The 43469-nt window shown below is 53.7% G+C and carries 49 protein-coding genes and 3 pseudogenes (1 of these 52 cut by a window edge); 22 read left to right on the top strand and 30 right to left on the bottom strand.

Annotation, left to right across the window (positions count from 1 at the left end; translation table 11 throughout):
• Nucleotides 1-899: the 5' portion of an IS256 family transposase gene (locus VXJ35_RS23585; protein ID WP_064023669.1), read on the bottom strand. Its footprint begins 349 nt before the window's first position; only the first 899 of its 1248 coding nucleotides appear in the window; the start codon lies at nucleotides 897-899; its stop codon lies beyond the left edge, outside the window.
• 120 nt (nucleotides 900-1019) lie between these two features.
• Between VXJ35_RS23585 and VXJ35_RS23590 the strand changes: the two genes are divergently transcribed.
• Nucleotides 1020-1334, top strand: coding sequence for a DUF6527 family protein (locus VXJ35_RS23590; protein WP_231914938.1), 315 nt, complete (start codon nucleotides 1020-1022; stop codon nucleotides 1332-1334).
• On the opposite strand, the pseudogene VXJ35_RS23595 reads toward VXJ35_RS23590, so the two are convergent.
• The 4 genes and pseudogenes from VXJ35_RS23595 to VXJ35_RS23610 all read right to left on the bottom strand — a co-directional run.
• Nucleotides 1275-1703, bottom strand: a pseudogene (locus VXJ35_RS23595) (SOS response-associated peptidase); the annotation flags it as partial. The gene VXJ35_RS23590 and the pseudogene VXJ35_RS23595 overlap by 60 nt on opposite strands.
• Before the next feature lie 196 nt (nucleotides 1704-1899).
• A complete protein-coding gene (locus tag VXJ35_RS23600; RefSeq protein WP_064023795.1) occupies nucleotides 1900-2868 on the bottom strand; it encodes a tyrosine-type recombinase/integrase in 969 nt (322 codons plus the stop codon).
• Nucleotides 2868-3125 (bottom strand): type II toxin-antitoxin system RelE/ParE family toxin, encoded by a 258-nt coding sequence (locus VXJ35_RS23605; protein ID WP_222101883.1) that lies wholly within the window; start codon nucleotides 3123-3125, stop codon nucleotides 2868-2870. Before VXJ35_RS23605 ends, VXJ35_RS23600 begins: the two co-directional genes overlap by 1 nt.
• Nucleotides 3126-3145: 20 nt before the next feature.
• Nucleotides 3146-3439, bottom strand: a complete 294-nt coding sequence (locus tag VXJ35_RS23610; protein ID WP_064023797.1) for a CopG family ribbon-helix-helix protein — start codon at nucleotides 3437-3439, stop codon at nucleotides 3146-3148.
• A 221-nt stretch (nucleotides 3440-3660) separates the two neighbouring features.
• On the opposite strand from VXJ35_RS23610, the pseudogene VXJ35_RS23615 reads away from it, so the two are divergent.
• The 8 genes and pseudogenes from VXJ35_RS23615 to VXJ35_RS23650 all read left to right on the top strand — a co-directional run.
• Nucleotides 3661-3834: pseudogene (locus tag VXJ35_RS23615) on the top strand (AAA family ATPase); the annotation flags it as partial.
• 262 nt (nucleotides 3835-4096) lie between these two features.
• A complete protein-coding gene (locus VXJ35_RS23620; RefSeq protein ID WP_064023799.1) occupies nucleotides 4097-4333 on the top strand; it encodes a ribbon-helix-helix protein, CopG family in 237 nt (78 codons plus the stop codon).
• A complete protein-coding gene (locus VXJ35_RS23625) occupies nucleotides 4320-4673 on the top strand; it encodes a type II toxin-antitoxin system VapC family toxin (protein ID WP_064023800.1) in 354 nt (117 codons plus the stop codon). Before VXJ35_RS23620 ends, VXJ35_RS23625 begins: the two co-directional genes overlap by 14 nt.
• A 10-nt stretch (nucleotides 4674-4683) precedes the next feature.
• Nucleotides 4684-6158 (top strand): annotated as a pseudogene (locus VXJ35_RS23630) (N-6 DNA methylase).
• A 243-nt stretch (nucleotides 6159-6401) separates the two neighbouring features.
• Nucleotides 6402-6746 (top strand): DUF6794 domain-containing protein, encoded by a 345-nt coding sequence (locus VXJ35_RS23635; RefSeq protein WP_231879510.1) that lies wholly within the window; start codon nucleotides 6402-6404, stop codon nucleotides 6744-6746.
• 9 nt (nucleotides 6747-6755) lie between these two features.
• Nucleotides 6756-7556: a TIGR02281 family clan AA aspartic protease gene (locus VXJ35_RS23640; RefSeq protein ID WP_064023801.1), complete on the top strand. Its 801-nt coding sequence runs from the start codon at nucleotides 6756-6758 to the stop codon at nucleotides 7554-7556.
• 245 nt (nucleotides 7557-7801) lie between these two features.
• The gene (locus VXJ35_RS23645; protein ID WP_064023802.1) at nucleotides 7802-8053 is read left to right on the top strand and encodes a type II toxin-antitoxin system ParD family antitoxin; all 252 of its coding nucleotides are present in this window, start codon (nucleotides 7802-7804) and stop codon (nucleotides 8051-8053) included.
• Nucleotides 8050-8370 carry a type II toxin-antitoxin system RelE/ParE family toxin gene (locus VXJ35_RS23650; RefSeq protein ID WP_064023803.1) on the top strand — a complete coding sequence of 107 codons (321 nt, stop codon included), beginning with the start codon at nucleotides 8050-8052 and terminating at the stop codon, nucleotides 8368-8370. The genes VXJ35_RS23645 and VXJ35_RS23650 overlap by 4 nt, the downstream gene beginning before the upstream one ends.
• Before the next feature lie 337 nt (nucleotides 8371-8707).
• Here the strand turns inward: VXJ35_RS23650 and VXJ35_RS23655 are convergent, their stop codons facing one another.
• Nucleotides 8708-9034 carry a hypothetical protein gene (locus VXJ35_RS23655; protein WP_157198354.1) on the bottom strand — a complete coding sequence of 109 codons (327 nt, stop codon included), beginning with the start codon at nucleotides 9032-9034 and terminating at the stop codon, nucleotides 8708-8710.
• Nucleotides 9035-9223: 189 nt separating this feature from the next.
• On the opposite strand from VXJ35_RS23655, the gene VXJ35_RS23660 reads away from it, so the two are divergent.
• Complete coding sequence (locus VXJ35_RS23660) at nucleotides 9224-9472, top strand: hypothetical protein (RefSeq protein WP_140911878.1); 249 nt, start codon at nucleotides 9224-9226, stop codon at nucleotides 9470-9472.
• 165 nt (nucleotides 9473-9637) lie between these two features.
• On the opposite strand, the gene VXJ35_RS23665 is transcribed toward VXJ35_RS23660, so the two are convergent.
• The 9 genes from VXJ35_RS23665 to VXJ35_RS23705 all read right to left on the bottom strand — a co-directional run bounded on the left by VXJ35_RS23665 (nucleotide 9638) and on the right by VXJ35_RS23705 (nucleotide 17476).
• A complete protein-coding gene (locus VXJ35_RS23665; RefSeq protein WP_231879509.1) occupies nucleotides 9638-10270 on the bottom strand; it encodes a Uma2 family endonuclease in 633 nt (210 codons plus the stop codon).
• A 142-nt stretch (nucleotides 10271-10412) separates the two neighbouring features.
• A complete protein-coding gene (locus VXJ35_RS23670; protein WP_064023806.1) occupies nucleotides 10413-10703 on the bottom strand; it encodes a hypothetical protein in 291 nt (96 codons plus the stop codon).
• Nucleotides 10700-12352 carry a hypothetical protein gene (locus VXJ35_RS23675; RefSeq protein WP_197485088.1) on the bottom strand — a complete coding sequence of 551 codons (1653 nt, stop codon included), beginning with the start codon at nucleotides 12350-12352 and terminating at the stop codon, nucleotides 10700-10702. Before VXJ35_RS23675 ends, VXJ35_RS23670 begins: the two co-directional genes overlap by 4 nt.
• A 133-nt stretch (nucleotides 12353-12485) precedes the next feature.
• On the bottom strand, nucleotides 12486-12821 hold the full coding sequence (locus VXJ35_RS23680; protein WP_157198355.1) for a hypothetical protein: 336 nt from the start codon (nucleotides 12819-12821) through the stop codon (nucleotides 12486-12488).
• Nucleotides 12822-12908: 87 nt separating this feature from the next.
• Nucleotides 12909-13532: a hypothetical protein gene (locus VXJ35_RS23685; RefSeq protein WP_331711097.1), complete on the bottom strand. Its 624-nt coding sequence runs from the start codon at nucleotides 13530-13532 to the stop codon at nucleotides 12909-12911.
• An 88-nt stretch (nucleotides 13533-13620) separates the two neighbouring features.
• Nucleotides 13621-14244 carry a hypothetical protein gene (locus VXJ35_RS23690; protein ID WP_197496108.1) on the bottom strand — a complete coding sequence of 208 codons (624 nt, stop codon included), beginning with the start codon at nucleotides 14242-14244 and terminating at the stop codon, nucleotides 13621-13623.
• Between the two features lie 146 nt (nucleotides 14245-14390).
• Nucleotides 14391-14864 carry a RadC family protein gene (radC, locus tag VXJ35_RS23695; RefSeq protein WP_064023810.1) on the bottom strand — a complete coding sequence of 158 codons (474 nt, stop codon included), beginning with the start codon at nucleotides 14862-14864 and terminating at the stop codon, nucleotides 14391-14393.
• A 153-nt stretch (nucleotides 14865-15017) separates the two neighbouring features.
• Complete coding sequence (locus VXJ35_RS23700) at nucleotides 15018-16787, bottom strand: DUF4942 domain-containing protein (protein WP_064023811.1); 1770 nt, start codon at nucleotides 16785-16787, stop codon at nucleotides 15018-15020.
• 107 nt (nucleotides 16788-16894) lie between these two features.
• The gene (locus VXJ35_RS23705; RefSeq protein ID WP_157198356.1) at nucleotides 16895-17476 is read right to left on the bottom strand and encodes a hypothetical protein; all 582 of its coding nucleotides are present in this window, start codon (nucleotides 17474-17476) and stop codon (nucleotides 16895-16897) included.
• A gap of 153 nt (nucleotides 17477-17629) precedes the next feature.
• Here VXJ35_RS23705 and VXJ35_RS23710 point away from each other — a divergent pair, with 153 nt between their 5' ends.
• The gene (locus VXJ35_RS23710) at nucleotides 17630-17986 is read left to right on the top strand and encodes a hypothetical protein (protein ID WP_157198357.1); all 357 of its coding nucleotides are present in this window, start codon (nucleotides 17630-17632) and stop codon (nucleotides 17984-17986) included.
• A gap of 7 nt (nucleotides 17987-17993) precedes the next feature.
• On the opposite strand, the gene VXJ35_RS23715 is transcribed toward VXJ35_RS23710, so the two are convergent.
• The 5 genes from VXJ35_RS23715 to VXJ35_RS23735 form a co-directional block, all read right to left on the bottom strand.
• Complete coding sequence (locus VXJ35_RS23715; protein ID WP_064023814.1) at nucleotides 17994-18500, bottom strand: hypothetical protein; 507 nt, start codon at nucleotides 18498-18500, stop codon at nucleotides 17994-17996.
• 388 nt (nucleotides 18501-18888) lie between these two features.
• Nucleotides 18889-20673, bottom strand: a complete 1785-nt coding sequence (locus tag VXJ35_RS23720; RefSeq protein WP_064023849.1) for a nitric oxide reductase activation protein — start codon at nucleotides 20671-20673, stop codon at nucleotides 18889-18891.
• 82 nt (nucleotides 20674-20755) lie between these two features.
• Nucleotides 20756-21955, bottom strand: coding sequence for a DUF3150 domain-containing protein (locus VXJ35_RS23725; RefSeq protein ID WP_064023815.1), 1200 nt, complete (start codon nucleotides 21953-21955; stop codon nucleotides 20756-20758).
• 110 nt (nucleotides 21956-22065) lie between these two features.
• Nucleotides 22066-22521, bottom strand: a complete 456-nt coding sequence (locus VXJ35_RS23730; protein WP_054758406.1) for a hypothetical protein — start codon at nucleotides 22519-22521, stop codon at nucleotides 22066-22068.
• 1 nt (nucleotide 22522) lies between these two features.
• A complete protein-coding gene (locus VXJ35_RS23735; protein WP_064023816.1) occupies nucleotides 22523-23464 on the bottom strand; it encodes an AAA family ATPase in 942 nt (313 codons plus the stop codon).
• A gap of 131 nt (nucleotides 23465-23595) precedes the next feature.
• Here VXJ35_RS23735 and VXJ35_RS23740 point away from each other — a divergent pair, with 131 nt between their 5' ends.
• Nucleotides 23596-23805 carry a hypothetical protein gene (locus VXJ35_RS23740; protein ID WP_157198358.1) on the top strand — a complete coding sequence of 70 codons (210 nt, stop codon included), beginning with the start codon at nucleotides 23596-23598 and terminating at the stop codon, nucleotides 23803-23805.
• Here the strand turns inward: VXJ35_RS23740 and VXJ35_RS23745 are convergent.
• Entirely contained in the window at nucleotides 23776-24066 is a 291-nt protein-coding gene (locus tag VXJ35_RS23745) for a hypothetical protein (RefSeq protein ID WP_157198359.1), read from the bottom strand. The genes VXJ35_RS23740 and VXJ35_RS23745 overlap by 30 nt on opposite strands.
• 110 nt (nucleotides 24067-24176) lie before the next feature.
• On the opposite strand from VXJ35_RS23745, the gene VXJ35_RS23750 reads away from it, so the two are divergent.
• Nucleotides 24177-24413 carry a hypothetical protein gene (locus VXJ35_RS23750; RefSeq protein WP_054758403.1) on the top strand — a complete coding sequence of 79 codons (237 nt, stop codon included), beginning with the start codon at nucleotides 24177-24179 and terminating at the stop codon, nucleotides 24411-24413.
• Nucleotides 24414-24427: 14 nt separating this feature from the next.
• Here VXJ35_RS23750 and VXJ35_RS23755 read toward each other — a convergent pair whose 3' ends face one another.
• From VXJ35_RS23755 to VXJ35_RS23785, 7 genes are all read right to left on the bottom strand, one after another.
• The gene (locus tag VXJ35_RS23755; RefSeq protein ID WP_054758400.1) at nucleotides 24428-24658 is read right to left on the bottom strand and encodes a hypothetical protein; all 231 of its coding nucleotides are present in this window, start codon (nucleotides 24656-24658) and stop codon (nucleotides 24428-24430) included.
• A 309-nt stretch (nucleotides 24659-24967) separates the two neighbouring features.
• On the bottom strand, nucleotides 24968-25966 hold the full coding sequence (locus VXJ35_RS23760; protein WP_064023818.1) for a YqaJ viral recombinase family protein: 999 nt from the start codon (nucleotides 25964-25966) through the stop codon (nucleotides 24968-24970).
• Complete coding sequence (locus VXJ35_RS23765) at nucleotides 25963-26310, bottom strand: hypothetical protein (protein WP_082881142.1); 348 nt, start codon at nucleotides 26308-26310, stop codon at nucleotides 25963-25965. Before VXJ35_RS23765 ends, VXJ35_RS23760 begins: the two co-directional genes overlap by 4 nt.
• 90 nt (nucleotides 26311-26400) lie before the next feature.
• The gene (gene bet / locus VXJ35_RS23770; protein ID WP_064023819.1) at nucleotides 26401-27420 is read right to left on the bottom strand and encodes a phage recombination protein Bet; all 1020 of its coding nucleotides are present in this window, start codon (nucleotides 27418-27420) and stop codon (nucleotides 26401-26403) included.
• A 393-nt stretch (nucleotides 27421-27813) separates the two neighbouring features.
• Entirely contained in the window at nucleotides 27814-28152 is a 339-nt protein-coding gene (gene mazF / locus VXJ35_RS23775) for an endoribonuclease MazF (RefSeq protein WP_064023820.1), read from the bottom strand.
• Complete coding sequence (locus VXJ35_RS23780) at nucleotides 28152-28400, bottom strand: AbrB/MazE/SpoVT family DNA-binding domain-containing protein (protein WP_064023821.1); 249 nt, start codon at nucleotides 28398-28400, stop codon at nucleotides 28152-28154. Before VXJ35_RS23780 ends, mazF begins: the two co-directional genes overlap by 1 nt.
• A 319-nt stretch (nucleotides 28401-28719) precedes the next feature.
• On the bottom strand, nucleotides 28720-28947 hold the full coding sequence (locus VXJ35_RS23785) for a hypothetical protein (protein ID WP_064023823.1): 228 nt from the start codon (nucleotides 28945-28947) through the stop codon (nucleotides 28720-28722).
• A 332-nt stretch (nucleotides 28948-29279) separates the two neighbouring features.
• Between VXJ35_RS23785 and VXJ35_RS23790 the strand changes: the two genes are divergently transcribed.
• From VXJ35_RS23790 to VXJ35_RS23825, 8 genes are all read left to right on the top strand, one after another.
• Entirely contained in the window at nucleotides 29280-30185 is a 906-nt protein-coding gene (locus VXJ35_RS23790; RefSeq protein WP_064023824.1) for a DNA-binding protein, read from the top strand.
• A gap of 826 nt (nucleotides 30186-31011) precedes the next feature.
• The gene (locus VXJ35_RS23795) at nucleotides 31012-31467 is read left to right on the top strand and encodes an RHS repeat protein (RefSeq protein WP_064023825.1); all 456 of its coding nucleotides are present in this window, start codon (nucleotides 31012-31014) and stop codon (nucleotides 31465-31467) included.
• Nucleotides 31468-31470: 3 nt separating this feature from the next.
• On the top strand, nucleotides 31471-37164 hold the full coding sequence (locus VXJ35_RS23800) for an RHS repeat-associated core domain-containing protein (RefSeq protein WP_082881143.1): 5694 nt from the start codon (nucleotides 31471-31473) through the stop codon (nucleotides 37162-37164).
• Nucleotides 37164-37517, top strand: a complete 354-nt coding sequence (locus VXJ35_RS23805; RefSeq protein ID WP_064023827.1) for a hypothetical protein — start codon at nucleotides 37164-37166, stop codon at nucleotides 37515-37517. The genes VXJ35_RS23800 and VXJ35_RS23805 overlap by 1 nt, the downstream gene beginning before the upstream one ends.
• Before the next feature lie 22 nt (nucleotides 37518-37539).
• The gene (locus VXJ35_RS23810) at nucleotides 37540-37752 is read left to right on the top strand and encodes a hypothetical protein (protein WP_157198361.1); all 213 of its coding nucleotides are present in this window, start codon (nucleotides 37540-37542) and stop codon (nucleotides 37750-37752) included.
• On the top strand, nucleotides 37749-38306 hold the full coding sequence (locus VXJ35_RS23815; protein ID WP_157198362.1) for a hypothetical protein: 558 nt from the start codon (nucleotides 37749-37751) through the stop codon (nucleotides 38304-38306). The genes VXJ35_RS23810 and VXJ35_RS23815 overlap by 4 nt, the downstream gene beginning before the upstream one ends.
• 124 nt (nucleotides 38307-38430) lie before the next feature.
• Nucleotides 38431-38997, top strand: a complete 567-nt coding sequence (xrtM, locus tag VXJ35_RS23820; protein ID WP_231914931.1) for an exosortase family protein XrtM — start codon at nucleotides 38431-38433, stop codon at nucleotides 38995-38997.
• The gene (locus VXJ35_RS23825; RefSeq protein WP_064023830.1) at nucleotides 38984-39595 is read left to right on the top strand and encodes a hypothetical protein; all 612 of its coding nucleotides are present in this window, start codon (nucleotides 38984-38986) and stop codon (nucleotides 39593-39595) included. Before xrtM ends, VXJ35_RS23825 begins: the two co-directional genes overlap by 14 nt.
• Before the next feature lie 156 nt (nucleotides 39596-39751).
• Here VXJ35_RS23825 and VXJ35_RS23830 read toward each other — a convergent pair whose 3' ends face one another.
• Complete coding sequence (locus VXJ35_RS23830; RefSeq protein WP_197496109.1) at nucleotides 39752-41383, bottom strand: phage integrase family protein; 1632 nt, start codon at nucleotides 41381-41383, stop codon at nucleotides 39752-39754.
• Nucleotides 41384-41454: 71 nt separating this feature from the next.
• A complete protein-coding gene (locus tag VXJ35_RS23835) occupies nucleotides 41455-42372 on the bottom strand; it encodes a DNA-binding protein (protein WP_064023832.1) in 918 nt (305 codons plus the stop codon).
• A 230-nt stretch (nucleotides 42373-42602) separates the two neighbouring features.
• On the opposite strand from VXJ35_RS23835, the gene VXJ35_RS23840 reads away from it, so the two are divergent.
• Nucleotides 42603-43292 carry a hypothetical protein gene (locus VXJ35_RS23840; protein WP_064023833.1) on the top strand — a complete coding sequence of 230 codons (690 nt, stop codon included), beginning with the start codon at nucleotides 42603-42605 and terminating at the stop codon, nucleotides 43290-43292.
• Nucleotides 43293-43469 lie beyond the last annotated feature (177 nt).

Below are 43469 nucleotides of genomic sequence, written 5' to 3' on the forward strand. Positions count from 1 at the left end.
AATGCCCGCTCAGCATGCTGTTGGGTGTCAGCCTGCCAGATGTCGTAGAGCGATTGCTTCATCTTCGGCTGTACCGATTGCGGCACACGGTTCAGCACATTGTTCATCTTGTGTACCCAGCAGCGTTGCTGCCGGGTGTCGCTGTAGACTTCGTCCAGCGCCGACCAGAAGCCCATCGCGCCGTCACCTATGGCCAGCTTAGGGGCATTCATGCCGCGCGCCTTCAGACCCTGCAGCACTTCCCGCCAACTCTGCGTCGATTCGCGCACGCCGTCTTCAATCGCCAGAAAGCGCTTCTCGCCGCGCTCATTGACGCCGATGATGACTAAGGCACACAGTTTGGCGTCTTCCGCTCGTAAACCGCTATAGATGCCGTCGGCCCACACATAAACCCATTGGTCACGATCCAGGCGAGTCGCTCGCCAATCGGTATATTCGGCTGCCCAATCGCGTTTTAAACGCGCCACGGTACTGGCCGATAGCCCCTTGGCTTCCGACCCCACCAACACTTCCAGCGCCGCTTCCATTTCACCCGTGGAAATGCCTTTCAGGTATAGCCAGGGCAACGCGGCAGACAGAGAACGTGTCTTACGGACATACGGCGGTACCAGAGCCGAACGAAAGGTAGCGCTTTGGCCGTCTTTCGCCCGAACCTTCGGCACTTTAACGGATACGGGGCCGATGCCGGTCTGAATCTCACGTTCCGGCTGATAACCGTTGCGGACCACCGCTGCCCGGCCATTGTTCAGCTTCCGCTCGCTGAAGGCTTCCAGATAGATCGCCAATTCGGCTTCGATCGCTTGCTCAATCAGCTTGCGCGCCCCTTGCCGAATCAGGTCGGTCAAAGGATCGGCGTTCTCTTCTCGACTCGACAGGTCGATTACATTACTCTTCTTCATCGTGGCGTATTCCTCGGTTGATCGTTTTGTTTGGTCACAAATAATCAACCAGATACGCCGCTTCTCTTCAACTCCAAACACCAGATTTAGTTATAGCTCGGCCACGAAGTAGTAACGCCCTTGTCTCCAGCGGATTGGCAGTTAAAGAAAGAAGGCAAGTTAATAACCCTCAGACCGTCCATAGGCAACTGGAATTATCCTTGCCAATCGCATTATCTGATTACTAGGAATAAGGTCGAATGGGCGGGAAGAATGACAAAGCTGCAAATCCAACGGGTTCAGGAGCGCGACCGGAAAGATAAAGAACGTTATATCGCTCATACGCTCATGAATCGGCTGCATCAGTTGGGTAGCTGCGGTCGTGATGATGGTACAGGAATAGAGCGTTTTTGCTTCGTGCTCCCAATGTTCCCAAAGCCCAGCAAAGGCAAATAACTGATTGTCTTGGCGGTGAATATGAAAGGCTTGTTTGTGCTATTCCAATTTCTGCCACTCATAAAATCCGTTTGCGACAATTAAGCAACGGCGTTTATGGAAGGCTGCGCGAAAACTGGGTTTTTCTCTGATGGCTTCCGCACGGGCGTTGATCAGGTGATGGCTGTTTTTATCATCCTTAGACCATGACGGCACTAAGCCCCAAAACAGGTTTACCGATTTCAACGATTGGTCGTCTAGCTCAACGATGCACAGGATCTTTTGCGCAGGTGTAATGTTGTAGCTGGGTTGAAAGCGCGGCAAACGTGGCAACTGAAAATGTTCAGCTATGCTTTCCGGCGTTGCCGTGAGGTTGTAGCGACCGCACATATTGACAACCCTCAATATGTAGCCTAAAAATCTATTTCTCGTTACGTCGACATTTTTGCGCGTGAAGGTTCTAAGTTTCGTAAGCGTCTGGCGATGATCGGGTCATATCAGATTTTTAGAATGACAATAGCAAGGCCTGGTGTTTCAAGCGATGGTCAAGGGTTGGCTTTGCGTATCCAATAAATTTGTCTGCCAATCAATAACTCACCTTAAACGTCGGACTATCCTCGGGCCGAGTTTTCCGGTGATCGTAAATGCGCGTTGTTGAGATATTGGCGTGGCCCAGCCATTCCTGAACCTTAGCTATGTCGGCCTGGTGATCAAGGGCATTCGTGGCCGCCGTCGCCCGCAGCGAATGCGCTCCGATTTCAAAGCCAAGCTGTGCTGAATAGGTCCGCACGATCTTATAGACGCCATCGGCGGTGATCGACTTGCCGCCATTGTCTTTAGTGTTGTGACTGACTGGTCGAAACAGGGCGCCGTTTTCATCTCCTGCATGTCCGGCTAGTTCAAGATAGTCATGCACCAGGGCGCTTGCCGCAGGGTGCAGCGGCACATAGCGGGTTTTGCCGCCTTTGCCGGAGACTTTTAAATGCGGCACGCCGCGTCGCTCATGTTTGAAGTCTTTAACCTTGAGCTTGCACAGCTCGTCACGGCGCAGGGCGTGATAGAGCAGTGTCGCCAGGATAGCCCGGTCTCGCTTGTTTTTTAGCGTATCGCCTTCTGGAGCATCCAACAGTTCGCGGGCTTGGTGGTCGCCAAGTGCCGGTGTCCGGCCTTCGCCGCTATCGACTTTGGGTCGTTTGACACCTTTAACCGGGTTATGAATCACGGCGTTTTTGTCGCACAGATAATCAAACAGCGAGGACAAGGCCGATAACCGGTGCCGAATGGTGGTACCGTTCAAAACCCGGTTACCCAAATCATCCCGCCAGGCGATGACATGCGCTCGGGCCACGTCGCGGAATTCTTCCGGTCGTTGGATGCCAGTGAAACGCATGAAGTCTTCAACGGCATTTTGGTACGCGCGGCGGGTTTGCGGATTGGTCAGGTTGGCGAACCACTCGACCTCGGGCGGTACGTCGGACAGCCGGCGGAAGTCTTCGGCGGTCAGGAGCCGGTTGCTGGTGGAGGAAAGCGTGATCGCTTTATCGGGCCGGTCCATCAAGCCTCCCGCTTTTCCTTGCTATGCCAAACCCGAATAATGACGACAGTATCGCCATTAATCCGGTAACGCAGAACATAGGCGCCGGCGCCGAACGGCAAAAAGAGTTCTCGACGCTCCGATCCATCATTCATGGGGCGTCCAATCTGGGGGAAGCCAGCAAGAGCGCTGGCCCCATCGCGTAACGTTTGCCCGGCGCGCGCGGCAGCCTTTGGATTCTTTTCTTGAAGGAATGCCCGCAAGCGCTCGACATCCATCAAGGCGTCGGGAAGCCAGACTATTTGGGACACGATAGCTCACTTTCGCTTCCCCAGGATGAGAGCCAGGCATCGACGGCTTCATTTGGTATGGCATGGCCGGTTTGTTGGTATTTCTGCCAACGCTCCATGTCTTCGCGCTTTTCACGCTCATACGCTTCTTCGCGTTCGACATATTCCTCGATGGCGGCCTTCATCAGCCAGTGAGGCGTTCGGTCTTTGGCCTGGCTCAGTAGCTTCAGTCGAGCATGAAGAGTCTCGTCCAGCTTGATGCCGGTGCTGATGGTCTTTGATAGTGTGTCAGTTTGTTTCATGGTGGCACCTCATGCCACTTATTTACACTGAGTAACAACAAGTGTCAATGTTGCTCAGCTCACGGGATTTTTGTCGGTATATTACTATTGATAAAATACGTTATCAATAGTAAATGGGTTCGAATTTGGTCGAGATAAGAGGCCGGATTTTACTGGACGGCTTTGGCAAAATTTGCCATGATCGAACGCAGAGTCCATTAATGAGGTCGACCCATGGCGAGCATTTGGACGATATGGAGGCCACTATCACCCGGCAAGGCTATGGTCTACGGGAATTGGTGCAGAACTTCGACGCCAAACCTGCTGAAATCAAAGCGCTGTTCGCTAACCAACTTGATCCGGTTCGTGCCAGCGAGTTACTGGATCGCATGCGCTTGGCTGGATTACCGATCTGAATTCGCTAGGGTTTCAGTTGCAAATAATCCTGGTTTACGGCGGATGATTGCAGGTTTGCGACAACGATTGCAGGTTCAGTTGCAAATAATCTCGGTTTGAGCGCCCGTCAGTTGCAGTTAATTCCGGTCGAAAATTGCGCTGATTGCTGGTTTGTGGGTTTTCGATTGCAAGCCGCTACAATTAGACGTCGGTGAAGGCCTGTCATTGCGCGAAGCGATACAATCCGTCAGTAACAAAATAATTTTAGCCGAGGTTTAAAGCATGAAAACCATAGAATTAGACGACGAAACGGCGGCGGTTTTAAATGAACTGGCGGGTAATGAACACCTTAGCGTGGGTCAATTGCTGAAAAGGCTGGCGCAAAGCTATCAACAGCAGCAAGACGTAAAGGCGAGTCCCCGCCTACTAACCGATTTTGCCGGTGTTTTGGCGGATTCGCCCTCATTCAAAGGCGACCCGCTCGCTATTCAACAGGCGATGCGCGATGAATGGTCTTAGCTATTTGCTGGATACCAATATCATCATAGGTTTGCTTATAGGCAACCCAGACGCAATTGCCAGATTGGCGGGTATCGATTCACCAAGCTGCGCTTACAGTGCGATTACACGCATGGAGTTGCTGAGCTTTCCTGATTTGACGGATGTAGAAGCGGCGTTTATCAGGCAATTATTGGAACCGATGACCTATCTCGCCGTTAGTCGGGCTATTGAGGATAGCACCATTGAGTTCCGGCAGTTTCATCGCGTCAAATTGCCTGACGCCATTATCGCCGCAACCGCGCAAACACACGGCCTCCAGTTGTTGACACTGGACAAAAAACTAGCCGCCAGACTGTAAAGTCACTTTTATGAACGCCGAATCCATTGTTTCCAAAGTCTGGAGTTTTTGTACCACCCTGCGCGACGACGGCGTGGGGTATGGCGATTATCTGGAACAGCTGACCTATCTGATCTTTTGAAAATGGCTGACGAATACAGCCGGCCACCGCATAACCGCAATGTCGGCATTCCCGCCGAATACAACTGGCAAAGCCTGAAAGCCAAAAAGGGCGCGGCGCTGGAAGGCCATTATGTGGTGCTGCTGCGCGAGCTGGGTAATCAGCCGGGTATGTTGGGGCAAATCTTCACCAAGGCGCAAAACAAGATTCAGGATCCGGCCAAGTTGTCGCGTTTGATCGATATGGTCAACGATACCGATTGGGTGGTGATGGGTGCGGATACCAAAGGCACCATCTACGAGGGTTTGCTGGAAAAGAATGCCGAAGATACCAAATCCGGCGCCGGCCAATACTTTGCGCCACGGGCTTTGATCAAGGCGATGGTGGAATGTGTGCGGCCCGAGCCGGGTAAGTCGATTGCCGACCCGGCCTGCGGCACCGGTGGTTTCTTTTTGGCGGCCTATGACTTTTTAAAAGCCAACTACCCGCTGGATAAAAAGAAGTTGGCATTCTTAAAACACGAAACCTTTTACGGTAACGAAATCGTCGCCAACACCCGCCGCATGTGCTTGATGAATATGTTTTTGCATAACATCGGCGAGATCGACGGCAATAGCGCCATTTCATCCAACGATGCCTTGGTGGCGCCACCGGCAGAAGCCGTCGATTACGTGCTGGCTAATCCGCCGTTTGGTAAGAAAAGCAGCATGACTTTTACCAACGAGGAAGGCGAGCAGGAAAAGGACGATCTGACTTATAACCGCCAGGATTTTTGGGCAACCACATCCAACAAGCAGCTTAATTTTGTGCAGCACATTCGCAGCCTGCTGAAAATCAGTGGCCGCGCGGCGGTGGTGGTGCCGGATAACGTGTTGTTCGAAGGCGGCGCCGGCGAGTTGGTGCGCAAAAAGCTGATGCAGAATACCGATCTACACACCATTTTGCGGCTGCCGACCGGCATTTTCTACGCCAACGGCGTCAAGGCGAACGTGCTTTTCTTCGATAACCGCGAGGCCAGCCCCAACCCATGGACCAAGGAAATCTGGTACTACGATTACCGCACCAATATTCATCACACCCTGAAAAAGAAGCCGCTGCGGTTTGAGGATTTGCAGGATTTTATCGCCTGCTACAACCCGGCCAACCGCCACCAGCGCAGCGAAACCTGGCACGAACAAAATAACCCCGAAGGCCGCTGGCGCAAGTTCAGCTATGAGCAAGTTCTGGCGCGGGATAAGACCAGTCTGGACATTTTCTGGCTCAAGGATAAATCGCTGGCCGACCTGGATAATCTGCCGGAACCGGACGACATCGCCGCCGAGATTATCGACAATGTGGAGGCTGGGTTGGCTTGTTTTCGGGAGATTGCCGGGGTGTTGGGTTAATGGTTACCTGACGTCGTGGATAAAAATGCCAGCCATTTCTCAGCTAATGATTTACCCGGCTTGGCATAATCAAAGCTGCAAATGCTGCCTGTATTGCCAAGTCGGGTACCTTCTTTCGCTTTGGCTGCCTCTTTGGTGATTATGCAGTAGTACCTGAAAGGTGGGCATTTTTAATGATGTCGCTTGGCAAGTACCGTGGTCATTCCTCAGATTGTGACTTGCATCGTAGCAACCGAGAGGAATTTGCGGCAACATGCATCTAAAAAATTTAACTTGCCACTACTGCTGGGATCGTTCCAATTGGTTATCACTTGGTCAGCGTTCAAAGTTAAACTGGACAGCCAGCCCACTACACTTTCCGATGCGATTGAGAGATTGCTATTGATTTTGCGTGCGGAAGATAAACGAACTATCGCGGCAATGACCGAGGAGGATTTGTGCGACCTCCATTTTAGTCTTGGTCTACTGATCCGGAATGCTTGGTTGCATCAGGCGGACAGTGATTTGCTCGCTGCGTGCGGGACTCATTCTTCAGATGAAGCTTCTTGTCGGGTTATCGGCACATTATGGCGGGCGTTACAACCTTAAGGACGTAATATGGGTATACAAGATCGAGACTATTACTGGGAAAGACATCAGGCGGCATCAAAAGCAAACGTTTCTGACTTCGACAATTTGCGCCGACACCGTCCACCACCGACCAACCGGTCTTCTGGGAACTTAAAATACCTCTTAACGCCGGCCATGATACTTTTCAGCCTCTGGTTGGGCACCGATAAGCTTCTAAGGCTGCGAGCCGCACACCATCCAGTATCGCCGACTATTTCAATTCCGACGGGGAACACTCCGGTTGCTATGCCTATTTCTGGGGGGCTTGAAATAGCGGCCGATCGACAAGGACATTTCCGGGGAACCGTGTTGATCAATAATGTGCCGATGCCTTTTTTGATCGATACCGGCGCGACCATGACCTCCATTCCAGCGCGCTTTGCCGATGCCGCTGATCTACCGGTCGGCAGGCCCATTAATAGCAATACCGCGGGTGGACAGGTGATTGATCGGCTGACCCAAATCAATAGCCTGAAAATTGGCAATGCGGAAATCAGAAATCTCGATGCGACGATCAACCAGCATCTGGATGAAGTCTTAGTTGGCATGAACACCTTGAAATATTTCACCATTACCCAAAGCCATAACAGGATGACGCTGGTGGCCAATGGTTCTTCACCGGAACAAATAGTCAGGGCGCCTGTTATGTCCCCGGTCCCAATTCGACCGGCCACACTGGCCGTCGAGCAACCGATTGCAACACCTGAAATTAAGCGAGTGACCAAGGTGAAAAAGACGGTAAATTGCAACGCGCAACAAGTTTGCACGACGACGTATAGCGACCACTAAATGTAACGGCTCGCAATGAAAAATGATCGAACTCAAATATATCGCCGATTTCGGCTCAAATTAAATGCAAATTAGCTTGGATTTATTCGCTCAGGCCATCAATCCATTTCTGTGGGTCCACTTTAACTGCAAATTAAATCAGGCGGAGAGCCAGCCAGTCGACTGGCTGGGTGACAGACTTTTGCTGGACTCATTTGGCAAAGTTTGCCATGATCGGCAACAGAATCCATTACTAAGGTCGAACAATGGCCACGATGAATATTTCCCTCCCCGAACCCCTGAAGGAATTTGTTGATGAACAGGTGCAAGAACACGGTTATAGCACCTCCAGCGAGTATGTCCGCACCTTGATTCGTAAGGATCAGGTTCAACAGGCTGAGCTACGGATTGTCGCGCTCATGGCGGAAGGCTTGGAATCCGGCCCCGCCGTTGCCGTTGATGATGCCTATTGGAAGGCTAAACGCGAGGCTCTCCAGCAGAAGCATCCGGGGCAATGACAAAACCCGTTCGTGTCCGCCCGTTGGCCGACACAGAAATCGACGCTTTGGCGGATTATATCGCCCGCGACAACCCCCACGCGGCGCTGCGCTTTCTGGAGGCCACACAGCAAACTTTTGATCGCATTCGCGAACAACCTGGGATTGGTTCGCGGCGGTATGCCCACCTACCCATGCTGAGCGGTTTACGTTTTTGGCCAGTTGAAGGGTTTGAAAAACACTTGGTATTTTATCTCGAACGGGAAAACCATATTGACGTCCTGCGAGTTTTACACAGTGCTAGGAATGTGCCTATGATACTTCTCAACGAGGAGTGATAGTTCGGTGGATTGTCGTCAGAGCTATGCTCAAAATCTGTAGCAACAGGATTCGGAAAAAAAGCCGAAAGCCGAAAGCCGACAAAAAATTTTTCTGGCCTTTAGGCGCTGGCCAGCGTTGGAAGAATTGATCCTAAATTCGGTTCTTTCATTTCCAGGCAAAGAGCAATGGCGACGTAGAAGGGTAGTGCGAGACAAGATTGATGCGTTGTTTGAGGAAACGATAAGGAGCGCCGAGGGATACTATAACTATCGATTTTCTACTCGAAAATGCAACCATCTTCATCGTATTCAAGCCGGCGAATCTCCGTTTTCTGAATATTAATCGTCCGGCGATTTAGTCACCATTGGCAATACCTAAATCCCAAAGCACATTGCATTTGCGACAGTATGCGCTCCAACTGTCTGGAACTTCTTTTCTTGAATTTTTTGTTATCGTCTTTCCAAGACAACTTGGACATGTAACATGGTATAGCTTGTAAAAAATCATGGCGAAAACCAGGCAACCATATCCAAGAATGAAAATTACGATATACCCAATAAGATGGTTATTTTTCATTAAAAAGTCTTCAGCCAGATAGACACCTGCCTGACTGCCAATCAGTAGCAATCCAAGACAAAAAAAGGTTTTTTTGGGGATGGTAAACGTTTCATGTTTTTTCACGTGCATATGAGCGCCTTGTATTCCGCCTAGCCCCGAAGCGAATCAACCGGCGTGGTAGCGACGGTCGTTGTTGAGTATTGTTATGTGGCTATGACCACTATTTTGGTTCTGTGTTGCATTTTTTTGTTTTTAGTATGCACTGTTATCCAAGGCTTTGGAGTGTCCCGGCCGACTTATAGGAGAGCAGAGTTGATTCCGACAGAACGATTCCTTGATGCCATTTTTAACGAATATAACGATGCAGCAATCGAGAAAAAACATTTTCAATACAAAACAGTCGAGCCTATCAAGGCCATTTTTCTTACCGAGTTCATTATGTTGGCAGAAATGCCGGACGGGTACCCTCACTGCATTGCCATATACATGCCTCACACCGACAATTTTATTGTAATAACTGCAGTAGCCTTGCCGAATAACTGGAATTTGTTGAGCGGTTAGTAACTAATGCAGGCGGCGTTCAATTTCTCTAACAATGGCAGCTTTAGTTCGTTGTGGACTATATACAGCACAGATTTAAAGTATTGGTCATTTGCATAGCCCAACAAACAAAACCCTTCGAATTGAAAAAAAAGCCCCTTATTCAGGGGCTAAAATCGAAGGCGACTATTGATGATCGGTATCAAACTTCGCCTGTTCAAATTGTATTAGATCGTCATTGTCCACGCGCTCGTAAATCGCTTCCACGGACAAGGTCAGTTGAATCGAATCGAACGTGACGTGATCCCCCAGATAATAATACTCCGAACGCCAGTCGCGTTTCCGGCGCATCACGATGATCGAGACGATATCCTGTTCGATCAGCACATATTCCTCAAGTGCTGGAATATTGATGTAGTAAAGCAACTTTTTAGTGGTATCGATTTTACGAGTCGAATTCGATAGCACTTCGACAATCAGCAGGGGCGACGTTAGAAAATCCTCATCGCCTGCCGCATTCGTACAATCCACTACGACATCCGGATAAAAGTAGTTCTGACCGGCTTTCACCTTGGTATCGGCCATGAACGCCTCGCAAGGCCGGCCTTTTAAATGACTGCGAAACTCGCCAAGCACGTTGGCTGAAATCCGCGAATGGTTGTGATTCGCGCCGGCCATGGCCAGAACCCGGCCATCGAGATATTCGTGTTTAGTTTCGGACACGCGCTCGCTCGCGAGGTATTGCGCCTCGGTCATGAAAGACTCGCTGGATTGTAACGTCATCGCTGGTTCCGTAGAGTGTGGAGAGTGTGTGTTCATGCTGGTTTCCTCGAATTGTTATGAAAAACCGTCGGGAAAACAAGCCCCCAGACCGGGAAGCTGTTTCCCGTCCGGGCGGATTGCGATTGAATCGCGTTAAGCGTTAAAACATCCCCCTAACGCGATCGTCAGGGGGATGGGGTTAATCGCCGACAGACTGCTCGGCGTGTATTTTCCTCAGAATGCTATCGAGGACAGTCGGCAATAGCGCGCCGAACCGGCCTCGAAAGTCTAAAGGCTGTTGTTTTGCGTAACGTCTGGCCGCCAAACCTAACCGTTGTCTAACCCAAGGACTGGCCTTGAATTGGCTTCTCAGCCAGGTCAAATAGGCGTCGTCGTCGCCCGTCCAATCCGCCGGCGGCGAAAAGGGCGACTCGGGATGGTCAGGCTCCGTATCCAGCGTTTGCGCGTCGAAGACGAATTTCGAGGTCATGACGGCCGTTCGAGGTCGGTTAAAGCGGGTTCCGCTATCGAAACGGCTGCCAGCTGTCCATCAGGGGCAATCTCCACCACGAATCGGTTGCCGTGCAACACTTTGCATCCGGTAAGATCCGGCATCAGCCGTTTCAACGCGTCGGCCGGATCATCGGCCGTATTCGCCACGATGAAATGGCTGAATTGCTCGACGTCCTGATCGTGACAGGAACCTTGATAGTCATCGTCGTTCTCGCAGAAACGCGACACCTGTTCCAGCACGTCACCCCACTTTTCCTGGCAGGGAATCAGGACGATATCGTCTTGCTCGTTGCCGGTATAAGCACCGTGTGCGTCGATATCAACACTATCGGCGCCGATCCGAATCCGGTAAGCCCGGCAAAACACCGCGGTCACCCAAACCCAGATGCCTTGAAATTGCGCGCGATGTGACTCCTCAAGGATCTCACTCCGCACTTCTTCTTGGCTCAAGTGCCGCAGGTAGGGCTGTACCCAATGCCCGGCGTCGAATCGGTTATCGATAAGCACCCAGCCCTTTTTCCAAGCCAGCAGGTATCGCAAGGCCCCATCGGACTGGAGATCGTCGTCAATCGTCACCAATTGCACTTGTCCGCTTTTGACGGCGGACTGGGTAATTGGTTGGTCAACCATTTCCAGAAAGTCGCCAAACAGGTCGGTATCGCAGACCGGCGGCCGTTGGATGCGGGAGACTAGCGCTTTGGGCAGTTGGTCGACATCGTTGAGTAAGTGTATCAAGCCGCACTCGCGTAGCACCGGGTAGTAGGTCAGGAAATCGTCCGCGCTCAAGGCCGTTTTCAGTGTCATGAGCTGGCTTTCGACCGCCGCGGCGATCGCCTCATGGATCAGCTTAATCACATCGGCTTCATCCACCAATTTGTCGCGATCCGGTAAGCGGGCCATGAATTGAGCGCTATCCAGATGCACGATATTGCCAAGGTGGCTGGTGTCTCCGATACGGTAATAGTGGCCTCGATATACCGGTAGGCCTTGCAAATACACCAAGCAATCCCGGTAATACCGATACGAATCGATCAGGTTGATCAAGCGAATTTCGCCGACCGGCGATGCCACAAACTCCGCCGCCCCGATAGAATCGATGGCGTTGGGTCGCGGTAGCGAGACTCCGTTAAAATGCACCGGAATTGGAAAACCGGCCGCTAATTCCTCCAGGGTATTTTTGAGTTTACCTGGGTCGATATCGACCAGCCGGATTTCGGTCAGACCGTTCCAATCGGTCACCGGCGAAACCTCCACCGGTTGAAACCCCAGGATATGATCGGTATCGACCGAAAAACACCCGCCTTTACTGGATAACCCCAGGTGCCGGCAGGCGAAGATCGCGGATAGAAAACCGACGCCAAAGGCGTGTTCCTTCGCAATCAGTTCCATGTCCCAGCTGGACTCGGCGACGGTGAGCAGGGTTTCGAGCGAATCGATTCCGCAGCCGTCGTCCGTCACGGTCAAGGTGTTGGTATCGGCGCAGTAGTCGAACGCGACATAGCTGGCGCCGGCCCGGCGGGCATTCTGCATCAGTTCACCCAAATACGTCGTCCGATTGGTAAAACTCCACTTCAGACTGTGGACTAAATTTTCAGGGTTTACTTTCAGTTGTAGGGGTGCGTTCATGGTGTTTTTCCTCAATTAAATTGGAACGTCGAGGAAATCGAGACGCACCCCTGGCGGGGAATGTCCGTTTCCCCGAGTCATTGGGTTTTAACGCGCGTCACCGGGTTATCCCATGTGATGCGCGCGGGTGGTGTTAAGCTGCCAGAGCCTCACCGCCAAACGAATGGCTGGCGTTTCCAGCAAGCCTGTACGGTTCGGTCGCAAGACTAATCCGCGTCGTTTTTCGGAGCGTATCCGTCACAATTCGAATACTGTCCAGGCCGGACAGCTTGAATTGCGAAACGATCGGTCCGCCGCAGACGAGGGATAGGCCGTTTTCCTGTTCTTCGTCCAGATTGATATCGCCCCAATCGCCGTTGGCATGTCGGTCCAACAACGCTGTCATTTCGACACCGCAGGCGGTTAACAACGCCAGTGCGGCGATAGAGGTTTGTATCCTTCCGTTTGAGAGTGATACGAGTGCAGTCATGGTTCCTTCTCCAAAAATGACGGGGAACACAGGCTCCCGTACGGGAAAGACGGTGCTCCCCGCAAGGGTGGTTTCAAAAAGGCTCGGTTAATATTCGTCCGGCAACAATATGGTTGTCGCCGAATGATCGGCTTCGGTAATGACCCAGACGGTGTCCTGTCCGGAAATTTGGTAAACCGACATCAACCGTCCGCCTTCTGCCAATGCGGCTTCGTTTAATGCACGATCCTCGTCGCATAGATCACCCCAATCGCCGCAGGCGTGGCGTGAGAGCAAGTGGCCTGGATCGAGCAGCGTCTTTTGCAGCAGGGCTACCGCACCGGGCGTTGCCACGGTGATACCGAGCGGGAAGGGCCGCTTTTGCGGTTGGTTCCGGATCAGACGGACGGCGTAGCTTTCAGCTACCCTTGCGTCGATTTCCTCCGAAAACCTGACCGTCCAATGCCGAATATCTTCAACATCGGCCGTGTCAGGCACAGTCACGCGGAGGGGCTCCAGGATGTTACGACCTTGACTTTCATAGTCGGCCGTCAATACCCATTCGCATCCCCAAAGGGTTAAATAGACATAAGCTTTCTTCGGTCCGACCGCGGTGGCGTAGCACTTGGTGGCAATGGCCACACTGTCAAGTGCGATCCAGTCGCGGTTTGTCAACGATTGCTGTACGGTGCGTTTAATGGCATCGCCAGGGATTTGTCGGTGGTCTGTCATGGTTTTCTCCTCAGAAAATGTCCCGACAAGCCGCACCCAAACGGGTAGGGTACCCGTCGGGGTTAAATACAATGTCAATCGCGCCCGGTTACTGCAGTGCGTGCCAATACCGCGTCGCTTCAGCTTCAGACAAAAAAGCGGCCTGCTGCCGGTCGTTCACCCAAACTTGCCAGGGTAAATCGTCGTTTTCGCACTCGATTAGCCCGTGCTTGTCGACGGGCAAGGCAAAGCGTTGGCCTTGAATGAAGGCAGCAAACGGATTTGCCCGCCGTTTGTTTGCAAAGCCGGCATGGACTTGGCCGTCGATCGTGACCGACCACGGATAATCGACGTGGACCCCTTTTTGGATGGCAACGTCGCCGACCCGAAAGGTCGGGTGCTGGTAAAGGGTCTGTAGTGGACTGTCGATCCGCACGATACAGTGGTCCAAAATAGCCGGACCGCCGATTTCACCCGATTCGATCAGCAACGGCACCTTGATGTCGCCGCAGGATCGACCGATTCGGCCGATGACATCGTTCTCGTCGAACCAGGACTGTCCCATTACCGGGTCGCCATAGTACAAACGGATTTTCCGTTGCGTACCCTGTACTTCCTCAAGCAGAGCAATGACTTCTTGCGGTGTGTCCTCGTGATAACAGGTGCCGGACGGCAGACGCTGATAGCGAACTGTATTTCCGTGACTGGTCTGTTCAATAATGGGGTTTTGCATGATGTTCTCCAGTTGAAGCGGGAACACCACGCCCCAGTCGGGAACAGGTATTCCCGCAGGGTAAGGCACTGGTGAGACCAGTAGTTAACTTAAGATAGGGTCGGTCTTTGGCTTAATCGAGGAGTAAGCTTGACGCCAATACCTTTTCACAACAAGCCATGCTCAGCGAATGAATGCACGGTTTCGCCGACGATGAAGTGATCAAGTACACGAACGTCAATCAAGGCCAAGGCTTCTTGAAGTTTTGCTGTAATCGCGCGATCGGCCCGACTAGGTTCGCTAATCCCCGACGGGTGGTTATGCGCCATAATCAGAGCTGCCGCATTATGGCGCAGCGCAGCTTTGACCACTTCGCGCGGATACACGGTAGCGCCGTCAATCGTCCCCCGGAACAATTCATCGCAAGCGATAACGCGATGTTGATTGTCCAAGAACAGACACAGAAATACTTCGTGCTCGTATGGCGCCAACTTCAATTTGATACAGTCCTTCGCATGGTCCGGACTGTTCAAGGCTTCACCTCGACTGAACGTGCGGTTGTAGATCTTAATGGCCTCTGATATGACATCCTGTTCATCAGCCATACGATAACTATTATTGGTTTCTTGAATGAATAACATGGGCTTTCTCCGGTAATCTTAAAATGTGGAGAAAGCCGCCCCTCTTCCGGGGTAGACTTTCTCCGGAAGGGTTGTCAAAAATATTCAAAGCCTCGTCAGCGATGTCTACCGACGTTGACCGTCGGCAGAACATATTTTGCTAAAGAGGCTCAATTACGACGCCAAAGGCAGATCTTGATTGGACTCCAAGGCATCAATCCATTCCAGCAAATTGCGGTTGACGGGTTCATTCGCCAACATCGCATCCGGATCGATCCCTCGGCTGGCCAGTACCGCGCTCATTGCCTGGGCTAAAAGGGCGTTGCCTTTTTCCCGTTCCGACTCGCCGCCGTGCTTGATGGCCCAAAAGGGATCGAAGCGTAAGTGTCTGGTGCCGCTTGGACACTGTTTATTTACCTCGGCATGAAATGCCCGATCGAGCGATTCAGCCTGTTCGAACTGCTGCCAGAAACCTGGACCGGCTTGAGTATCCACCGGCGGTAACCAGCGTCGCCGACAGCCAACCCAACGGTTCATGCGGTCGATCAAGGTCTTGCTTTTCGGAAAAAAGTGGATGGTCCCGGCGCCCGGATAGTAACGAACGTCAAAGTAACTACTGCTTATCCGTTCACCGTCCTTAAGCGCACTGAAATGCTGCCTAAACACCGATACCAAACTTACTTCCGCTTCGGTCTTGCCCTCGAGCAAGGCAAAGACCTTGTCGAAATCGGCTAGAAGTTGCTCCGAATTCCAGTCAAGACCTGTGTGGTAGGACTCGACTTTATGCCCTGGCAGTACGAAGCGTGTGGTCTTGATCCGCATCCCCAGCGTGCGGTGTTTATCATTGGATTTCCACCCCATGTAATACACTGCATTGTCGCTGTGGTAGCGCGTGATCAGATCGAACACATCGCAGACCATGCTGAGTTGAATTTCACCTTGCTGATCGATGATGCCTTGCAGAAAACCGTAAATATTCGCCACGGTAAATTCCAAAGACTTGATCGATTCGAAATCCGACTCCAACCGCTTTTGCGCCGCCGATGACAATCGTGACTTGACCTGAGTCGAACGCAGAATGCTACTCCACGCGCGATTTTTCAGGTCCTGATAACGTTCGTACAGCGTCTGCTTCACCGCATCCAATGACGAATCGTCTACAGTGTGCACACCGCCACCACTCAGCTCACCCAGGGTTTTACCTAGCATGGCTCGATAGCGGCTGGCACGGGCTTCACTGAATACAGCCTGCCGTGTCGCTTCGAAGGCGGCATCGAACATCAATACCGCGTTATCGATAAAAGCAGTCGGTAAGGCTAACTCCTGGGGCACATGAAATGCGCTGGCCAAGTCGTCCGCTTCACGACGATCCTGACGCAAATTGTCCAAAATATTGCCGAGGATCTCCTGTTCGAAGGTTGAGGTTTTTTTCAACCAGATCAGCGCAATTTCGACGTTGGTTTTGCGTTCGGCATCCTCGCCGGCGAACATGTCAGATAAGAACTCCACCTCGCCATGCTGTTCGATCAAACGCACTAACAGCTGGCGTTCTTTCGAAAATGGATTCCGTACGGTTTCGGCATTGAGGATGGCGACGATTTCAGCGTCGAACAAGATGTCCCAGGCCTTCAGCACGTGCTGAGCGCCCTGTGCAAAAGGCGGATTCATAATGCAGTGCGAGTAACTGCTGCCGTTTTGAAACTGCAGGAAATCCAACCCGACCACCGTGTAGCCTTGCGCACGTAACACCGCATGCTTACGCATATCGATTTCGACGCAATCAATCGGTACCCGCTGGTACTGTTTGAATGGCTTGGCTTTGAGCAAATGCCCTTCGCCGGCCGATGAATCCAGGACCCGCACAAACCGGGTGTTCTTGAACTTTGCCCAAGCCTTGATACTCAGCGCTTCCGTCGAGGCATAGTATTGAAAGGGATCTCTCATGACATTCTCCAAAAAAAGGGGAATGCCACGCCCCGGTAGGGAACAGACATTCCCGCAGGGATTGATAATGAGGCTCGCCGCGGATATCGCGAAAAGCCGAAGGATGATTAAGCGTCTGGGTCTGAATCAGACAATCCCAGTGCTTGTTTAGCTAACGTTAACAATTGGTCCAAATCGTCCCAATCGATACTGCCGCCGGCGTCTTTACCGCGCTGGTAGGCGTCGATCAGACCGCGGCACACTGCCATCGCGGTGCGTTCTTGACGTAGCTTCACCACCGAGGCATCGGCCTTGGGCCAGACGTCGACCGCTTCGACCTGCCAACGCAGGGTTTTGCCGTCGACTTCCTCGAAGTCGTCGAACAACAGCGGCATTTCCGGGGTGTCGTCCCAGATGGTACCGTCGTCGAAGGCGGCTTCGGCAGCCGCTTGCGCGCCGTCTGCCGACTCTGCGACGATGCCGACTACCACCCGGTGCTTGTAATCGAGGGTGTACGTCACGGCGTAGGCCGGTGATGGGTTCTCCTCGGTCAGCACATCGCTGTGGTAGGGTGAGATTTCGGCATTGCACGATGGGCAACGGTCGTTGCAGGCGCAATTCCATTCGTCGTCCCATTCGATCTGGCAATAGGGACAACGGTATTGGTTCAGATACAGAATCTCCGAAACCGGAGCTGGTAAGAATGACATGGCAATACCCTCCGTGATCGGCGGGAACCGCCACCCTGCAGGATGGAGTCCCGCCAGGGTGAATAAAAAACCGCCGGCCGCGCGGGCAAACGGTTGCACTTTAAATAAGTCGTTGTAAGGTCTGCGTACGCTTCCTTTTTTTAAGGTACGACGATGAACCCGATAGTGACCCGATTAGTGAACTGGGTGAAGTGGCTGGATCGAATCATCGATCCACCACCTAAACCCCGGCCACAACCCGAACCAAAACCGATGGCGATTCTGGTAGGGCCCGGCAAACGCCACTTCGATTTGTATCGAAAAATCCTGGCGGATTTGAACGATGCCGAAGTCGGCGTGTTAACCAAACTGCGCGATCCCCAGGTTGCAGGACCGCTGTTAGCCCGCATCCGCGCGCTCCGGCAGGAGACGATCGTTGAGATTGCGCCTCAGCTCGGGCTCGATGTCGAGCGGGAACTGAAGAGCAACAACGTGTTTCACCTGCCTTCGGATAGGACCAGGCTGCACTGACCGCCGATTAATGCACGGCCGAACGCGAGCCCTCTTTGCCGCTGCCAAGCGCTTTGCGCAATTCAGAGGCTGGATTCGGCCTTTTGGCCGGTCCTTCCACCTGCGTTTTGCGGCGCTTTTTTGCAGGCTGCGCGAGCAGTTCCTGTGCTTGGGCCAAACTGAGTTGCAATTTGGCTATTTCAATGTCCGCAAGCATAATCGCTTGGGTTTTCTGTTTAACCTGCAGCTCGATATCGAGTGTTTCGAGCCGGTAGGTCGGACGGTTGTTGCGTTCCAAAATACCCTGCCTTACGGTTTGGGATAAGGTTTCCCAATCCGTTGCCGGCAGGCTGTTTTGTACGGTAAAGCGGGGTGGTAGTAGGGCCGGCATTACCGAAGCTTGGCGCAAGCGTGCTGTTTGCCATAACGCCCAGTGCTGACTAAACCAGAGCCGGGCGGACTTGAGAGTATGCCAGATCACCCGGATGGCCAGGATGAATAGGGCAAGAATGATGGTGCCTAAAATGAAGTGCATTGAAACCTCCTTCCGCAATGGAAGAACATGCTTCAAACGCACGACCCGGTTCGGGCGATGGCGCCCGAAGCGGGATGGATAAAGGCTTGTAACAAGCCCGATTAAGGATCGGCATTAACGCAACCGATACAAGCAAAATGGATTTTGCTCGCCGCCTGAAGACGGAACGCCGGCAGAAGCCGGAATCAGCATTCTCGAAAGAACGCATGAAGTCGATTTTTTCATGTCCCGTCGCGGACGACGCATGAAAAAACCGGCTGATATCGCACGCCGCCACTGTAGCCCGATCCGGCCGGGCGTGCAATAGGGAAGGGTGTCGATACGGGCAGGACTTCATCTAGGATGAAGTTCTGGCCACGCATCGACACGATTCAAGTCACCTAAGCGCTCACGCCGCCAATAGCATGGCTTTGGACAGTGCGAACAGCTGAGGCCTCAATTCAGCCAGGTCATGAATGGTGAGGGCGACCGGAAACAAATGGCCAACCTCCACCCCCAAGCCGATGCCGAGGGTTTCGATGCCGCTGTCACGGCAACGCTTTAAGATCGACAGCGTACCCGGTAAATCGTTGGGTACGCCGTCGGTCACCGTTAACAGCAGTTTGCGCGGTTCGCGGCATTGCAGCAATTGCGCCGCGGCAAACCAAACGGCTTGCGTCATCGGCGTGGTATAGGCCGAAAAGACCGAAAAACGTCCCAAATTGTCGCGGACTTTTTCGCCGTGCCGTAACACCTGGTGCACCGATTCATCGTTGGCGCCGGGAAAGGCGGTGATTGCCGGATTGACCCCTTGAATGCTCTCCAATGCTAGGGCCAAGGCCATCGACGCTTCCAGGGCCAGAGTGAGCAAACTCACCTCTTCGCCATGAATGACAAGGGTTTCGCCCATGCTTTCGGATTTGTCCAACAAGATATGCACCGCACAATTGGGCGCAACTCGTTGCCCGGATCGGCAAAACACCCGCGTATCGCCCAACGCGAGTTTGGTTAAGCGGCGAGGATTGATACGCCGGCCGTTTCGCGCGGCTTGCGGCCGATTTTGCCGGTGGGCTTGCACCGCGCTTTGCAACGCGACCCGCAGGGCTTTGCTGTTCTGCTCCACCCGGTTTGCTAAGGCTTGGCCGACTAGCCGACTACCTTTCGGAAACAGACCGACCGGTAGCGTACATTTTTCGGCCGAATCCGGCGTCAAACCCAATTGCGATTTCGCCGTCTCGAACCAATCCTGTTCCAGGTCTTGCTCGGACGTGGTGCGCAGCTGGTCCATTAAAGACGGCGTAGCGCTATCGTCCTGTTGGGCTGGCTGATCCGTTTCGGACGAAGCGTTATCCGCACCCGCCGAATCGTTTCCAGGTTCGTCGTCCTGATCGGACGGGGCCGGGTCTCCGGGATCGGTCAGGTTTCCGACGCCGTCTGCGTCTGAACCGGACGATGACGAATCCTCGCGCTCGGTGTCCGTGTCGGATGAATCGTTATCATCTTCGAGGGTGGCGTTGTCGCCATCCTCCGAATCGGAGTCCGAATCACCGCTAGCCGACGTGTTCGTCGGTTCGGTACATTCCTCTTCGAGCATCGCCAAAATCCGATCGGTCAGATCCAGACAGTCGCGTTCACAGGTTAAACCCTCCGGTACTTCCGACAATAAGCCTTCCAAGCGAATCAAAGCGCCGCGTGGAAAACATGCGCGCAAGGCCTCTCGGGTGGCGTCGACTAAGGGTTCGAGTACCGTTTGACCTAACACCTTGGCCCGAAGCCGTTTCAGAATGTAGCCGAACAGGACATTGCCGGGATGATCGGATGCGGCCTGGGCCGTTAAGCGACCTTCGGTCAACATCTGTTCCACCATCTTTGCCAGGGTCAAGCGGGTGCCCGGATAGACCTTGGCCAGTTCATGCTCAATGCGCACGTCTTCGATCGCGCCGCAGATACGCCGGCGCAGGACCGAGTCACCAAAATCGAGCTGAAAGTCCGAATACCGAATATGCGCCGCTTCATGGGCCAGATAACCCCATGCGTAGTTCTGGTACTGCGGATCGGACCCGTTGTAGCCCGGTAGTTGTATCGATTGGCCGTCGGTGTAGGCGTCAGTACCGCCGACCGCGACCGAAATGCCAAAGCGGTTGCCGATCGCGGCCGCCACAATGGGAAACGCGCGTTCTAAAGTTTGATGCATGGCTTGCTCCTTAAAAAACAAGGGGCAAGCCACAGCCCCGAGGGCGTGTCGCATTGCCCCGATAGGGTGATTAAAAAAACGCTTAGAACCAGAATTCGGTCACCGCTTCCGCCGGTAGTTCGGATTCGTCGGTGCCGTGGGTTTCGGGTTTGTTGTCGTTGTCGGATCCGTACGCTTGCGCAGCCAACGCGGGCGGTGCAACGGGTAGAACCGGCCGCGAAGCGATGTCGGCAAAGGATTGAGCTTCGCCTTCATCGTCATCGTCGGTAAACAGATCGTCTAACAAGCCGGCAAACAGATCGTCCGGGTCCACCGTGGGCGGCTCTTTCGGTTCGAGCAGGCTGGTTTGCACCGGGGCGATCACGGCTGCCGATATCGGCGATGCCGGATGCCCTGACGACAACACGTCATCCGCGTCTTCGTCGTTCGTTACCTTGGACGGGTTCGACGACAAGCCTTCACCGTGACGGCGAAGCTTGTCGGGATCGGCCAATAGCATGGTCATTGCCATGATCTCCTGCAGCAAGGCCCCCTCGATCGCGCCGCGATTGGGGATCTCTTGCAGTACGCCATCGATCCAGGTGACGATCGGTGCCACGCGATAATCCAAAAAGCTCAAGCCATCCAGTTTGTCGCGAATCCGCTTAATCGGCCGCAACGCATTCCGGGTGACCTGATCTTTTCCGATCAAGGATTGTTCCAGCAATAACTCGGCGTCGTTGGCCACTTCGTGAAACAACTGGCCGCCGATCGAATCGATTTGCTGTTCCAGCCGTGCCACATCTTTGGGGCTGGATGCTTCCGGTTGTCGGATGGCGACCACCATGAAGTCGAAACCCAACTTCGTGGCCACGTACGCCATAGGGTCGATCGCCTTTTCGATAATGCCGGCAAAGCTCGGATGCTTTTTGATCCAATCGCGCACGGCGTCGTCGTAGCCGGCCAGGAACTTCGCTTTATTAACCGCGAATTCCTGAGCGACTTTTTCCAGCTCGCTCACGATGGCGTCCGTGTGTTCGACCGGCACCACAAAACCGCCCATGAAGCGGGTGCCGACCCGTAAACAGTGGCGTTCGGCCGCTTTTTTCAAGCGATTGAAGTCCGCCAACTGGTCGGGATCGAGCAAACGTTTCGAGCCTAAGCTGGCCAAGTCCTCGGGCGGTAATTCACTGCCGTCGGCCAGTACCAGATCTTCTTTGCGCAATTTTTTCCGCGCGCCGTAGATGTTGGCTTGGATTTTGACCAAGACCACACGGTCCAATATTTGATTACACTTCGTCATAGTGCCTCCTTAAAAGAGGCCTACGACTGCCCCGGAGGGCAGTGTAAGCCCCTTCCGGGTTGATAAAGCCTGTTGAAAGGCGGGTTCAAAAAAGTAAAAACCGTGACCGGTTAAAACCAGTCACTGTCCATTTCGCCTAAAGCGGCAACCAGATCCAAGGACGGCAACAGCAAGCCCAGTGCTTCAGCCACAGGCCGGATCTGCACTAGGTTGGTACCGAATAGCTGTAACACCTCGGATTCCTGGTGTAAGTTGGTCGAGGTTTCGCGAGACGCATCGGTGACAATGCCCACGTCGATGCCGACGAAGCCGGCTTTTTTCAACGCCGTTAGCCATAACCAGGGGGCAATGCCGTGTTCCGGGTGTATTTGGCCGCTGGTGTCAAAGCCGCGGCCGATTTCACTTAAACGCAGCAGCGAGTCCCAATCCGGCCAACCCACATAACTCAAACCAAGGTCTTGCTGCCAGCGGTCGATACAAGATCGCCACTGATGTAAGGCGTGGTTTACGGCAAAGACGACCGGTTGCGGTGCGCGGCATTCGACTTGCCAATACAGCACCGACATGTCACACCTGCCAATCGCTGCCGAACACGTCTTGCGCCAACCGATGGATGGCCTCGCGTTCGGCCGCATCCCCCCGCAGAACCAGCGCCCGATCCAAGGCATAGGCCAGGGCGTTCGGGGAACCTTTGTAGTTGGCACTGAGCTGGGCCCAACGCAACAAGCTGCGGGTCGACATGGTGATCGAGAGCAGACCAGACGAATCGGTGCCGCCAATAAAGACCTTGCGGATCTCGTTGGCCAGCTGAATCATGCGTTCCCGAATGCTCAGCGGCATGGTCGGGACCGTGCGTTCCAGCATACTCATTTCGTCGTCCGGTTCCGGATAGCCCACTTCCATCAAACGAAAGCGGTCCATAAAGGCCACGCTTTGACGCATCACCCCTTGATACAAGCCCGACTGGTCGCCGGCGCCGGCACTGTTGCCGGTTGCAACCAGACGGAACTTCGGGTGAGGCATGACGACTTCGTCGGTGGCCGCAATCATCAGCGGTTTGCCTTCGACGATATCGTTCAAACCCAGCAATTCGGCCGGGTCGGTCGCATCGATTTCGTTGAGCAAGAGCACGTGGCCGTGGCGCACGGCGCTGGTCAACGGGCCGTCGGTCCATTTCATCGTGCCGTTGCCGGTTAAGACGAATTGGCCCAACAAATCGTTGAACTCAAGCCGGCCATGACCAGCAACGGCATGCACACCCCAGTGTAAGCGCGCGGCTGCTTGCTCAACCAACGAGGTTTTACCGGAGCCCGTGGGACCGGTGATATACAGTCCATCGCCATTCGGATTCCGAAAGAACGCCAGGACGTCGCGCAATGGCTCGCGCCGAAACACATACGGTTTTTGGACCGGCACGAATGGATTATTTGCCGGGACAAAGCCTTCGACGGTCATCGAGGCCGGTGCGGATACGCCGAAGGTATCGGCGACGGAATACTGTTGGTACATACTGCCTCCTGATTTAAGTGTGACTCCCGAAATAGAAGGCGTGCGCCCCCGGTAGGGAAGCGAACCTCCCTTGCGGGGTTGATTAATGAGTCATAGCGGTTACGATGGTCTAAACCATTGAGGGCTCCGATATGATTCGACTAGGGGATAAACTACGTTTAAGCGACCGGGAACAGCACGCCTTTCGGGTGATGACCAATCGCGCCGCGCCGCCGAAGACGGTGTCGGAGTACAATGCGGCCTTGCAAGTCGCGGCCGATGCCGTGCGGGATAAGGACACGAGTGCCGAATCCCGCTTGCTGCAAGCCGTGTTACTCGGCGAATGCCTCCAACAGGAGTAATTCGGCCAGAAGGTGGGCTTTAGCTTCGCCGATCGCCTTGCTCGCCAGCAATTGGCGTAAGGTGTCGGCTTGGCCGCGGTCGACGAGCGATAGCACCAAGGTGGTGGCAATTGACTCGTTGAGATCCCGGAAGATATCGGGATGATTCAATAAGGCGCCTGCGACCGTGGCCGGTTTTAACGCGGCCAGTTCGAGGATCTTATCCGCCGTGGACATGGAGGGTTCGCGGCGTGGCAATTTCGAAACAGAATTGAGGTTCATGGTCGTATCTCCTATAAAAAAGGGAGACACGCCCCCATCGGGAGAGGTCTCCCTGGGTGGGGTGGGTAATCATCAAACGATATCAAACATCAACACCGATCGAGGTTTGCATGATCAAGCATGCGGGTAAAGTCCGATTGACCCGAGCGGAATTTCGCCGCTTACAACGCAACAACGCCAGGCGCGGTTACGCGGTCAATACGATTAAAACGACAGCGGAGTACGATGTCGCCTTGGTTCAGGCGTGCTCCCCGGTGTTCCTGGCCGATTTACTGCAGGCGTTGGAAACGGGTAGCAGTCCTTTAATGCGTGGCGAGGTCACTTTCGATCAGTTGACCGACAGTTAACCTACGGTTGACATTCAACCGACAGACACTGCACGTTCGGCGATCGCGGTCAGCGCAACTGCGTGCAGCTGCTTGAGCAAGTCGACTTCGGGATCGTCACGGTGTTGCCAATTGTCCGGCAACGACGCGATATACGTCGTGACCAGGGTGGGCTCGGTTTTAGCCATCTCGAACAGGCGACGGGTAGTATCCCGGCGGTGCTTAAGATCGGTTAAAAACAGCCAAACAGCTTCTGATTTTGTCATAGTGCACCTCCAACAATCAGGGGGGGCACCGATGGCCCGATAGGGCGTGATGCCCCATTCGGGTTATTAAATAGGCCGTTGATAGCAACGGCCGGACGAAGCCGGGTTTGACGCACCCGGTACCACCAAGGATATGCCTTGATCGCCGCCTGAAGACGGAACGCCTGCTCTGCAGGATTTTCAGCGTATCGATGACGATAGCGCTAGAAAAGTCGGTTGAGGGCTTGGCTTACACCTTAAAACAAGCCCTGAATCGACTTAAAGAAACGAACACTACCGAGGTAGTGTTCGTTCGTTGCTAACGTGTTTTCAAAACCAACTGCTTTCCGTCACGGCCAAGGAATCCGGGTCAAACGCTACTTGCGCGTTTTTGCCATTGTCGTCTCGGCACGTCACGCGTACCCGCGAGGTCGGAGCCTTTCGGTACGGGGCCAGCTCCGCCTCAGTCAGTTGCGGGAGCAGGGCCGTTAAAGCCGCCTTGTAATCGATACCCCCCTGGCTGACGCTTCGACAGACACGCACGCCGGAATGTTCGGCGATGACGTAATCGGCCATTTGCTCTACCCATTGGGCTTCGGTCTTGGCTTGCAGTTCGGCCAGTTGGGTGGCTTCGGCTTTCAATGCCTCCAGTTTTTTCTGCCGGGCACGGTATTCGGCCGCCAGTCGATGCCATTGAATTTCGGCGTCGCCTTCAGGCAAATACAAGTCCCGCTTCAGGTCTTTCGGCGGTTCTTTTTTAGTGATGACCCAACCGTAAAACGTGATGGTCGCGTTGATTAAAGTCACCAAAAAGGCGTCATCGCGCGCGATGTCGAACACCTTGACATGCTGGTCGTCGAGATAGAAGCACAGATAGCCTCTTTTGGCATCGGCGACCAACAACTGCTGCTGCATTTGCACCCAATACAATTTATAGGCGGCCGACTGCTCGCCTTCCTGCACCACGTTTTCGTAGGTGCTGGGATGCGGGCATTTGATTTCGACGGGTTCGCCGTTAGCGGGAATGCCGTCGAACGAGGCGCGGATCAACGGGTATTGATCGCACTCGCCGCACAAGGGCAACAACAGTTCGTCACACGTGGCTTCGAACCATTGCGCCGCCTTCGTTTCCAGTTCGCGGCCGCGACGAACCAATGGATGGTTGTCGAGGTTGGCTTCCAGGACGATGCCGACCCGTTCCGCCCACAAGCGCCAAGGCGTTTTGTAAGGCGAGCGGTTCAGAATAATCGCCGCTTCGCTGGCGGTTACGCCTTGCGATCGCCACAGTCGCCACGCATCGCTGCGTTGGGCGATATCGACGATTTTCATTCGAACTCTCCGTCGATCCGGATGTGACAGCCGTGCAGCAAGCCTTCTAATTTGCGTTGTTTCAACACCGCGTGGCAACGCTGTGCGAGACGGACATCGTCGAATAGCAACAAGGTGCAACCCGGCGATAGAGTGCAGATGCCGCCGAAGGTATCGGCGATACTGACCAAGTCGGCGTAGGAATGCCGGCGATGAAATAGCCGGGTTTCCGTGTCCGGATCCAGCGCTTTATCAAGAAATCCCGGCCCATAGCGGCGCAGGACGGTCGGTGAGTCGTAACGGCTCCAGTCGGTAAAGCTGGGTATCCGGTTGAGGGATTGATCGAAGGTAGTGATTTCATTCATGACGGTTCTCCAAGAGAAGAGCGTCACGAATAGCCCACCGGGCGAATCATGACGCCCTGGATGGGTAAATGAGAAAAACCGAAAGTCGGTTTATCTGAGTGCTTGACGAGCCTTGTTAAGCTCGGCGTCTTTCGTAGATAGCGGCGGCATAGTCATGCCTTCGGTATGCGTTAACGCGGGTTTCGGTTTGGCTTTGTCCAATTCCGCACGGGCATAGATCAGGTCAACACCAGTAAATCGGTTGGTGATGAATTCTTCGGCCGCCGCCCATGCGTTTGCATCTTTTGTCCGCTTAATCAGGGTTCCAACTGCCTTAATCAAATTTGGATGGAGCTTAGATGCATCGATCACCTCCGGCTTGGCTTCAGCTTGAGGCTGTTGCTCGGGTGCCGCAGTAGTCAGTTCGGCCGGCGGATCGATATCGATAACATCGGAGCCGTCGATATCGATGATTTTGCCGTCCATTTCCTCGGCGGCATAACCGCATTCTTCCGGAAAGGCCGCGCGCAAAGACGCCGCTTTACCGCATTTGGCCAATTGCCCTTTGGGGCGCTTGATCCACATCGCGGTAGGCACTTGCGAGTTTTTGCCGCCGGCCGTGCTGTAGGCTTCAAGCCAATAGACTTCCTCGGTAAAGGCGCAACGTTGGCCGCCGACGATCCGGTACACGGTAACCGCCACCCATTCGGGAAACGTTACGCTGACATTGACGTCCTGCCATTGGTCGTTGTCGTCTTTGTAGCGCCCGGTAAAGGTCTTGGTGACATCCGGGCCCCACACGGGACGGTCCATTCCAGCCCAAACACCGGTTCGGGACGCGGTGGTCTGAATTTCCGTGATGGAGGGCCAGACGGTTTCGACATTGCGACCTAAAGCGGTACTCCACATCGGGACGATATGGACCGGTTTTTTGAAGATGTCGAGTTTTCGGGTTTTGCAATAATCCAGAGCCATCAAGATGGCTTCTGCGGTTTTGGCTGTGGGAAAGGTGACTTCCGTCAGCACTTTCCAGGATTGCTCCGTCAGGCCATAGGTTTGTTTCGCAGCATCCGGCATTGCCGGGCGAGTAGGCGTATCGGGTTTTTGTTTGCCGGGATTGCTTTGAGCCATAATCGTTCTCCTTAAAAAAAGGGAACGACGGACTCCCATTGGGGAATCGGATCGTTCCCCGTTGGGTGGTATAGGCGTCTTGAATGACGCATGGATTGAAAGCTGAGATTGACGCACTCAGTACGGGAACATCGATTCCCGCCGCCTAAAGACGGAGCGCCTGCTGTTGCAGGATCTTCAGCGTTGATTAACGCTAAATACTAGTGGCCTTTATAACAAAAGAAATTGCGAAGTGGAAGTGGATTTTAGCGGCGACTGGGTACCTGAGCATGTTGCTCGAAGAATCGGTAGAATGGTTAAACGCTTGGCGATATCCCTGAAGCCTTAACAGAAGCAAGCCACTATTGGACTTACCGAAGACAATGCAGGGTAATAGCTGGTCCACGGGCTGAATTATTGAATAAGAGCCTCGATTTTGGCCAAGACTTCGGCCAATACCGCCCCGTCCACCATAGATATCTTTTCGGCCTGACGCGCCGCCCAATCCAGACTCCGAATCTGATCCGCCAATATCACACCACTCACACGGTCGCCGTCCGGTAACGGTACCTCAAACGGATATCCTTTAACCCGACTTGTTACAGGGCAAATCAACGCCAACCCGGCTTTGACGTTATAAGTGCGCGGCGTAACGACCAGGCCGGGGCGGCGCCCCGCTTGTTCGTGGCCTGCTTGAGGATCGAACGCAATCCACACCAAATCCCCGCGCTCAGGTACGTACGATACAGCCATTAATTGTTACCTTCTCGGCCAACATCCGGCCCCCAGTCAATGCAATCATGCCGATTATCGGAAGTCATGCCAGCCAGCAACTCGTCCAACTTGAAAACAGGCTTAGCCGTGGACGGCACAATACGAAACCCGCCATCATCAGCCGTCAGTTCGACCGGCGAACCGATTTCCAGCTTTAGCTGTGCAAGCATCGCCGCCGGCAATCGAACCACGGCGCTATTACCCCATTTTTTAATTTCGGTGTGCATCTAATTGTCACTCACAAATAGCGTATTTACAGATGTTATACCGGTTAATCGCGTTCGGTCCTTACTTGCCATCGAAGTGAAGGCAATGCGTTGATCGCCGTGGCAAAAATACGGCATAACCTCCACTTCTTGGTCATCGCAGGCAACGCAGCTCTTATCATTTTCGATTATCGTGTCCCACGCAGAGAACGCTTCACTGTCCGATATATACAATCTCCGCCTCGCGGTGTCTGTTGTACCGTCAAACACAAAGTACCGAAGCTCGCCGTCACCGAATCTCACCGCGCCTGTGTATCTAGCCATGCATTAATTCCTCCAATCAAACACGCCTAATGCGAATTTTGATGGCCGAGATAGTGCCGCCAATGATGACTAACCCAAGAGCCGCCAAGATCGGCATCATAGCCGGAACCGACATACCGAAAGCATTAACTCCACGCCCAAGGCCGTGACCACTTGTTTCAGCGAAGAACAATGTCCGTACGAAGATAGCTAAGCCCGCGCCTGCCATTAAATTACCAAGAACCGCGTGTACCCGAAATTTCATTATCGCCTCCGAAGCAATTTCAAAACAGTAGCCACATTGTGGCAACGTTCGAGCGATGTTGCAACATGGTAGCTACAATTGTTGCAACTTTGACAAGCTATTCAACCGAAATCGAAGGCAAGCATAAGCAAGTCACTGGTGGCCTGGTTCTTTCATTATTTGTGTCATTCGTTTTTCACTAATTTGACACTCTTTCCACTTTTTGTGGCAACCGACAAATCAGGATGGTGTGAGATGTGAAGCGTGGGAATTAACTTTCTTTCTTACTTTCTTTATTTCTTTTAATATGTCAAACTCCTGCCGTCGCAGTTGATTCCGAATGGGAGTTCGCCATGCAAGCAGAAGACTTTGAATCCAGTTTGGGTCGCCCCGCCGATATTACCGACGACCAAATTATCGAAGCCGGCAAGGCGTTGACGAAGGCGAATCGGAATGTCACCGGATTTGCGTTACGCAAGCTAACCGGCGGCGGCGATCCGAAGCGGCTCAAAGAGGTTTGGGACAGGCACAATGCCACTCAAGCGGTGACAAATTCGGAGCCCGTCGTCGAGTTGCCGCTGGAAGTGGCCGAAAGCTTGGCGGTGTTGACCAAGGGGTTGGTCGACAAAATTAACGTGTTAGCGCTGGAACTGAATGACAGAGCGGTCAAAACCCAAGAGCGGCGGGTAGCTGATGTGTTGCGAGCGGCGCGCGAACAGCAAGTCCAATCAGAGCGCGAGCTGGCTGATGCCTCGCAGGCGGTCGATGAATTGGAGACCATGCTGACGGATGAGAAGGCCAGGGTGGGGGAGTTGACCAAACGCTTGACCGACGCGCAGGCCGCGAACCAGTTACAGGCGGTTGAGCTAGCTACCTTGCGCGAACGATTGGAGGCGGTCGAGAAGAACGCGCAGGCAGCAACCGAACAGCATGAAGCAGAGCAAGCCAGGCTGCGGCAACAGGTGACGGCTCAGAAACAAGCCGCCGAATCTATCGCAGCCGAGCGAGACCAATTGAAAACGGAGTTGACCAAACTGCAGACCAAAGTGGAAACCGCGGAGGAACAGCGAAAGGAGGAACGACAAAGAGCCGCTGCGGAACTTCAACGTATGGGCGAAAAGCTGATTAAGCTCGAAGCTGAAACAGATCGCGCTAAAACAGAGGCTGGCAACGCGCGAGAACAGGTTGCGCTTCTAACAGGCCAATTAACGGCCACGAAAACACAGGTCGAACAGTTAATGAAAGCTATTGGTAATTAGTTAATTGCGCTGAACCGGGGGCCTGAAAAGTCGCCGTTGACGATCTCAACCAACCGGCCAAAAGCGGTCAGAGAGAATAATTTATAGTTTTAGGTTTGGACGGGCAAACTGTTCGAAAGCCGTCACTCGCCTAAATGATTCGAAGTCGAAACTTCAGCGCAAACTCCAAAACAATTAGATGAAAGGAGTTTTTATTTTGGCTTTTAAGCAAGTGTCTACCGATTACATTTTTCGCTAAAAATCCCCCATCAATGGCTTAGGAGTTTGCCTCGACCGATAACAGTATTGGGCATTAATACACTTGTCACAATGATGGTGTAGTTTTTTACCGAAGTCACGTGACTCGGTATGTTAAACAGGCACGGATGTCCAGCATTGAAAAAATTCGAGATAGGCCGGACGTTGCCGAACTTCCACTGGTGCTACAGCAACACTTAATGTTGCTGAATTGCCTGTGAAGCAGCATGGATTTTTTCGATGGGGTCAGAGCGTGGTGCTCATACAAAGCAGCCGCAATTCCTCCACGATCTCTGGCGCTAATTGGAGACTCCCTCGAACCGTGGCCTAGTTATTGCATAAAGAGACGAAGCCATCTTCTCAGGAAAAGTAATTTCACTGCCCACCAGCAAACACGAAGACCGCTCGCATCCCAAACCGACTATCGCAAAAAACAGGATAACCCATGAAGCGTCTTGATACGTACACTTGGCGAACACAGCCACCCAGGCTTTCAGTTACTCCCTTATCGACCCAGTCGGTTTTGAGCGGCAGCCCAAAAAGCAATATTCGCCGACTAAATCCTGGATTGTTGTTCTGCTTGGGACTGATGTCCGGATTTGCCACGCCTGCAACAGCCGCCGTCACCATCGACTACAGCTACGATGACCTGAACCGGTTACAGACGGTTACCCGCAACGACGGACCGGTGGTTGCCTACCAATACGATGTGGCTGGGAATTTCAACACGCAAGGCGTCACTAACAGCCCGGATACCGACGGCGACCTGCTGGCCAATTTTGCCGACCCGGACGACGATAACGACGGCATGCCGGATGCCTGGGAAATTCAATACGGACTCAATCCACTGAGTCCTGCCGATGCCGGGTTGGATAGCGACGGCGACGGCATCACCAACCTGGCGGAATATCAAGCCAACTCCAATCCGCTGCAGTCTCCCAACACCAGTGTCGCCGTTCCGGCCGTGCCGGAATTGGGTTTAGTCATCATGGCTTTGGCATTAGGGCTAATACTGGCTCGACAAACTAAAAAACAAGGAGTTTAAGTGATGAACATGCCAAGGAATTCGGGTGCTTCCGTGCGCCTGTTTGTTTCACATCTGTTGCTAATCTGCCTGGTGGGCTTTGCTGTTTCGGTCGGGGCGGCTCCTAGCGACACCGGGCCAGCGAAATGGGTATTGCCTGCCGTGGCGCAGGCCGTCGCCGAGTCGCACTCACGGGGCCAAACCCCAACATCTCCGGCCGGCTGGGTCAACCAGACTGCGGAACCAGTGTCTCCCGAAGCGGCTCAGGCCGTTATCGAGCAACGCGAACAAACCTTGGCTCAACAACGCGACCAGCAAGCTGCGAAGCAAAGCCGGCAAGCGGCTACTACCGCAGCCAAAGCCTCGGCAACCCTGGCTGCAACGGAAATCCTGACCGCCGCCGCGTTGGTGCCCGCTGCCACCGAGTTTAGCCAACTGGCGGCTGCGTTGGAAAACGATCCCCGCCGCATTTACCAGTTCGTCCGCAATTACTTTACTTACGTCCCCTATTACGGTGCCTTGAAAGGCCCGTATCTAACCTTGAAAGAACGTAGCGGCAACGACTTCGATCAGGCCGCCGTGCTGGTGGAATTGCTGCGGGCAGCGGGTTACACCGCGAATTACCAATACGGCAGCATGAGCATTCCCCTTTCAGCAGCCAATAATAATGACATGGCGCACTGGCTGGGGACCGATGCTGATGCCAGCCGTATCGGCAATATCATTGGCTCGGGCGGTATTCCCGCGACTATCGTTAATGGTACCAGCCTGACTGTGGATCGGGTTTGGGTCGTCGCCAACATCAACAGCGCCAACGTGGCGCTGGACCCCGCTTTTAAACCCAGCAACAAACAGACCGGCATCAATCTGGCTACCGCGATGGGTTACGACAAAACTGCTTTGTTGAGTGCGGCCGGCGGCTTTCTGGGTACCGATTCGATCCAAAGCCTGAATACCGCCAACCTGAATGCCGAACTGAACGACTTGACGACTCAGCTGGTTAGTCAACTCAAACAAAATTACCCCAACGCCTTTGTTCGCGACATCATCGGCGGCTTGAACATCGTTCCCGACCAAAGCAGCAGTTTGCCGGCTGGCTTGCCGTTCGCCGGTACACCGACGCAAACCGCCTGGGCCGAAATTCCCGCCGGTTACATTCATACCGTACGTCTGCAACACGGCGCGATCGACACTACGTTGAATATTCCACAAATTGCCGGCAAAAAACTCAGCATCAGTTATGTCGGAGACAGTACGCCTATCGATCCGCCGCCGGCTGGAGCTGTGGATTTCGGCACCGTTAGTCCCGGCCAGGATGGTCCGACCTTTACCTGGAATCCCGGCAACCCCAACAGTGTCGTGATCCAGGTCACCAGCACGATCAGCGGAACGAATGCCAGCGCGTTTCAATTCGTGTCCGGCAGCGGCACCCAGAACATCCCCGCCAATAACGGCAGCGTTCCGGTAAAAGTCAAATTCACCGGCATCGGCCAGACGGCCGGGCGTAAAAACGCTACCTTGACCCTCACGTTCAGCTACCAGGGCAGCACCATCGGCACCCAAACCGTGGCCTTGACCGGCGCGGTGCAAAGCACGCCGGTGGCCCAACTCTATCTGGACGATACCCTGTTGCTATCGGAAGGCACTCCCTCCGGTAATTTGACAAGCCTCACCTTAAGCATAGACCATCCCTACAGCGCCTCGGTCAGCAATCCCTGCTTTACCGGCGCCAAATACGGCGACCAATGCGCTACCTTCACGCTCAAGCGCACCGGCTCCTACGTACTGGCCTCGGCCTTTGGCGGCGACCATGACAGCAGCCTATTGAGCGAACGCCAACGCTATCTGGACCAACTGACCGGGCAAGGCGCGGCCAACACCTCCCGCGAAGTGGTCAGCGAAACCTTGAACATCTTCGGCCAAAGTTGGATGCAACAAACTCAACTGGCCGACGATCTGCTGAACACCTTGAGCGATAACCGCGCCATCCGCCATCACCGCTTCGGTATCGTCGGTCAGGAAGACGGTTATTTCGTCGATGTCAGAGCCCAGTTCGTGTCCACGCTACCGCAGAGCGCGACTGCCGGCGAAGGCACCTTCCAGAGTTCGGGCTTGATCGCCAGTGCCATGGAACACGCGGTCCTGGAGCAACTGCAAGGCGCCAGCCAGCCGGCGATGTCCACCGTCAAAGTTTTCCACCTCAACAATCAAAGCGGCCAAAAGTTCTTTTCGGCTAACAGCGGCAATTTTGCCAGTGTCTGGGGACAGTTAAGCGGTTACTCGTCCAACAATCCAGGTAATGACGACTACACGCAATTACTGGCGCGGATCAACGCCGGCGCCACGCTGATCTTGCCGCAAAACGGCCAAGTCACTCTCAACAGCTGGCACGGCAATGGTTACATAGACTACCGGGTCAACGGCAACCAACGCAGCCAAGGCATGATCATCGGCGGCGGCCTGAACGGCGGCTATGGCTCTTTCCTGGGCTCGGTGAATACGCCTGTGGCGCAAAGCTATTACACGCCGCTACAACTGCCCGCCGGCAACGTCGCCACCCCCAAGGGCGCCGACCCGGTCGATCTGGGCAGCGGCGCCTACCTAAATCAGGCCGTCGATCTCAGCCTGGGCGGCAACGGCCCGCGCGGCTTAAGCTTCGCTCGCAGCTACAACAGCCAGCAGGTCAATCAGGATTCGGCCGGGCTGGGTAAGGGTTGGAATCACGGCTACAACATTCGCTTGAACCAGCACAGCGACGTCAAAACCGCCCTCGGCCTACGCAGCCCGCAGGACGCCGCCGCGTTGATCGTGGCGGCATATGTCAGCCGCGACCTGATGTCTCCGACCCAGCCTTCCCTGAAGGAATGGACCGTCGGCGCGCTGGTGGCGCAATGGGCCACCGACCAGTTGCAGGACAAAGCCGTCAGCGTCCAACTGGGTGACCGGGCCTTGAGCTACCGGCAATTGCCCGACGGCAGCTTCGTCGCCCCGCCAGGTGTTACCACCCAACTGATCAAAAACGCCAACGGCACCTACAAACTGAGCGAACGCTTCGGCACGGTGTTGGCCTTCGACGCCAACCGCCGCATCCAAAGCCTGACCGACATCGACGGCAATGCCTTAAGCTTTACCTACACCGGCGACCTGCTGACCCAGGTCAAGGATGCCTACAACCGCACCCTGACCCTGAGCTACACCGCCGGCAAACTCACTCAGGTGGCCGACAACCAGGGCCGGGCCGTGACCTACAGCTACACCGGCAACGACCTAACCCAATTCCGCGACCCGGAGAACAAACTCTGGCAATACGGCTACGACGCCCAGCATCAAATCCTGACCGTCACCGATCCGGTCAACCAAGTGATCGTCAGCAACGTCTACGACGATCACCACCGCGTGACCCAGCAAACCGCCCCCCGCGAAACCGGCAACGCCTTGTACACACTGCACTACACCGGCCTGTCGTCCGCCGAACAAGACCCGGCCGGCCACCGCACGACTTACTATTACGACGACCAAAGCGGCCGCACCGTGGCGGTGGAAAACGCCCTGGGCCAGATCGCCAAAACCCAATACGACGGCCAGGGCCACGTCATCCAAACCACCGATGCTTTGGGCCACGCGACCCAAATCAGCTACGACGCCAACCACAACCCCACGCAAAGCCTCAACGCGCTGAATCAGGCCACCAGCTTCGGCTACGACGCTCAACTGCGCTTGACCCAAGTCAGCGACGCGCTGAACCACGCCAGCCAAATCGACTACGACGCCGAACATCACCCCATCGCCGCCCGTAATGCCTTGAACCAACAGACGGCCACCGCTTACACCGTCGCCGGTCTGGTCCAAAGCAAAACCGACGCCCGCAACACCACCACCCAATACACCTACGATGCCAACGGCCATCCGGCCGCTGCCAAGACCGGCACCCATCCCGCCGTCGCCAGCCAATACGACGGCATCGGCCGCCTGACCAGCCTGACCGACCAGGCCGGCGCCGTGACCCAGTTCCAATACGACAAGCGCGGCCTGCTGCTGACCCGCACCGATCCCCTCGGCAAGATCAACAGCTCGACCTACGACAACGCCGGCCGCCCCGTCAGCCACACCGACCGCAACGGCGATGTCGTCACCAGCAATTACACCGCCAGCGGCAAGCTCAACCAGATCGTCTACCCCGGTAACAGCACGGTCAACTTCGACTACAACAACCTCGACCGGCTGACCACGATGACCGACCCGACCGGCACCACCAGCAACAGTTACGATGCCGCAGGCCGGCTGACCGGCACCACCGACCCGAACGGCTTCCAAGTCAGCTACCAATACGACGCCGCCGGTAACCTGACCCAGTTGACCTATCCCGGCAACAAGACGGTCGGCTACGGCTACGACGCACTGAACCGGCTCAACAGCGTCACCATCAACTGGCTGAATAAAACCGAAACCTACAGCTACGACGCGGCCGGCCGGCTGACCCAAGCCGCCCGCTTCAATGCCAGCCAAACCCAATACGGCTACGACAACGCCGATAGGCTGACCAGTCTGAGCCACAAGACCAGCGGCAACGCCACCCTAGCCAGCTACGCCTACACCCTGGACGCCAACGGCAACCGCACCCAGGCCGTGGTCAACGAAGCCAAGTTACCCGAACAACTGATCAACAACAGCCAAAGTTACACGTACAACACCACCAAAAACCGACTGACCCAGCAAAACAGCACCGCGCTGACTTACGATCAAGAAGGCCAGCTCAAGACCCAGGGCACCACCAACTACGCCTACGACTACGCCCACCGCCTGATCAGCCAGGGCAACCAAAGCTACGTCTACGACGGCATCGGCAATCGCATCAAAGCCACCAGAAACGGACAAGTCACTAAGTACATTTACGACGCCGCCGGCAACCTGCTGGCCGAAGCCAACAACAGCAACGTCATCAGCAAATACTACATCTACGGTAAAGGCCTGACCGCGATGGTCGACGCCGCCACCGGCCAACTTTACGTCTACCACTTCGACGGCACCGGGCATACGGTAGCGCTCACCAATGCCAGCCAGCAAACCGTCAATACCTATGCCTATGATCCGTATGGCAAACTGATGGCGCAAACCGAAACCATCGCTCAGCCGTTTAAATATGCCGGGCAGGTGGGTATTCAGGCCGAGGGGAACAACCTTTACTACATGCGGGCACGGTATTACGATGCCAACCTTGGGCGGTTTATCAGCGAAGACCCGATTGGGCACAACGGCGGACTCAACCTGTATGCCTATGTCGGGGGAAATCCGATTATGTTGGTTGATCCCACCGGATTGGGCGCAGAGAGTTTTAATCTTCCAAGCCTTCCTCAAAGTATCGTAGATTTTTCTGCGGGTTTTGGCGATGTGCTGTCTTTTGGAGGTACCTATTTTGTGCGAGAGATGATGAACACTAATAGTGCCGTTGATTTGTCTTCTGGTGCTTATATGGCAGGTGCCGTCTCTGGAGTTGCTATCCATGCAATAGGATTCCGTACTGGAGGCGAGTTGAGCATAGGGAGAGATTTCCGTCTAGCACCATGGGGCAATCGAACGGGAAATCAATACGGCGAGTTACCTCACTATCATAGGAGAGGGGTTGACCAAACGGGGCAAACTATACCAGGTCAAGGCATTGGTCGACACCGGCCCTGGGAATCCAAAAGTCCTGATTCTAGCGTATGGGATAGATTCTAATGAAACTACCCATAATTGTATGCGAGGGAATGGACATCAACATGTTTTCAACGTTAGAAGACGCTTGCTCATACCTTGAGCCGACTGATGTGCAAAAAGGAACATATTCTGCCTATGATTCAGATGGTTACTTATTAACATTGTCCGTTATTGAAAAGCAAAGATCGTATTTTGGCTTTTTGAACTTTAAGAATCTTGCAGTCAATATTGAAAATACTATGGAAAGAAACAAATCAGGAGAGCTTATTGATAAGCTTGTGGCGTTTTTAACAGTTGTTGGAGAAAAAGAAGTAAAAAATACTGATAATCTGCCGGACTTAATAGAGCTTACAAAGGCCGCTTTATCGAAATAACGCGATAAGGTGCGCTGATAGGATGCTGCAGTCAGGCGCATCGGTCGTAGGAAAATCAGACATTAGCGCGCACTGGGGAATGGTTGGTGCAACGGTAAATTTAAATGAAAAAAATGAATTTAGCGGCGGATCACTTGATATTGGACTTGGTTATAACATAGGTGGTGCCGGGTCGATTGGTGGAAGTTGGAGCTTAGGTGGCGGTTTATCTGCGTCGAATTCGGTGAGAAAATGAAAATTACCATTAAGCATCTTTTGGAAGTTATTCTCGGGGAGGAGGATTTACAGTTTTTTTTGAATAAAGAAATTAAAATGGGTACCTCGATTTTTTCAGAGTCTGGTTATAGAGTAGATATAAATATCACAGTTATAAAAGTTAATTTTATCAAAAAGTTAACGACATTTTTTGGTTGGCCGCCACTCTACTATTTTAAAGGAGCTATACGGAAAGCTGGCAAAGAAACAGTAGTCACAGGCCGAATTATTATGGCATGGTATCCAAAATACTTTTTCTTAATTTGGTTTTGTTTGGTATTTATAAGTCTGATTATCTTTGCGGTGAATGCGGTCTATTTATTGATTACATTCCCGTCTTCATCAGAGCTGACAAATTCACTTTTAAATGTCGGTATCACGCTAGGAGGCACAGCTTTACTCCTTGCATTTGGAGTTATAATTTTAAAATTAATTAAGTTAATTTCTCGAAGCCAGAAAGATGATCTGAAGAAATTTTGCAAATCTCTATTCAACTCGCAAGCACTGGAGGCGAGTCCGCGTAGCTCCGATTAGCGAAGCTTAATCGGAGGCGTGTTATTAACAAGTCCGACGGCAGCGCGGTAGATGCGGTGGAAGGAACCGCATCAATCGTGAATCAGGGCAAACCACGATTTTACCAACGTACATAGAGAACATATTGCCTCAACTATCAAAAACCAAGCCGGCAGTTGATAATAGTCCTAAACGACTTCACTCAAATGGGTACCGTGAATGGCTACAATTCATGCTATTCGTAGGCTGCTACGTATTGCTTGACTACAGCTACTTCAAGATTCCGGTCGATCTGCTTGCCAATGTCATCTACTACCATGGCGTGGTGGCAATTTGCGCCGATCTGGTCAATTGGCTAGCTCCGTTGGAGCATGTACTGGCCAAGCAAAATCATTTGCTTTCGGCCAAGGCCGATCTAGAAATCGTGCGCGGCTGCGACGGTGCCGGGGTGTTGTTTTTGGTGGTGTCCGCCGTACTGGTTTTTCCGTCCGGATTAAAGCGGAAACTGCTCGGTTTATTGCTGGGCATCGGTTTGATTTATAGCCTCAATCTACTGCGTATCTTTGCGTTGTATTTTGTCATTGCTTACCAACCCGGCTGGTTTCAGCTGATTCATACCTATGTGGCACCGACATTGATGGTGGTGTTGGGGTGTTTCTATTTTGCCTGGTGGGCGTTTGGCTCGACGAATCAAAGTCATGAGCCGGCGTGAGCTGTTTGTTCTGACCCGGAGAGGCTTGCTGGCCTGGCTAGTATTGTCCGGCTTGGTTTTGTATTTTGGAGAATGGCTGGCAAAAGGGCTGTTCCCGCTGTTAAAGGCGGTCATGATCTCGATGGCTCCGAACTTATCCCCTGGCTTAAAGATGGTGAAATCGGCGCAATCCCAACTGGATTATTCGATTGAATTGTCGGCCTGGGTGTTGCGGCCTGTTTATTTGAACGCCAGCCATTTCATTCCGCCCAGCAATGTGTTGAAGTCATCCGCTCATTTGCTGCATAGCTTCGTACCGCTGGTGATCGAAGGTTCGATTCTGCTGGTGTGGCCGGTGCAACACTGGCGGCAACGATTAGTGTTGATCGGATTGGGTTTGTTGACAGCGGTTTTGGTCGTCATGGCGACTTTACCGGCACAGCTATTAGGCAAATTGGAAATATCGTTTCAAGACATTGCCGAATCGGGCATCAACCCCCGCCAGGTACCCTGGTTCGTGGATTGGATGGTGTTTTGCGAAATGGGCGGCCGCTGGTTACTGGCGATTGCAGCCGCTTGGCTGTGTATTACGTTACAACGAGCCATTCTTCGAGCTTGATCAACGAACGTCCGCTTTCTATGAAATTGACCTTGCTTGATCGGATTCACAGAAAAATTTGACTGGCCGGTTTGGGTCGTAAAGAGCCGGCCAGACCTTCTGTTTCATCGCCCGAAAGCGGTCGCTTCCACAATACAACACCCACTAAGCAATGCCTTAATCACCTGACATTCCCAATATGGCTTTGTACCGCGAGTCTTTATCGGAATGTACATAAATCGAGGTAGTAGCGATGTTTTTGTGGCCGAGATTGTCCCGCACGATTTCCAGCGGAACCCCTTTGTAAACGGCGTGGCTACCATGCGTATGGCGTAGCCAATGGGTACTGGCTCGGCGGATTTTGTCCGCCGCGACAGGGTCGGTTGGACCGATATCGTCCGCGGCGGCTTCAAAAAAGGCCTTGAGCTTTTGGTACAGCGCCGATTCGCTGAGGAAAACGGCGCTTTGCGCGTCGTCAGGCGCATCCCTTAAGCGATTGCGTAATTTGCCGACAATCGGGGTGTTCGGCGCAGCATAACCAATTGGTTTGAGTTGCCGGTCTCGCAAATGAGCATTGATTTCGTCAATCAGCTGCGGAGCAATCGGGACCTGGCGATGCACCTTACCTTTACCGACGACGTTTAACCACCATTGGTCGCCGTCGTAACCGGTGAGGCGTTCCAGATCGCCAATTCTCGCTTTGGTCAATTCGTGAAGACGTAAACCGGTCAAGTAAGCGAAGCGCAGAATGAACAAGGTTCGCCGGTGATCGGCCCGCTTATTGTCCGGGGTAGCGGAGTTGTTGGCTTGCCGTTCGGCAAAGCCAATCAAATAGTCCCAGAGTGGGGGAGACAGTAATCGATCGGTGCCCTGGCGCCGCCCGTAGCCGCGCTTGCTTAAGCCGGCGAAGGGGTTGCTGTCCAAATAGCGCTGGCCTACCAGCCAGTCGCAGCAGGCACTCAGAATGATTTCGGCTTGGCGAGCACTACTAGGTTTCAGCGGACCTTTGAACGGTTTCCATTGCGGTGACCAACGTTGTCCAGAGGGACCGATCCAACGCTCGGCCGGCTGCGGGTCTTCGAGGAAACGGCGAAATTCGGCGCAATCCGGCGTGGTCAGCGACGATATCGCCTTGCCGCGCTCAAAGATCGCCCACAACAAAAACCGCTCTATTTCCTTCCGGTAGGTGCGATGGGTCGGGGTTCCAGCGTCGTATAAGGACAACCAGGCCAAAATCGCCTCGAAATCGTTGCCGGCGTCCAATAGACACCTAGCGACCGGAGCGCGGTTTGAGCCGGATTGCCCGCTCAGATGCTCGGGTGGCCGGAATCGTTCGATGGGGGCGATATCGGACGAACCCACTGTTACCGGGGGGCGTGCCGGGGGTTTTCTAGCCAAATCCAGACTGAGGCCCAATACCTCCGCATAATCGGCAAAAAAAGCCTGAATCTCGGTGGCGGATGTTTGGCCCAAGCGCGGGATTTGCGACCACCAGCGCTGGCCATGTCGGTTGATGAAATCCGCCAACTGGCTCAGGCTGTGAATGTTTTCGGTTTGCGCTAAGCGCGCCGCGGCCGCGGCTGGCAGCCAACGGCTACAGGCTTCATTCGGTTGTGGCAATGGCGCCGGTTTGCTTTTCAGGCGATCCAAAGACTTCAAGGCTTTGTCAATCCACTCGGCACTGCCGGTGCACGGCTGTTGCCAAATGGCTGCATCGGCCGTCAAATTCAACAGCTCGGCTTTGTGCGCTAGGGTGCGGGACAGGGCCATGACGGTGCGACGGGTCTCAGCGGTACCGGCGTCATCCAAGTACGCCTCACCGAGCACTGGCCAGGATAAGCCTTGTATCCATCCCCGTAGTAATCCGAGTTCGTTGGGGGTCATCCGGCCGCCTTATCGGGGGTATTCTGGGCCGGCCGGCGTTGCTTTCTGACCAATTCGTGCAATCGGCGGCATTTGTCCTTCTCGGCCTGAAGCTCCACTTCCCGAGCAGCTAATTGCGCGCGTAAGGTGGCCAGATCGGCTTCCCACTTGAGTTGGTGTTCATGTCGATCGCTGAGTTGTTGCATCAATTGGGTAATCCGCGCCTGAGCCGTGGCCAGTTCGAGTCTAAAATCCTCCAGCTCGCGTCCCAGTGCGGTAATGGTCCGTGCATGTTCCTGACGCGCAGCGTTCTTTTCTTCCTCAATGCGAGCCAAATGCCAATCGTGTTGCTGATCGAAGCGATGCGACCAGGCTGATTCCTGTGCCTGCAGTGCCGCTTTGGATGTCGATAAACTGCCTTCCGCTCTGGACAACGCTTCTCGGGTGCTCGCCAATTCGGCGTTGGTGTGGCTGAGCGATTGGCGTGCCTCTGCCAGCGCAGTCGCCAATTCGGCATTCGTGTGCCGAAGTTCCTCGTTGTGTTGGCTCAGTTGCGATCGCTCGGTGTCCCATTGGGTTTGTTGGTCTACTAGCTGCTGTTGCAATTGGACAATCAGCGCTTGGTCGTTACGGGCGTTTTCTTCGAGTTGTTGTCGCTGTTCGTCAAACTGTTTACTGGCTTCTTTCAGGGCCAGTTGCCAGAGCGAAACGGCTGTATCCAACATTACGGCCGGCATATCCGGCCTCTCGAAGGTTTCTTTGTGCTTGTTGGCGAAATGCAGTGTCCAGTCTTTGATGGCTCGGCTGATCACGGTCGGACTATTCACACCGATTCGATCCCGAATAGCGTCGATGGTCGGAAAGCGGCCGTCTTCCCTTAACACGGTATCGCAGCATTCGTAAGCGAGGGCATAGGTATCGGTTCTATTAGACATGGATGAAATCATAATTCACAGATGATTCATCTTCGCACGAAATTCACGGCATGCAACAGGGACCGGCACGCCAATCTAACCTTTTCGTTGGTCCGTTTCAGATGGAGGGGTGGCAATATGCAGAAGCTGACCCGCTGGCAAAGTGCATTTCAGAGGCATTTAGCCAGCGGGTTTGAATTTTCAAATACGCTAGCATGGCAGCCTTTCAATTTAGTAAAGGAAGGTGAGCCATGGCCGAAACCCAATCCGGATCCGGAACAGACCTCTATAGTCGCCCCAGCTTTACGCAGTCGCTGGTGCTCAACAGCGAATATAGCAAACGCGTCCATCAACGCTACTTCAAATCCGTCGTGTCCGCGCTGTACATGATCGACACGATTTTATACATCATCGGCGAAAAGGACCATATCGATCAGGTACAAGAGGCGGTGTCCGGGTTGATCGATGCGTGTACTCAAGATCTGCTGAGAGAAATCGAGCGGCTGGAGAAATTGAGAGACGATAACGGTGTTTCCGGAACGCCCAAATACAGTAATCCCGGTCGGTACGATATCGAAATTGTCTCGCCTCAGGTGTCGCAGTTCGTCTCGTTGATGCTGAAAATGGACGACGCCATGAAATTGGTCGACACCCTTTGGCTAAGCAACATCATCCCGAACGACAAGCGCGCGGACACCGAGCGTCAATGGCAACTGCGGATTCAGAAACTGGCCCGCCGGATCATTAGCCTCCGCGGTAGTGCTTACCGAGAAGCACGTGCCCGCGGCAAGACGACCGAAGTCGAAACCGCTACACAAGCCTTGATTGACAAAGGTGTCGACCTCGATACCGACGATGGGAAAGATCTAGCGGATATCGAGACAGATGGCGAGGAAGAGACCGAGGCTGTGGCACCGAAATCCACGCGGCGGTACGGCTAACTTTTAAGCTTTCGTGGCAGGGATGCCGTGCAGGTGAATTTCAGATGCATTTAGCCAGCGGGTTTGAATTCCGGTTTTTGATATAACGGTTCGCGCTAACGTTCAAGGAAGTAGCTGGCTTCCCTAAATAATCAGCATATCTAACGACTCCCGGCGACGGGCAGTCAATTTAAACCC

The organism is Methylomonas sp. DH-1 (assembly GCF_046097555.1).
GTDB lineage: Bacteria > Pseudomonadota > Gammaproteobacteria > Methylococcales > Methylomonadaceae > Methylomonas > Methylomonas koyamae.

Bases quoted from the DNA above. Each gene is read 5' to 3' on its own strand.
- VXJ35_RS23600 (WP_064023795.1), bottom strand. From the start codon at position 2,868: ATGGACCGGCCCGATAAAGCGATCACGCTTTCCTCCACCAGCAACCGG.
- VXJ35_RS23605 (WP_222101883.1), bottom strand. From the start codon at position 3,125: ATGGATGTCGAGCGCTTGCGGGCATTCCTTCAAGAAAAGAATCCAAAG.
- VXJ35_RS23610 (WP_064023797.1), bottom strand. From the start codon at position 3,439: ATGAAACAAACTGACACACTATCAAAGACCATCAGCACCGGCATCAAG.
- VXJ35_RS23620 (WP_064023799.1), top strand. From the start codon at position 4,097: ATGAAAACCATAGAATTAGACGACGAAACGGCGGCGGTTTTAAATGAA.
- VXJ35_RS23625 (WP_064023800.1), top strand. From the start codon at position 4,320: ATGAATGGTCTTAGCTATTTGCTGGATACCAATATCATCATAGGTTTG.
- VXJ35_RS23640 (WP_064023801.1), top strand. From the start codon at position 6,756: ATGGGTATACAAGATCGAGACTATTACTGGGAAAGACATCAGGCGGCA.
- VXJ35_RS23645 (WP_064023802.1), top strand. From the start codon at position 7,802: ATGGCCACGATGAATATTTCCCTCCCCGAACCCCTGAAGGAATTTGTT.
- VXJ35_RS23650 (WP_064023803.1), top strand. From the start codon at position 8,050: ATGACAAAACCCGTTCGTGTCCGCCCGTTGGCCGACACAGAAATCGAC.
- VXJ35_RS23665 (WP_231879509.1), bottom strand. From the start codon at position 10,270: ATGAACACACACTCTCCACACTCTACGGAACCAGCGATGACGTTACAA.
- VXJ35_RS23670 (WP_064023806.1), bottom strand. From the start codon at position 10,703: ATGACCTCGAAATTCGTCTTCGACGCGCAAACGCTGGATACGGAGCCT.
- VXJ35_RS23675 (WP_197485088.1), bottom strand. From the start codon at position 12,352: ATGAACGCACCCCTACAACTGAAAGTAAACCCTGAAAATTTAGTCCAC.
- VXJ35_RS23680 (WP_157198355.1), bottom strand. From the start codon at position 12,821: ATGACTGCACTCGTATCACTCTCAAACGGAAGGATACAAACCTCTATC.
- VXJ35_RS23685 (WP_331711097.1), bottom strand. From the start codon at position 13,532: ATGACAGACCACCGACAAATCCCTGGCGATGCCATTAAACGCACCGTA.
- VXJ35_RS23690 (WP_197496108.1), bottom strand. From the start codon at position 14,244: ATGCAAAACCCCATTATTGAACAGACCAGTCACGGAAATACAGTTCGC.
- radC (WP_064023810.1), bottom strand. From the start codon at position 14,864: ATGTTATTCATTCAAGAAACCAATAATAGTTATCGTATGGCTGATGAA.
- VXJ35_RS23700 (WP_064023811.1), bottom strand. From the start codon at position 16,787: ATGAGAGATCCCTTTCAATACTATGCCTCGACGGAAGCGCTGAGTATC.
- VXJ35_RS23705 (WP_157198356.1), bottom strand. From the start codon at position 17,476: ATGTCATTCTTACCAGCTCCGGTTTCGGAGATTCTGTATCTGAACCAA.
- VXJ35_RS23710 (WP_157198357.1), top strand. From the start codon at position 17,630: ATGAACCCGATAGTGACCCGATTAGTGAACTGGGTGAAGTGGCTGGAT.
- VXJ35_RS23715 (WP_064023814.1), bottom strand. From the start codon at position 18,500: ATGCACTTCATTTTAGGCACCATCATTCTTGCCCTATTCATCCTGGCC.
- VXJ35_RS23720 (WP_064023849.1), bottom strand. From the start codon at position 20,673: ATGCATCAAACTTTAGAACGCGCGTTTCCCATTGTGGCGGCCGCGATC.
- VXJ35_RS23725 (WP_064023815.1), bottom strand. From the start codon at position 21,955: ATGACGAAGTGTAATCAAATATTGGACCGTGTGGTCTTGGTCAAAATC.
- VXJ35_RS23730 (WP_054758406.1), bottom strand. From the start codon at position 22,521: ATGTCGGTGCTGTATTGGCAAGTCGAATGCCGCGCACCGCAACCGGTC.
- VXJ35_RS23735 (WP_064023816.1), bottom strand. From the start codon at position 23,464: ATGTACCAACAGTATTCCGTCGCCGATACCTTCGGCGTATCCGCACCG.
- VXJ35_RS23740 (WP_157198358.1), top strand. From the start codon at position 23,596: ATGATTCGACTAGGGGATAAACTACGTTTAAGCGACCGGGAACAGCAC.
- VXJ35_RS23745 (WP_157198359.1), bottom strand. From the start codon at position 24,066: ATGAACCTCAATTCTGTTTCGAAATTGCCACGCCGCGAACCCTCCATG.
- VXJ35_RS23750 (WP_054758403.1), top strand. From the start codon at position 24,177: ATGATCAAGCATGCGGGTAAAGTCCGATTGACCCGAGCGGAATTTCGC.
- VXJ35_RS23755 (WP_054758400.1), bottom strand. From the start codon at position 24,658: ATGACAAAATCAGAAGCTGTTTGGCTGTTTTTAACCGATCTTAAGCAC.
- VXJ35_RS23760 (WP_064023818.1), bottom strand. From the start codon at position 25,966: ATGAAAATCGTCGATATCGCCCAACGCAGCGATGCGTGGCGACTGTGG.
- VXJ35_RS23765 (WP_082881142.1), bottom strand. From the start codon at position 26,310: ATGAATGAAATCACTACCTTCGATCAATCCCTCAACCGGATACCCAGC.
- bet (WP_064023819.1), bottom strand. From the start codon at position 27,420: ATGGCTCAAAGCAATCCCGGCAAACAAAAACCCGATACGCCTACTCGC.
- mazF (WP_064023820.1), bottom strand. From the start codon at position 28,152: ATGGCTGTATCGTACGTACCTGAGCGCGGGGATTTGGTGTGGATTGCG.
- VXJ35_RS23780 (WP_064023821.1), bottom strand. From the start codon at position 28,400: ATGCACACCGAAATTAAAAAATGGGGTAATAGCGCCGTGGTTCGATTG.
- VXJ35_RS23785 (WP_064023823.1), bottom strand. From the start codon at position 28,947: ATGAAATTTCGGGTACACGCGGTTCTTGGTAATTTAATGGCAGGCGCG.
- VXJ35_RS23790 (WP_064023824.1), top strand. From the start codon at position 29,280: ATGCAAGCAGAAGACTTTGAATCCAGTTTGGGTCGCCCCGCCGATATT.
- VXJ35_RS23795 (WP_064023825.1), top strand. From the start codon at position 31,012: ATGTCCGGATTTGCCACGCCTGCAACAGCCGCCGTCACCATCGACTAC.
- VXJ35_RS23800 (WP_082881143.1), top strand. From the start codon at position 31,471: ATGAACATGCCAAGGAATTCGGGTGCTTCCGTGCGCCTGTTTGTTTCA.
- VXJ35_RS23805 (WP_064023827.1), top strand. From the start codon at position 37,164: ATGAAACTACCCATAATTGTATGCGAGGGAATGGACATCAACATGTTT.
- VXJ35_RS23810 (WP_157198361.1), top strand. From the start codon at position 37,540: ATGCTGCAGTCAGGCGCATCGGTCGTAGGAAAATCAGACATTAGCGCG.
- VXJ35_RS23815 (WP_157198362.1), top strand. From the start codon at position 37,749: ATGAAAATTACCATTAAGCATCTTTTGGAAGTTATTCTCGGGGAGGAG.
- VXJ35_RS23825 (WP_064023830.1), top strand. From the start codon at position 38,984: ATGAGCCGGCGTGAGCTGTTTGTTCTGACCCGGAGAGGCTTGCTGGCC.
- VXJ35_RS23835 (WP_064023832.1), bottom strand. From the start codon at position 42,372: ATGTCTAATAGAACCGATACCTATGCCCTCGCTTACGAATGCTGCGAT.
- VXJ35_RS23840 (WP_064023833.1), top strand. From the start codon at position 42,603: ATGGCCGAAACCCAATCCGGATCCGGAACAGACCTCTATAGTCGCCCC.